Source organism: Mycolicibacterium novocastrense, assembly GCF_001570485.1.
In the GTDB taxonomy this organism is placed as follows: Bacteria; Actinomycetota; Actinomycetes; order Mycobacteriales; family Mycobacteriaceae; genus Mycobacterium; species Mycobacterium novocastrense.
In genome coordinates this window covers 1-55599 of record NZ_BCTA01000019.1, presented here as the reverse complement: position 1 = coordinate 55599, position 55599 = coordinate 1, and the positions used below count along the sequence as shown (strand labels likewise).

59 protein-coding genes (1 of these 59 only partly in view) are annotated in these 55599 nt (G+C 68.2%); 25 read left to right on the top strand and 34 right to left on the bottom strand.

Features of this window, described 5'->3' with window-relative positions; genetic code table 11:
- Positions 1-253, bottom strand: the start of a protein-coding gene (gene dapE, locus RMCN_RS05920) for a succinyl-diaminopimelate desuccinylase (protein ID WP_067387812.1). Its footprint begins 812 nt before the window's first position; the window shows 253 of its 1065 coding nt (coding positions 1-253); it begins with the start codon at positions 251-253; its stop codon lies off the left edge, out of view.
- A gap of 24 nt (positions 254-277) precedes the next feature.
- On the opposite strand from dapE, the gene dapD reads away from it, so the two are divergent.
- Positions 278-1222 carry a 2,3,4,5-tetrahydropyridine-2,6-dicarboxylate N-succinyltransferase gene (gene dapD, locus RMCN_RS05915; RefSeq protein WP_067387811.1) on the top strand — a complete coding sequence of 315 codons (945 nt, stop codon included), beginning with the start codon at positions 278-280 and terminating at the stop codon, positions 1220-1222.
- A gap of 78 nt (positions 1223-1300) precedes the next feature.
- Here the strand turns inward: dapD and RMCN_RS05910 are convergent, their stop codons facing one another.
- The 3 genes from RMCN_RS05910 to RMCN_RS05900 all read right to left on the bottom strand — a co-directional run bounded on the left by RMCN_RS05910 (position 1301) and on the right by RMCN_RS05900 (position 3692).
- Positions 1301-1861, bottom strand: coding sequence for a M15 family metallopeptidase (locus tag RMCN_RS05910; RefSeq protein WP_067387829.1), 561 nt, complete (start codon positions 1859-1861; stop codon positions 1301-1303).
- Between the two features lie 83 nt (positions 1862-1944).
- Positions 1945-2295, bottom strand: a complete 351-nt coding sequence (locus RMCN_RS05905; RefSeq protein ID WP_067387810.1) for a VOC family protein — start codon at positions 2293-2295, stop codon at positions 1945-1947.
- Positions 2292-3692: an acyl-CoA synthetase gene (locus RMCN_RS05900; RefSeq protein WP_067387809.1), complete on the bottom strand. Its 1401-nt coding sequence runs from the start codon at positions 3690-3692 to the stop codon at positions 2292-2294. The genes RMCN_RS05905 and RMCN_RS05900 overlap by 4 nt, the downstream gene beginning before the upstream one ends.
- Positions 3693-3785: 93 nt before the next feature.
- Here RMCN_RS05900 and RMCN_RS05895 point away from each other — a divergent pair, with 93 nt between their 5' ends.
- Both RMCN_RS05895 and RMCN_RS05890 read left to right on the top strand, forming a co-directional pair.
- On the top strand, positions 3786-4271 hold the full coding sequence (locus tag RMCN_RS05895; protein ID WP_084377204.1) for an NUDIX domain-containing protein: 486 nt from the start codon (positions 3786-3788) through the stop codon (positions 4269-4271).
- A gap of 316 nt (positions 4272-4587) precedes the next feature.
- On the top strand, positions 4588-5124 hold the full coding sequence (locus tag RMCN_RS05890; protein WP_067387807.1) for an Rv2253 family sensor-like surface protein: 537 nt from the start codon (positions 4588-4590) through the stop codon (positions 5122-5124).
- On the opposite strand, the gene RMCN_RS05885 is transcribed toward RMCN_RS05890, so the two are convergent.
- Together RMCN_RS05885 and pruA are read right to left on the bottom strand one after the other, a co-directional pair.
- Positions 5121-6089 (bottom strand): proline dehydrogenase family protein, encoded by a 969-nt coding sequence (locus RMCN_RS05885; RefSeq protein ID WP_067387806.1) that lies wholly within the window; start codon positions 6087-6089, stop codon positions 5121-5123. The two genes, RMCN_RS05890 and RMCN_RS05885, sit on opposite strands and share 4 nt — an antisense overlap.
- A complete protein-coding gene (gene pruA / locus RMCN_RS05880) occupies positions 6089-7723 on the bottom strand; it encodes an L-glutamate gamma-semialdehyde dehydrogenase (RefSeq protein WP_067387805.1) in 1635 nt (544 codons plus the stop codon). Before pruA ends, RMCN_RS05885 begins: the two co-directional genes overlap by 1 nt.
- A gap of 93 nt (positions 7724-7816) precedes the next feature.
- On the opposite strand from pruA, the gene RMCN_RS05875 reads away from it, so the two are divergent.
- Positions 7817-9391, top strand: coding sequence for a PucR family transcriptional regulator (locus RMCN_RS05875; protein WP_067387804.1), 1575 nt, complete (start codon positions 7817-7819; stop codon positions 9389-9391).
- Here the strand turns inward: RMCN_RS05875 and dapC are convergent.
- Together dapC and fdxA are read right to left on the bottom strand one after the other, a co-directional pair.
- A complete protein-coding gene (dapC, locus tag RMCN_RS05870; RefSeq protein WP_067387803.1) occupies positions 9388-10506 on the bottom strand; it encodes a succinyldiaminopimelate transaminase in 1119 nt (372 codons plus the stop codon). The genes RMCN_RS05875 and dapC overlap by 4 nt on opposite strands.
- Positions 10507-10541: 35 nt before the next feature.
- Entirely contained in the window at positions 10542-10865 is a 324-nt protein-coding gene (fdxA, locus tag RMCN_RS05865) for a ferredoxin (RefSeq protein WP_064348634.1), read from the bottom strand.
- A gap of 245 nt (positions 10866-11110) precedes the next feature.
- Here fdxA and RMCN_RS05860 point away from each other — a divergent pair, with 245 nt between their 5' ends.
- Positions 11111-11785 carry a DUF1353 domain-containing protein gene (locus RMCN_RS05860; RefSeq protein WP_084377198.1) on the top strand — a complete coding sequence of 225 codons (675 nt, stop codon included), beginning with the start codon at positions 11111-11113 and terminating at the stop codon, positions 11783-11785.
- 4 nt (positions 11786-11789) lie between these two features.
- On the opposite strand, the gene RMCN_RS05855 is transcribed toward RMCN_RS05860, so the two are convergent.
- Entirely contained in the window at positions 11790-12338 is a 549-nt protein-coding gene (locus RMCN_RS05855) for a YceI family protein (RefSeq protein ID WP_067387802.1), read from the bottom strand.
- 189 nt (positions 12339-12527) lie between these two features.
- Entirely contained in the window at positions 12528-15107 is a 2580-nt protein-coding gene (locus RMCN_RS05850; RefSeq protein ID WP_067387801.1) for a bifunctional FO biosynthesis protein CofGH, read from the bottom strand.
- A gap of 212 nt (positions 15108-15319) precedes the next feature.
- Between RMCN_RS05850 and RMCN_RS05845 the strand changes: the two genes are divergently transcribed.
- Positions 15320-16519 carry a hypothetical protein gene (locus RMCN_RS05845; protein ID WP_131808528.1) on the top strand — a complete coding sequence of 400 codons (1200 nt, stop codon included), beginning with the start codon at positions 15320-15322 and terminating at the stop codon, positions 16517-16519.
- Position 16520: 1 nt separating this feature from the next.
- Here RMCN_RS05845 and RMCN_RS05840 read toward each other — a convergent pair whose 3' ends face one another.
- A complete protein-coding gene (locus RMCN_RS05840) occupies positions 16521-16952 on the bottom strand; it encodes a hypothetical protein (RefSeq protein WP_409366037.1) in 432 nt (143 codons plus the stop codon).
- 116 nt (positions 16953-17068) lie between these two features.
- On the bottom strand, positions 17069-17962 hold the full coding sequence (gene mshB, locus RMCN_RS05835; RefSeq protein WP_067387799.1) for an N-acetyl-1-D-myo-inositol-2-amino-2-deoxy-alpha-D-glucopyranoside deacetylase: 894 nt from the start codon (positions 17960-17962) through the stop codon (positions 17069-17071).
- Positions 17963-18001: 39 nt separating this feature from the next.
- On the opposite strand from mshB, the gene RMCN_RS05830 reads away from it, so the two are divergent.
- A complete protein-coding gene (locus RMCN_RS05830; RefSeq protein WP_067387798.1) occupies positions 18002-19228 on the top strand; it encodes a chloride channel protein in 1227 nt (408 codons plus the stop codon).
- A gap of 4 nt (positions 19229-19232) precedes the next feature.
- Here the strand turns inward: RMCN_RS05830 and RMCN_RS05825 are convergent, their stop codons facing one another.
- From RMCN_RS05825 to RMCN_RS05815, 3 genes are all read right to left on the bottom strand, one after another.
- Complete coding sequence (locus tag RMCN_RS05825) at positions 19233-21050, bottom strand: ABC transporter family substrate-binding protein (RefSeq protein WP_110765766.1); 1818 nt, start codon at positions 21048-21050, stop codon at positions 19233-19235.
- Positions 21051-21145: 95 nt separating this feature from the next.
- Positions 21146-23047 (bottom strand): translational GTPase TypA, encoded by a 1902-nt coding sequence (gene typA / locus RMCN_RS05820; RefSeq protein WP_067387797.1) that lies wholly within the window; start codon positions 23045-23047, stop codon positions 21146-21148.
- A 76-nt stretch (positions 23048-23123) separates the two neighbouring features.
- Positions 23124-23474, bottom strand: coding sequence for a hypothetical protein (locus RMCN_RS05815; protein WP_234787587.1), 351 nt, complete (start codon positions 23472-23474; stop codon positions 23124-23126).
- Between the two features lie 48 nt (positions 23475-23522).
- On the opposite strand from RMCN_RS05815, the gene RMCN_RS31815 reads away from it, so the two are divergent.
- Entirely contained in the window at positions 23523-23651 is a 129-nt protein-coding gene (locus RMCN_RS31815; RefSeq protein WP_263987710.1) for an Rv1535 domain-containing protein, read from the top strand.
- Here the strand turns inward: RMCN_RS31815 and RMCN_RS05810 are convergent.
- The 5 genes from RMCN_RS05810 to RMCN_RS05790 all read right to left on the bottom strand — a co-directional run bounded on the left by RMCN_RS05810 (position 23606) and on the right by RMCN_RS05790 (position 31011).
- A complete protein-coding gene (locus tag RMCN_RS05810; RefSeq protein ID WP_067387796.1) occupies positions 23606-27958 on the bottom strand; it encodes a cation-translocating P-type ATPase in 4353 nt (1450 codons plus the stop codon). The two genes, RMCN_RS31815 and RMCN_RS05810, sit on opposite strands and share 46 nt — an antisense overlap.
- Positions 27959-27970: 12 nt before the next feature.
- Positions 27971-28507 (bottom strand): NifU family protein, encoded by a 537-nt coding sequence (locus RMCN_RS05805; protein WP_067387795.1) that lies wholly within the window; start codon positions 28505-28507, stop codon positions 27971-27973.
- 1 nt (position 28508) lies between these two features.
- Positions 28509-30452, bottom strand: a complete 1944-nt coding sequence (gene feoB / locus RMCN_RS05800; protein WP_067387794.1) for a ferrous iron transporter B — start codon at positions 30450-30452, stop codon at positions 28509-28511.
- Complete coding sequence (locus RMCN_RS05795; RefSeq protein ID WP_067387793.1) at positions 30449-30709, bottom strand: FeoA family protein; 261 nt, start codon at positions 30707-30709, stop codon at positions 30449-30451. Before RMCN_RS05795 ends, feoB begins: the two co-directional genes overlap by 4 nt.
- Before the next feature lie 95 nt (positions 30710-30804).
- A complete protein-coding gene (locus RMCN_RS05790; protein ID WP_067387792.1) occupies positions 30805-31011 on the bottom strand; it encodes a hypothetical protein in 207 nt (68 codons plus the stop codon).
- 124 nt (positions 31012-31135) lie between these two features.
- Between RMCN_RS05790 and RMCN_RS05785 the strand changes: the two genes are divergently transcribed.
- The gene (locus tag RMCN_RS05785) at positions 31136-31303 is read left to right on the top strand and encodes a hypothetical protein (RefSeq protein ID WP_110765764.1); all 168 of its coding nucleotides are present in this window, start codon (positions 31136-31138) and stop codon (positions 31301-31303) included.
- Positions 31304-31319: 16 nt separating this feature from the next.
- Here the strand turns inward: RMCN_RS05785 and RMCN_RS05780 are convergent, their stop codons facing one another.
- Both RMCN_RS05780 and RMCN_RS05775 read right to left on the bottom strand, forming a co-directional pair.
- Positions 31320-32399: a hypothetical protein gene (locus RMCN_RS05780; RefSeq protein WP_067387825.1), complete on the bottom strand. Its 1080-nt coding sequence runs from the start codon at positions 32397-32399 to the stop codon at positions 31320-31322.
- A gap of 88 nt (positions 32400-32487) precedes the next feature.
- Complete coding sequence (locus RMCN_RS05775; RefSeq protein ID WP_064412286.1) at positions 32488-32877, bottom strand: (deoxy)nucleoside triphosphate pyrophosphohydrolase; 390 nt, start codon at positions 32875-32877, stop codon at positions 32488-32490.
- A gap of 39 nt (positions 32878-32916) precedes the next feature.
- Here RMCN_RS05775 and RMCN_RS05770 point away from each other — a divergent pair, with 39 nt between their 5' ends.
- Entirely contained in the window at positions 32917-33201 is a 285-nt protein-coding gene (locus RMCN_RS05770; protein WP_064411886.1) for a 4a-hydroxytetrahydrobiopterin dehydratase, read from the top strand.
- On the opposite strand, the gene RMCN_RS05765 is transcribed toward RMCN_RS05770, so the two are convergent.
- The gene (locus RMCN_RS05765) at positions 33179-34339 is read right to left on the bottom strand and encodes a mannosyltransferase (protein WP_110765763.1); all 1161 of its coding nucleotides are present in this window, start codon (positions 34337-34339) and stop codon (positions 33179-33181) included. The two genes, RMCN_RS05770 and RMCN_RS05765, sit on opposite strands and share 23 nt — an antisense overlap.
- 177 nt (positions 34340-34516) lie before the next feature.
- Here RMCN_RS05765 and RMCN_RS05760 point away from each other — a divergent pair, with 177 nt between their 5' ends.
- Positions 34517-35089: a hypothetical protein gene (locus RMCN_RS05760; protein WP_067387791.1), complete on the top strand. Its 573-nt coding sequence runs from the start codon at positions 34517-34519 to the stop codon at positions 35087-35089.
- A 66-nt stretch (positions 35090-35155) separates the two neighbouring features.
- Positions 35156-36190: an Rv1157c family protein gene (locus tag RMCN_RS05755; protein WP_067387790.1), complete on the top strand. Its 1035-nt coding sequence runs from the start codon at positions 35156-35158 to the stop codon at positions 36188-36190.
- 163 nt (positions 36191-36353) lie between these two features.
- On the opposite strand, the gene RMCN_RS05750 is transcribed toward RMCN_RS05755, so the two are convergent.
- Complete coding sequence (locus tag RMCN_RS05750) at positions 36354-36500, bottom strand: DUF1059 domain-containing protein (protein ID WP_066808023.1); 147 nt, start codon at positions 36498-36500, stop codon at positions 36354-36356.
- 47 nt (positions 36501-36547) lie between these two features.
- Between RMCN_RS05750 and RMCN_RS05745 the strand changes: the two genes are divergently transcribed.
- Together RMCN_RS05745 and RMCN_RS05740 are read left to right on the top strand one after the other, a co-directional pair.
- Positions 36548-37207 (top strand): nitroreductase family protein, encoded by a 660-nt coding sequence (locus RMCN_RS05745; protein WP_067387789.1) that lies wholly within the window; start codon positions 36548-36550, stop codon positions 37205-37207.
- Positions 37208-37301: 94 nt separating this feature from the next.
- A complete protein-coding gene (locus RMCN_RS05740) occupies positions 37302-37682 on the top strand; it encodes a recombinase family protein (RefSeq protein ID WP_064348623.1) in 381 nt (126 codons plus the stop codon).
- On the opposite strand, the gene RMCN_RS05735 is transcribed toward RMCN_RS05740, so the two are convergent.
- Entirely contained in the window at positions 37679-38257 is a 579-nt protein-coding gene (locus RMCN_RS05735) for an HhH-GPD-type base excision DNA repair protein (RefSeq protein ID WP_064411891.1), read from the bottom strand. The two genes, RMCN_RS05740 and RMCN_RS05735, sit on opposite strands and share 4 nt — an antisense overlap.
- Positions 38258-38368: 111 nt before the next feature.
- Here RMCN_RS05735 and RMCN_RS05730 point away from each other — a divergent pair, with 111 nt between their 5' ends.
- The 4 genes from RMCN_RS05730 to RMCN_RS05715 all read left to right on the top strand — a co-directional run bounded on the left by RMCN_RS05730 (position 38369) and on the right by RMCN_RS05715 (position 43098).
- Positions 38369-38719, top strand: coding sequence for a DUF485 domain-containing protein (locus RMCN_RS05730; RefSeq protein WP_064411892.1), 351 nt, complete (start codon positions 38369-38371; stop codon positions 38717-38719).
- On the top strand, positions 38716-40347 hold the full coding sequence (locus RMCN_RS05725) for a monocarboxylic acid transporter (protein ID WP_067387788.1): 1632 nt from the start codon (positions 38716-38718) through the stop codon (positions 40345-40347). Before RMCN_RS05730 ends, RMCN_RS05725 begins: the two co-directional genes overlap by 4 nt.
- A gap of 15 nt (positions 40348-40362) precedes the next feature.
- On the top strand, positions 40363-41583 hold the full coding sequence (locus RMCN_RS05720) for an MFS transporter (protein WP_234787586.1): 1221 nt from the start codon (positions 40363-40365) through the stop codon (positions 41581-41583).
- Positions 41584-41682: 99 nt separating this feature from the next.
- The gene (locus tag RMCN_RS05715; RefSeq protein WP_084377200.1) at positions 41683-43098 is read left to right on the top strand and encodes an acyltransferase family protein; all 1416 of its coding nucleotides are present in this window, start codon (positions 41683-41685) and stop codon (positions 43096-43098) included.
- Here RMCN_RS05715 and RMCN_RS05710 read toward each other — a convergent pair.
- Both RMCN_RS05710 and RMCN_RS05705 read right to left on the bottom strand, forming a co-directional pair.
- On the bottom strand, positions 43034-43201 hold the full coding sequence (locus RMCN_RS05710; protein ID WP_110765761.1) for a DUF5302 domain-containing protein: 168 nt from the start codon (positions 43199-43201) through the stop codon (positions 43034-43036). The genes RMCN_RS05715 and RMCN_RS05710 overlap by 65 nt on opposite strands.
- A 40-nt stretch (positions 43202-43241) precedes the next feature.
- The gene (locus RMCN_RS05705; RefSeq protein WP_064411894.1) at positions 43242-43685 is read right to left on the bottom strand and encodes a PPOX class F420-dependent oxidoreductase; all 444 of its coding nucleotides are present in this window, start codon (positions 43683-43685) and stop codon (positions 43242-43244) included.
- 31 nt (positions 43686-43716) lie between these two features.
- Between RMCN_RS05705 and RMCN_RS05700 the strand changes: the two genes are divergently transcribed.
- Genes RMCN_RS05700 through RMCN_RS05690 form a run of 3 tightly spaced genes read left to right on the top strand, consistent with a single transcriptional unit; the run spans position 43717 to position 45940 of the window.
- Positions 43717-44553, top strand: coding sequence for a class I SAM-dependent methyltransferase (locus tag RMCN_RS05700; protein WP_234787585.1), 837 nt, complete (start codon positions 43717-43719; stop codon positions 44551-44553).
- Positions 44553-45074 carry a DUF1697 domain-containing protein gene (locus RMCN_RS05695; protein WP_067387786.1) on the top strand — a complete coding sequence of 174 codons (522 nt, stop codon included), beginning with the start codon at positions 44553-44555 and terminating at the stop codon, positions 45072-45074. The genes RMCN_RS05700 and RMCN_RS05695 overlap by 1 nt, the downstream gene beginning before the upstream one ends.
- A 59-nt stretch (positions 45075-45133) precedes the next feature.
- Complete coding sequence (locus RMCN_RS05690; RefSeq protein ID WP_067387822.1) at positions 45134-45940, top strand: class I SAM-dependent methyltransferase; 807 nt, start codon at positions 45134-45136, stop codon at positions 45938-45940.
- 24 nt (positions 45941-45964) lie between these two features.
- Here the strand turns inward: RMCN_RS05690 and RMCN_RS05685 are convergent, their stop codons facing one another.
- A complete protein-coding gene (locus tag RMCN_RS05685) occupies positions 45965-46330 on the bottom strand; it encodes an Rv1152 family transcriptional regulator (RefSeq protein ID WP_067387821.1) in 366 nt (121 codons plus the stop codon).
- Positions 46331-46366: 36 nt separating this feature from the next.
- Here RMCN_RS05685 and RMCN_RS05680 point away from each other — a divergent pair, with 36 nt between their 5' ends.
- Positions 46367-47080 carry an NAD-dependent deacylase gene (locus RMCN_RS05680; protein ID WP_067387785.1) on the top strand — a complete coding sequence of 238 codons (714 nt, stop codon included), beginning with the start codon at positions 46367-46369 and terminating at the stop codon, positions 47078-47080.
- Here RMCN_RS05680 and RMCN_RS05675 read toward each other — a convergent pair.
- From RMCN_RS05675 to RMCN_RS05665, 3 genes are read right to left on the bottom strand one after another with little or no spacing between them, the layout of a single operon-like run.
- Positions 47077-47712, bottom strand: coding sequence for a class I SAM-dependent methyltransferase (locus tag RMCN_RS05675; RefSeq protein WP_067387784.1), 636 nt, complete (start codon positions 47710-47712; stop codon positions 47077-47079). The genes RMCN_RS05680 and RMCN_RS05675 overlap by 4 nt on opposite strands.
- A complete protein-coding gene (locus RMCN_RS05670; RefSeq protein ID WP_067387783.1) occupies positions 47693-48373 on the bottom strand; it encodes a TetR/AcrR family transcriptional regulator in 681 nt (226 codons plus the stop codon). The genes RMCN_RS05675 and RMCN_RS05670 overlap by 20 nt, the downstream gene beginning before the upstream one ends.
- Positions 48370-50646: an MMPL family transporter gene (locus RMCN_RS05665; RefSeq protein ID WP_067387782.1), complete on the bottom strand. Its 2277-nt coding sequence runs from the start codon at positions 50644-50646 to the stop codon at positions 48370-48372. The genes RMCN_RS05670 and RMCN_RS05665 overlap by 4 nt, the downstream gene beginning before the upstream one ends.
- A 152-nt stretch (positions 50647-50798) precedes the next feature.
- Here RMCN_RS05665 and RMCN_RS05660 point away from each other — a divergent pair, with 152 nt between their 5' ends.
- Together RMCN_RS05660 and RMCN_RS05655 are read left to right on the top strand one after the other, a co-directional pair.
- Positions 50799-51341: a DoxX family protein gene (locus RMCN_RS05660; protein WP_067387781.1), complete on the top strand. Its 543-nt coding sequence runs from the start codon at positions 50799-50801 to the stop codon at positions 51339-51341.
- Between the two features lie 97 nt (positions 51342-51438).
- Positions 51439-51591, top strand: coding sequence for a hypothetical protein (locus tag RMCN_RS05655; RefSeq protein WP_165595581.1), 153 nt, complete (start codon positions 51439-51441; stop codon positions 51589-51591).
- 114 nt (positions 51592-51705) lie between these two features.
- Here the strand turns inward: RMCN_RS05655 and RMCN_RS05650 are convergent, their stop codons facing one another.
- The 3 genes from RMCN_RS05650 to RMCN_RS05640 are packed head-to-tail and all read right to left on the bottom strand — an operon-like array spanning position 51706 to position 54604.
- Positions 51706-52704 (bottom strand): NAD(P)H-dependent flavin oxidoreductase, encoded by a 999-nt coding sequence (locus tag RMCN_RS05650; RefSeq protein ID WP_064411902.1) that lies wholly within the window; start codon positions 52702-52704, stop codon positions 51706-51708.
- A gap of 37 nt (positions 52705-52741) precedes the next feature.
- The gene (locus RMCN_RS05645) at positions 52742-53494 is read right to left on the bottom strand and encodes a 3-hydroxyacyl-CoA dehydrogenase (RefSeq protein ID WP_064411903.1); all 753 of its coding nucleotides are present in this window, start codon (positions 53492-53494) and stop codon (positions 52742-52744) included.
- Between the two features lie 18 nt (positions 53495-53512).
- On the bottom strand, positions 53513-54604 hold the full coding sequence (locus tag RMCN_RS05640) for a CaiB/BaiF CoA transferase family protein (protein ID WP_067387780.1): 1092 nt from the start codon (positions 54602-54604) through the stop codon (positions 53513-53515).
- An 87-nt stretch (positions 54605-54691) separates the two neighbouring features.
- Here RMCN_RS05640 and RMCN_RS05635 point away from each other — a divergent pair, with 87 nt between their 5' ends.
- Entirely contained in the window at positions 54692-55510 is an 819-nt protein-coding gene (locus RMCN_RS05635; RefSeq protein ID WP_067387779.1) for an enoyl-CoA hydratase, read from the top strand.
- Positions 55511-55599 lie beyond the last annotated feature (89 nt).

Sequence of the window (55599 nt, the reverse complement as noted above, 5' to 3'; positions counted from 1 at the left end):
CGACGAGCCGGCTGGGCAGGTTGTCGGCGACGGGGACGGTGTCGAGGTGGCCGGCGAGCAGCACCCGCGACGGCAGCCCGAGGTTGGTGCGGGCCAGCACCGCGTCGGCGTTGCGGATCACCTCGAGGGAGGTCTGCTCACGCAGCGCGGCCTCGACCTCGTCGGCGATGCGCCGCTCGTGACGCGACTCGCTGGGGATGTCCACCAGCGCGGCGGTCAGCGCGATCGGATCACCGTGCAAATCGAGGCTCACAACGCTGACGTTAGTCTTTACCGCGTGACTTCTGCTGCAGGTATTGGGCTGGCGACGATCGCCGCCGACGGATCGGTCCTCGACACATGGTTCCCGGCACCCGAAATCGGGGCCGACGGCCCGTCGGGCACGGTGCGGCTGTCGGTGGCCGAGGTGCCCGAGGAGCTGGGCGTGCTGACCGGTCGCGACGAGGCTCGCGGTGTCGACATCGTGGCGGTCCGGACGGTGATCTCGTCGCTGGACGAGAAGGCCGCCGACGCCTATGACGGCTATCTGCGGTTGCACCTGCTCTCGCACCGGCTCGTCGCGCCGCACGGCCTGAACGCCGACGGCCTCTTCGGCGTGCTGACCAACGTCGTGTGGACCAACCACGGGCCGTGCGCGGTCGCCGGTTTCGAGACTGTGCGGGCGCGCCTGCGCGCACGGGGGCCGGTGGCCGTCTACGGCGTCGACAAGTTCCCGCGGATGGTCGACTACGTGCTGCCGACCGGCGTGCGCATCGCCGACGCCGATCGGGTTCGGCTCGGCGCGCACCTGGCCGAGGGCACGACCGTCATGCATGAGGGCTTCGTCAACTTCAACGCGGGCACGTTGGGCAGTTCGATGGTCGAGGGCCGGATCTCGGCGGGCGTGGTCGTCGACGACGGCACGGATCTCGGCGGTGGCGCGTCGATCATGGGGACGCTCTCGGGCGGCGGCAAGGAAGTGATCTCGGTGGGCAAGCGGTGCCTGCTGGGCGCCAATGCAGGGATCGGGATCTCGCTGGGCGACGACTGTGTGGTCGAGGCGGGTTTGTATGTCACGGCGGGCACCAAGGTGCAGACCGCCGACGGAAAGACCGTCAAGGCACGCGAGCTGTCGGGCGCCGACAATCTGCTGTTCCGGCGCAATTCGCTGTCGGGCGCCGTCGAGGTGGTCAAGCGCGACGGCACCGGCATCACGCTGAACGAGGCGCTGCACCAGAACTGAGGTACCTTCTCTGGCGCGAGCGCCCGCGTCTGTACGGCGACACACCGGCGTGCGCGTACATTTCTCGGTCGCTCGCGCTCAATCCGCCGCGGCGTTGGGCTTGAGCGGAGGACAGCGCCCGTCGACGACAGCCAACTCGAAGTGCCAGATCTCGTTGGCGTAGACCTGACACAGGCCGAACCTTCGGCCGTTGGCGATGAGCCACTTGTCCGCCTCGACGGGCCCGATGTCGACGGCTTCGCCCGTCACGTGCTTCGACTTCTCCGGTGAGGCCACGAATTCCCTTGTGGCTTGGACACTTCCGTACCTGACGACGCCGTCGTCGAACAGCCGCTCCTGAAAACCCTTCGATCGCCAACCGGACGTGATGCGCATCTTTATGCCGTCGGCCTCGGCTCTGCGCGCCGCCTTCTGCACCGCCTCGCGCAGCGCCGGGTCGAGCCACTTCACGATCGGGTGCTCGGCGTCGAACGGGCTGACCGTCTGGCCGTCGGGCAGCCAGCCGCCGACGGTGTCCTGCGCGGCGGGCCCGATACTCAGCGGTTCCTGGCCGACCACGGGAGCCGGGGGCGGCGGCTGCGGCGGTGCGCCACAGGCGGCGATTGCGCACACTGACGCCGCCACGAGCGTGCGCAAGATGCTGAGATTTCGCGGCGTGTCGTGTGCAGACCCGCACTCTCGCGTCACAGGGGCGCACGCTCGCGTCACAGGAGCGGGGGCGGTCAAGCGTCGGCGGCCAGGATGCAGAATTCGTTGCCCTCCGGATCGGCCAGCACGACCCAGCTGTCGTCGCCCTGGCCGATGTCGACGTGCCGCGCGCCGAGGCCCACGACCCGCTCGACTTCGGCCCGCTGATCGTCGGGGCGGAAGTCGAAGTGGATGCGGTTCTTGACGACCTTGTCGTCGGGCACCGCGAGGAACAGCCAGTTCGGGCCCGCGCCGGGCGGCGCGTGCAGCACGACGTCACCGTCGTCGTCGACGTCGTGGGGCCAGCCCAGCACCTGCGACCACCACCGGCCCAGCGCGGAGGCGTCGTGGGCGTCGATGCAGATCTCGTCGAACTCGAGTGTCACCGCGCCAACTCCTTCTTGAGCACCTTGCCCATCGCGTTGCGCGGCAACGAGTCCACCAGCCGCACCTCGCGGGGCCGCTTGTGTACCGAAAGCTGTTCGGCCACATACTCGATGAGCTCCTCGGGGGTGGCGTCACCGACGACGAACGCGACGATGCGCTGGCCGAGGTCCTCATCGGGCACACCGACGACCGCGACTTCCCGCACGCCGGGATGTCCGAGCAGCGCGGCCTCGATCTCGCCCGCACCCACCCGGAAGCCTCCGGTCTTGATCAGGTCGACGGATTCTCGTCCGACGATGCGGTGCATACCGTCGGCGTCGATCACCGCGACGTCGCCCGTGCGATACCAGCCGTCGGCGTCGAGCACTTCGGCGGTCGCATCGGGTCGGTTGAGGTAACCGTCGAACAATGTCTCACCCCGAACATGAAGCTGCCCAATGGTTTCGCCGTCGTGTGGCACCGCGCCACCGTGCTCGTCGACCAGACGGGTCTCGATACCACTCAGCGGCAGGCCCACCCACCCGGGCCTGCGCTCACCGTCGGCGCGGGTGCTGATCGTGATCAAGGACTCCGTCGAGCCGTAACGTTCGATGGGCCGGTGCCCGGTCCGTTCGACCAACTTGTCGAACACCGGCACCGGCAGCGGGGCGCTACCCGACACCAGCATCCGCGCCGACGCCAGCGCCGCTGCCGCCTCCGCGTCGTCGGCCACCCGCGACCACACCGTCGGCACCCCGAAATACAGCGATCCGCCGGCCGCCGCGTAGTTCTGTGGACTGGGTTTTCCCGTGTGCACGAACCGGTTTCCGATGCGCAGGGATCCGAGCAGGCCGAGGATCAACCCGTGCACGTGATACAGCGGCAGGCCGTGCACCAGGATGTCATCGGACGTCCACTGCCACGCCTCGGCGAGCGCATCGATGTCGGCGGTGATCGCGCGGCGGCTGACGATGACACCCTTGGGCGGGCCGGTCGTGCCGGAGGTGTAGATGACCAGCGCCGGCGACTCGGCCGGCGGTTCGGCGTAGCGGTGCCACGAGCGTGCGTGCAGCCGCACCGGCACGTGCTGCAGCCCGTCGGTCTCCGCCGGCTTCTCCCCCAGCCACGCTTGGGCAGCGGAGTCACCCAGGATGTGCCTGCGCTCGGCGGCGCCGACATCGGCGGGCACCGGGACGACGGGCACACCGGCGATCAGGCAACCCGTCACCGCCAGCACGGTCTGAACGGTCGGGGTGGCCAACACGGCGACTCGGTGCGCTCCGGCGACACGTTCGGCCACCGACGTCGCGGCGCCCAGCAGATCGCTGCGCGACAGCTGCGCCCCATCGATGCGGACCGCGTCCTCGATGTCGGCACCACCGGCGACCGCGGCGGGGTTGAGCGAAGACAGCAGCATAAGCAGCGAGGTTACCCATATCGGCTCGGCGATACTGGGCGCGTGACCCACATTGAGCGGCTGGCCTCGCGCGAGGTCTACCGGAACAACTGGATGGCGCTGCGTGAGGACGACATCCGCCGACCCGACGGCAGCGACGGGATCTACGCGGTCGTGGACAAGCCGACGTATGCCCTGGTGATCGCGCGTGACGGCGACCGGTTCCGGCTGGTCGAGCAGTACCGCTATCCGCTGGGGCTACGGCGCTGGGAGTTTCCGCAGGGCACCGCACCGGACCAGAAGGACCTCGCGCCCGCCGACCTGGCGGCGCGCGAACTGCGCGAGGAGACGGGTCTGCGCGCGTCGGAGCTGGTGCGACTGGGATTGCTGGACGTGGCGCCGGGCATGAGCAGCCAGCGCGGCTGGGTGTTCCTGGCGACGGGCATCACCGAGGGTGAGCACGACCGCGAGCACGAGGAACAGGACATGCACAGCGAATGGTTCACCCGCAGCGAGGTCGAGCAGATGATGCGCGACGGGGTGATCACCGACGCGCAGTCGATCGCGGCGTGGACGCTGTTGGTGCTGTCGGGGCGGTAACGGATGCGGTGCCGATCGACTTCGAACCGCGAGCCCTGCTGGTTCGTGTAACAAGTAGGAGCGATCGGAGGAGGTGACACGATGACCGCAATCTACGGGATGATGGCGATGATGCCGTTGGTGTTCGGCGGCGCCGGCTACTTCCTCGTGTCCTCCGCCGGCTGCGGCGAGACCCGCAACCACCCACCGCGGTGACCGACCGGTGCGGGTGATCGGCGCGAGCCCGCGGATCGAGACCATTCCGTGACGGTGTCGTAGCCTTCGGCAAACCGTGTCGCGAGGGGTTGGGCGAATTGGGCTCAGTAGTGTTCACGACATGTCCGCCCGTGCCCTGAGCAGTGCGCTGTTGGGGCTGACATGTGCTGCGGCCGGGAGCCTTTCGATACTGCCGACGGCCGGCGCAGCGAACCCGGCGTGGAACGGGCGCTACGAGATCGTCACCTATGCGTCGGACAAGATGGGCACCAGTATCGCCGCCGCTCAATCCGAACCCGACTTCAGCGCGCAGTACGTCCTGGCGACCGACTGCTCGGCGGGACTGTGCGTCGCAACCGTCGTGTCGGGGCCCGCGCCGAGCAATCCCACCATCCCGCAACCGGTCCGGTACACGTGGGACGGGGCGCGATGGCAGTACGCCTACAACTGGCAGTGGGAGTGTTTCCGCGGTGACGGCGTTCCCAGCGAGTACGCACCGGCCCGGTCACGCGTGTTCTACGCCCCCGACATCGACGGACAGCTGTTCGGGACCTGGCAGACCGAAATCATGGGCGGGGCATGCCGCGGGACGGTCGTGATGCCGGTCGCCGCCCGTCCCGTCGGTTCGCCCGGTATCCCAGTCGGCGTGGCACTTTAAGCACCGCGACGTTCGGCCAGCGCCCGCAGGAAGAACATCAGGTTGGCGGGCCGCTCTGCGAGTCTGCGCACGAAGTACCCGTACCACTGGACGCCGAACGGCACGTACACCCGCACATGGTTGCCCGCATCGGCCAACCTGCGCTGCTCGGCATCACGGATGCCGTACAGCATCTGGTATTCGAAATCGTCTCGGCCGCGACCGCTCTCGGTGGCCAGCGCGGGTACGGCCGCGATGACGGCCGGGTCGTGCGAGGCCACCATCGGGTAGGTGTCCCCAGCCATCAGCACCCGAAGGCAGCGCAGGTAGGAGTCGGTGATGTCGTCGCGGTCTCGGTAGGCCACCGACATCGGTTCGTGGTAAGCCCCTTTGCACAGGCGGATTCGCGCAGCGCCCGATGCCGCGAACTCCCGGCAGTCGGCGTGCGTGCGCTTGAGATGTGCCTGCAAAACCGTTCCGAGCCAGCCGAACTCGGTGCGCAGATCGCGCACGATCGACAGGGTCGAATCGGTGGTGGTGTGGTCCTCGGCGTCCACCGTCACCCACACCCCGATGCGCTGCGCCCGTTCACAGATGGTGTGGGCGTTCTCGAGTGCGATCTTCTCACCGTCGCGGGCCAACGCCTGCCCCAGCGCCGACAACTTCAACGAGACCTCCAGCGGTCGCACGATGGCCGGTTCCTCGTCGCGCCGCGCGAGTCCGTCGAGCAGCGTCAGATACGCGTGCACATTCTCGGTCGCGGCGTCGGCATCGGTCACGTCCTCACCGAGGTGGTCGATCGACACGAGGCGACCCGAGTCGCGCAACCGCACAACCGCATCGAGCGCATCGTCCACGCTCTCCCCCGGTACGAACCGGTGGACGACATCCCGTGTCAGCGGAAACCGCTCGGCGGTTCTTCGCAGACCGTCCCTTCGGCCGGCGGCCATGATCGCCGGTCGCGCGACGCGTGCGAAGACCTCCATCACTGCGCCATGTGTGGATAGTTGTGGTCCGTCGGAGGCACCAGGGTTTCCTTGATCGACCGCGCCGACGTCCAGCGCAACAGGTTCAGCGCCGACCCGGCCTTGTCGTTGGTACCCGACGCCCGCGACCCGCCGAAGGGCTGCTGCCCGACCACGGCGCTGGTCGGCTTGTCGTTGATGTAGAAGTTGCCCGCGGCGTGGCGCAGCCGCCGTTGGGCCTGCAGCACCGCCGAGCGGTCGTCGGCGATGACCGCACCGGTCAACGCGTACGTCGCGCCGGTGTCGACGACGTCGAGGATGCGGTCGTATTCGTCGTCCGGGTAGACGTGAACCGCGAGGATCGGCCCGAAATACTCGGTGCGGAAGGACTCGTCGGTCGGGTCGTCAGACAGCAGCACGGTCGGGCGGACGAAATAACCTTCCGTGTCGTCGTATTCACCACCAACGGCGATGGTCACGTGCGCGGTCTTGGCTCTCTCGATCGCCTTGACGTTCTTGGTGAACGCCCGGTCGTCGATCAGCGCACCACCGAAGTTGCTCAGGTCGGTCACGTCTCCGTAGCGCAATTCCTCTGTCGCCGAGAGAAAATCGTCACCCATCTGCTGCCACACCGAACGCGCGATGAATGCCCGCGACGCCGCCGAGCACTTCTGGCCCTGATAGTCGAACGCGCCGCGGATCAGCGCGGTGCGCAGCACGTCGGGTTGCGCGCTGGCGTGGGCGACGACGAAGTCCTTGCCGCCCGTCTCGCCGACCAGGCGCGGGTAGCCGTGGTAGCGGTCGATGTTGTTGCCCACCTCGCGCCACAGATGCTGGAACGTCGTGGTCGACCCGGTGAAGTGGATGCCGGCCAGCCGTGGATCCGACAACGCCACCTCCGAGACCGCCACGCCGTCCCCGGTGAGCAGGTTGATGACCCCGGGCGGCAGACCGGCCTGCTCCAGCAGCTGCATCGTGAGGTAGGCCGCGAAGGTCTGGGTGGGCGAAGGCTTCCAGATCACGGTGTTGCCCATCAGCGCAGGTGCCGTGGGCAGGTTGCCTGCTATCGCGGTGAAGTTGAACGGGGTTATCGCGTAGATGAACCCGTCGAGCGGCCGGTAGTCGGTGCGGTTCCAGACCCCGCGCACGCTGATCGGTTGTTGCGCAAGGATCTTTCGTGCGAACGAGACGTTGAACCGCCAGAAGTCGACGAGCTCGCAGGCCGCGTCGATCTCGGCCTGATACGCCGACTTGGATTGCCCGAGCATGGTGGCCGCGCAGAGCTTTTCGCGCCACGGGCCGGCGAGGAGGTCGGCGGCCCTCAGCAATACCGCGGCCCGTTCGTCGAACGGGGTGGCCTCCCATTGCGCCTTGGCGGCCGTCGCGGCCTCGATGGCGGCGACGGCGTCGGCGTGGGTGGCGTTGGTGAGGGTGCCCAGCCGTCCGGCAGGGTCGGTGTGACGGTGCGGCTGCACCACGTCGATGCGGTTGCCGTCGCCCATCCGGTGCCGGCCGCCGATCACGTGCGGCAGATCGACGGGGTCGGCGGCGACGGAGGTCAGTGCCTCGATGAGCCGGGTCCGTTCACCCGAGCCCGGCGCGTAATCGTGAACCGGCTCGTTCGCCGGCAGCGGCACGTCGGTGATGGCATCCATGACGGAATGATGCTCGGCCACGACACGTGATCCGATGGCTGATCCGACAATGCTGTCGCCGATCTATAGTCGGATCAGACAAAGGGGCATGTCATGGAGTCTCGGACCGCCGGCCTCGGGCTCGGCCAGCTACTGCTGGCGTTGGACCGAACCATGGTGACGCTTGTCGAGGCGCCGCGCGGCCTGGACATGCCCGTCGCCTCGGTCGCGCTGGTCGACGCCGATGATGTACGGCTGGGCCTGGCCGTCGGACCCGGTTCGGCGGACCTGTTCTTCCTGCTCGGTGTCGACGACGTGGATGCGGTGCGCTGGCTCGAGCGGCAGTTCTCGGGCACCGGCCGGGTGCCCACGGCGATCTTCGTCAAGGAACCGTCGCCCGCCGCGGTGGAGCGGGCGGTCGCGCTGGGCACCGCGGTGGTCGCCGTCGAACCCCAGGCCCGCTGGGAGTCCCTGTACAAGTTGGTGAACCATGCGTTCGACCATCACGGCGACCATGGCGACCCGCACCACGATCCGGGCACCGACCTGTTCGGGTTGGCCCAGTCGATGGCCGACCGCACCCGCGGCATGATCAGCATCGAAGACGAAGACTCCCATGTGCTGGCGTATTCGGCGTCCAGCGACGAGGCCGACGAACTACGAAGGCTGACCATCCTCGGCCGCGCCGGCCCGCCCGAGCACCTGGCCTGGCTCGCCCAGTGGGGGATCTTCGACGCCCTGCGTTCGGGCACCGACGTCGTGCGCGTCGACCAACGACCGGAGTTGGGGCTGCGACCACGCCTGGCCGTCGGCATCCACCTTCCCGATGCGAAAGCCGGCCGATTCGCCGGAACGGTTTGGCTGCAACAGGGTTCGGCTCCGCTGGCCGATGATGTCGAGGAGGTGCTGCGTGGCGGGGCCGTATTGGCGGCACGAATCATGTCGCGACTGTCGGCCTCGCCGTCCACACACACCAGACACGTGCAGGAGCTGCTCGGGCTGTCCGGCGACTCGGTCGACGTCGCGGCCGTCGCACGCGAACTCGGTATCGAAGTCGAGGCACGAAGTGCACTCATCGGGTTCGTCGATCCCGCCGGAACCACGCCGGCGAACGTGATCTCCCTGAGCGCCAGCGCTTTTCGGCCCGATGCGCAGGTCACGTCGAGCAGTGGGCGAGTCTATGTCCTGCTGCCCAAGATCGGTGCGCCGTCGTCGGTGATGTCCTGGGTGCGCGGTGTCGTGGCGACACTCGATCGCGAACTGGGGCTGTCGCTGCGGGCCGTCGTCGCCGCCCCGCTCGCCGGGCTGGCGGCCACCGCGACCGCGCGCGCCGAGGTGGACCGCGTCTTCGACAGTGCACAGCGCCATCCCGGGGCGATCGGGCACGTCGCGTCGCTCGATGACGCGCGTACCACCGTGCTCCTCGACGAGATCGTGTCCCGGATCGGTCAACGCCTCGTCGACCCTCGGATACGTCAACTGCGCGAACAGGATCCGGTGCTCGCCGAAACGCTGGGGGCCTACCTCGACGGGTTCGGCGACATCACCGCGGTCGCCCAGCGGTTGCACGTGCATCCGAACACGGTGCGCTACCGCATCCGTCGCGTTGAGAAGCTGTTGTCGACGTCGCTGAACGACCCCGACGACCGGCTGGTGCTCGCACTCGGCTTACGCGCGACGGAGTCCTAGGCCGTAAGGCGCTGTGCCGCAGCGGAAATACGCTCGTCGGTCGCGGTCAGCGCGATCCGCACGTGCTTGGTCCCGCGGGCGCCGTAGAACTCGCCGGGAGCGACGAGGATGCCGCGCTGGGCCAGCCAGGCGGCGGTGTCACGGCAAGGTTCACCGCGCGTCGCCCACAGATACAACCCGGCCTCGGAGTCTTCGACGGTCAAGCCGGCCGAACGCACGGCGGGAAGCAGGATCTCGCGCCGTTTCTGGTAGCGGGCCCGTTGCTCGCGTTCGTGCTCGTCGTCGTCGAGCGCGGCGACCATCGCGCCCTGCACCGGCGTCGGCACCATCATTCCGGCGTGCTTGCGAACGGCCAGCAGCTCCGAGACGATGCTCGGGTCTCCCGCGACGAAGCCGGCCCGGTATCCGGCCAGCGACGACGTCTTCGAGAGCGAATGTACGGCCAGCAGCCCGGTGTGGTCCCCGTCGCAGACCGACGGATGCAGCACCGACAGCGGTTGGGCGTCCCAGCCCAGCCCGAGGTAGCACTCGTCGGAGGCGACCAGGACGCCGCGCTCCCGCGCCCAGCCGACCACCTTGCGCAGATGGTCGACGCCGAGCACCTTGCCCGTCGGGTTGCTCGGCGAGTTCAAATACACCAGGGCCGGGTTCTGCGGACCGAGCTGTGTCAGGGAATCGGCTCGCACGATCCGCGCGCCCGCCAGCCGCGCACCGACGTCGTAGGTGGGATACGCCAGTTCGGGCGCGACCACAGCGTCGTCGGGACCCAGCCCCAACAACGTCGGCAGCCAGGCGATGAGCTCCTTGGTTCCGATCACCGGCAGCACGGCGTCGGGCGAGAGGTCCGTGATGCCGTAGCGGCGCGCCAGCGCGTTCACGGCGGCCTCCCGCAGCGCGGCCGTGCCGGCGGTGGTCGGGTAGCCGGGCGAGGCACTGGCCGCCGCGAGCGCATCGCGGATGGCCGGTGCCACCGGGTCCACCGGGGTGCCTACCGAAAGGTCCACGATGCCGTCCGGGTGTGCGCGCGCCAGCGCGGTCACATCGGCCAGGGTGTCCCAGGGAAACGCCGGCAGCGACGCGCTACGAGGCTGACGCGCCGCTCGGCTGCGCTGCACGGGCGGCTGCACACTGCGCCCTGCGTGAGTCGTTATCAGTCCTCACCTTGCGGCGGCATGCTCTTGACCGGCTCCGGGTCGTTGTCGGTCTGACCCACCTTCGACGCGCCACCGGGCGAACCCAGCTCGTTGAAGAAGTCGGCGTTGATCTGCGTGTAGCTGCTCCACTGATCGGGCACGTCATCTTCGTAGTAGATGGCCTCGACGGGGCACACCGGTTCGCAGGCACCGCAGTCCACGCACTCATCCGGGTGGATGTAGAGCATGCGAGCGCCCTCGTAGATGCAGTCGACTGGGCATTCCTCGATACACGCCTTGTCTTTGACGTCGACACAAGGTTCGGCAATGACGTACGTCACCGTGTTCTCCTCAAGGTCTCCTCGATCTCCTGTCCGGTGGGCTGCCGTACGGGGTGGGCATCCAAGGTCAGCCGCAAGTATCCGTGGTCGATACTTGGACGGTCGTCTCAGTGTGCCCTAACTTCACGCGCATCCCTGTAAGGGTTGCGCGTGGTTACTGATACTAAACGTCGCACATACAACTGCCTAGCGGACACCCCTCACTGCCCACCCACCTTTGACGACGGTGCGTGTTTGTTGCCGACATGCCGCCGTTCAGCAGCCTTTTGCGCACGCTCACTGCGGCTCGGCCTTGCTATACCTGCGTGATGGAACGTTGCGCCCCGCCCGTCGACCCGACCGCCGTCCTCCATGTCCGACAACTGACGGCCGCCGAGGTCGACGCCGTACGCGCCACCAAGCGCGTCTTCAAGGAGAGTGCGTGGGACGAATGGCGCACCACGCAACCGCTCGGCTTCGAGGGGCCGAACCAGCAGTTCGAAGTCCAGGCCGATTTCGCGACCGACCTGGTTTCTGTGCCGGGCGTGGTCGCCTGGTTCGTGCCCCGCGCCGGGCGCTATGCGCGCGCGGCCGTCCTCCACGACTATTTGTGGCGGTTTCCAGAACGCACGGGATGTGACCGTCGCACCGCCGACTATCGCTTCCGCCTCCAGATGCAGCGTGACGGCGTGAGCCTGCTGCGGCGCTGGATCATCTGGGCGACGGTGCGACTGTCCGCGATCCTGCAGGGCAAGGGGGGCGCCGGCTGGTGGAAGGACGTGCCGGGTGCGGTTCTGCTGGTGCTGCTGGTCGCGGCGCCGATCGTCGTCCTGCCCGCCCTCGCGATACTGGTCTCGACGGTGGTGTTCTGGCTTCTCGAGTCGGCCATCGCGGTGGTGGTGCCCGACGAGGCACCCCCACCGCTGCAGTTCAAGACCTGACGGGTCAGGCCTGCTTGAGGGCCTCGATCTCGAGGGTGACGGTCACTTTGTCACCGACAACCGCGCCGCCGGTCTCGAGCGGCATGTCGATGTCGATCCCGAAGTCTCTGCGGTTCAGCACAACTGAGCCCTCGAAGCCTGCGACCTCGCCCTGTCCCGCGCCGGGGTTGACACCGTTGAACTCGACTTCCAGGGTGATCGGTTTGGTGACGCCCTTGAGTGTGAAGTCGCCATCGACGAGGTAGGTGTCACCGTTGGGCCGCACACCGGTCGAGGTGAAGGTGGCGATCGGATACTTGGCGGTGTCAAAAAAGTCGCCCGACTTGAGGTGGCCGTCGCGTTGCTCGTTGCGGGTGTTGACAGAGTCGACCTTGATTTCGGCGGTGACCGAGGGGGTCCCGTCTTCGGCGACCGTGATCGCACCGCTGAAGTCGTCGAACGTACCGCGCACCTTGCTCACCATCATGTGGCGTACGGAGAACCCCACGGTCGAGTGCACGGGGTCGATGGCCCAGGTGCCGACAGAAAGGGGGGTCTTGACTGCTGTGGTCATATTCGTTGCTCCTTCGTTTCGTTTTGGCCTTCATAGGCGTAAGCGGACTACAGTCCGTATTTATTCCCCTAGCCCCTCTCCAGCCGCGAGCGACCGCCGAATACCACGGAAACGCGGCGTGTCGGGGATCAGACGCGGTCGCTCGCGGCCTGGAAGCTCGCGGCCTGGAAGCTCGCGCGGGAATGAGGGCTAGGCGGCGAGGGGGGCGTACGTCGTGGAACGCTGGCGCGCCGGGCGGCCAATACCCTCGGCGATCGAGACGAGTTCCTCGACGGTCTTGTAGGAACCGAACTCCGAACCGGCCATCCGCGAGATCGTCTCCTCCATCAGCGTGCCGCCGAGGTCGTTGGCGCCGCCGGTGAGCATCACCTGGGTGCGCTCGACGCCGAGTTTGACCCAGCTGGTCTGGATGTTGGAGATCCGGCCGTGCAGCATGATTCGCGCGAGCGCGTGCACGGCGCGGTTGTCTCTGTGCGTCGGGCCCGGCCGCGCACCGCCCGCCAGGTACAGCGGCGAGCTCTGATGCACGAATGGCAGCGGCACGAACTCCGTGAAACCGCCCGTACGATCCTGGATTTCGCGCAACACCCGTAGGTGGCCGACCCAGTGCCGCGGCTGGTCGACGTGGCCGTACATCATCGTCGAACTGGATCGCAGCCCGACCTCGTGGGCGGTGGTCACCACCTCGATCCACATCGATGTCGGCAGCTTGCCCTTCGTCAGCACCCAACGCACTTCGTCGTCGAGAATCTCGGCCGCGGTGCCCGGGATGCTGCCCAGCCCCGCCTCGCGCAACGACGTCAACCACTCGCGGATCGACAGCCCGCTGCGGGTGACGCCGTTAGCGATCTCCATCGGCGAGAACGCGTGTACGTGCATCGACGGCACCCGCTTACGCACCGCGCGCACCAGATCGGCGTATCCGGTGACGGGCAGTTCGGGGTCGATACCGCCCTGCATGCACACCTCGGTCGCGCCCGCGACGTGCGCCTCCCACGCCCGGTCGGCGACCTCGTCCACCGACAGCGAGTACGCGTCGGCGTCGCCCTTGCGCTGCGCGAAGGCGCAGAACCGGCAGCCGGTGTAGCAGATGTTGGTGAAGTTGATGTTGCGGTTGACGACGAACGTGACGTCCTCGCCGACGGCGTCGCGACGCAACGAATCGGCAAGCGCGGCAACGGCATCCAATGCGGGACCGTCGGCGCACGCCAGCGCCAGGTACTCGTCGTCCGACAGCCCGGCTGGATCGCGCTCGGCGGCGCGCAACGCCGCCAGCACGTCGGTGTCGATGCGTTCGGGCGCCCTGGCCGCGAGTTCGGAGATCTTCTCGCGGATCGACTCCCAGTCACCGAATGCGCTATCGAGGTCGCTGCGGGTCTCGGTGAGCCGGCCGGCATCATCGATTGCGGAGTGAAGATCGGTGCGGCCCAACGACTCCGACGCCTCATCGGGCTCCTGCCACGGGCGCCCGACAGGGTTGACATCCAGCGCGAAACCGGTGTCGGGGTCGGCCAGCGCGTCGACGTGGCCCCGCACCCGCGGGTCGATCCACGCCGCACCCGCCTGGACGTACTGCGGCTGCGCGGTGAGCCGCTGCACCAGGTCGTATCCGGCGTCGGCGGTCACCGCGGCCAACTCGTCGAGCGCAGGCCACGGACGTTCGGGGTTGACGTGGTCGGGGGTCAGCGGCGAGACACCGCCCCAGTCGTCGACCCCGGCCCCGACCAGGGCCAGGCACTCGTTGCGCGACACCAGGTTCGGCGGCGCCTGAACCCGCATCTTGGGCCCCAGCACCAGCCGGGTGACGGCGATGGTCGCCAGGAAGTCCTCGAACTCCGCATCGGGCGACGAGGCCATCGCGGTGTGGTCCTTGGCCCGGAAGTTCTGCACGATCACTTCCTGAACGTGGCCGAACTCCTTGTGTGACCGGCGAATAGCGTGGATGGTCTCGGCCCGCTCGACAAGCGTCTCCCCGATCCCGACCAGCAGGCCCGTGGTGAACGGGATCGACAACCGGCCCGCGTCGGCCAGCGTCCGCAGCCGAACTTCGGGGTCCTTGTCCGGGCTTCCGTAATGAGCGGCACCGCGCGTCTCATACAGCCGCCGCGAGGTGGTCTCGAGCATCATCCCCATCGACGGCGCGACCGGCTTGAGCCGGGACAACTCCGACCAACTCATCACGCCGGGGTTCAGATGCGGAAGCAGCCCGGTCTCTTCGAGGACGCGGATCGCCATCGCGCGCACATAGTCCAGCGTCGAGTCATACCCTCGCTCGTCGAGCCACTGACGGGCTTCGTCCCACCGTGCCTCCGGGCGGTCACCAAGCGTGAACAACGCTTCCTTACAACCCATTTGCGCCCCGCGCCGCGCGACGTCGAGGATCTCGTCGGGCTCCATGTACATGCCCTTGCCCTGCGCACGCAGCCGGCCCGGAACGGTGACGAACGTGCAGTAGTGGCAGGTGTCGCGGCACAGATGCGTGACGGGGATGAACACCTTGCGCGAGTAGCTGACCGGGAGCCGTCCCGAGGGCCCGCGCCGCCCCGCCGCCTCGAGTCCGGCATCACGCACCCGTGAGGCGCTGGCGCACAGGTCGGCGAGGTCGTCGCCGCGGGCGGTCATCGCGATCGCGGCTTCCTCGACGTTGAGCGCCACCCCGTCGCGTGCGCGGCGCAGCACCCGCCGCAGAGCCGCAGGACTGGGCTGATCGGGTTTCGGTGGTATCGCCGGGCTGGGCAGATCGGCGCCGTGCTGGGGGTTCAGAGCCACTCCCGTATAACCCCGCGCTCGTTGAGGATCATCCGCACGTCTCACTTTCTGAAACATCGGCGCCTGACATATCGGCAACAGTAGTCCGCACGGTGGTATCGGCGGCACGCTGCCGTCGGATCGGCGGACGGCAGCAAACTCGCGTCGCCATTTGATTACGCGTGAGCAAATATCGGCGTAGCTTGCTGTAGGTCGGGGCTTTGGAGGACGAAATGAAGCGCTCTGCCCACTCGATGTTGACGATGGCCGTGGTCACCCTGGCGGTGAGCGCTCTCGTGATCGCCCCCGTACGCCCCGCTCCGCCGCCCGAACCGGCGGCCACCGTCCGACTGGTGGCGTCCGTGCAACCCGCGCCGATGGCGATACGAACCGGGCCCTCAGTCCCGGCTCTCGAGCTGCCCGAGTTGCTGATCTGGTGGCTGGAACGAATCGTTGTCCCGCCGAGTGCCGGCGCGTCGTTCCCTGCTCCCGATTTCCCGGACGTCGTCGGCGGCAATTCGATCGACAGCGCGATCAAGAACGTCTACAACGCAATCGAACCGTGGGTGGAATGGGGCTTCGACGTGGCCGCATACGCCGTCGGCTGGATCCCCTACGTCGGCTGGCTCGCCCCGCAGATCGAGATCTTCTACAACTTCGGCGAACGCATCGTTCGCAGCATCACGTTCAACATCGCCGACTGGCTCGGCGGGAACATCAGCTTCTGGGATGGGCTGGTCCGCGTTGCGGTCGACACCATCAATTCGTTCATTTTCCTCGCCAACGACCAGCTGGCCTTCTGGCTCCCGCCCCTCCCGCCGATCCCGCCCATCGGCCCGTTCGCGGCCGAGGCCGCCGAAGCCGGGATCCAGCTTTCCGCGCTGAACGAATCGACCCTGCGCGCGGAAACAGAGGGCGACCTCGACGACGGCGCCACGGAAGTCGACGAGACGCTCACCCAGCGTCAGGGCATCGTCCAACAGGGCGTCAGCGAATTCGAGGGTGAGGTCGTCGGCGAACTCTCCGATATCGACGGGGCGCAGATCGAACAGGTGCCGGGGACCGAAAAGCTCGAATTCGAGCCGAACGCGGACGGACTCATCGAGGGGGCCGAACGCGAACTCGAACTCGATGATGGGCTCGATGGTGAGAAGGAGTTGACGACCACCACCACGACGGACACCACGGTCACCGTGACAACGGGCGCCGCAACCGTTCAGGCGCAGGGTGAGGTCCGCGCGTCGGCGATCGCCACACCAACCGGCGCATCGAATGAGCAGAAGCCTGACGGGTCGCTTCCCCCGGATCCGGCAAATGACCTCGAGGAGCTGTCACCCCAGGCGCCATCGACGCAGGCGCCGTCCTCGAATGACGCAGGCGACGATCCGAACCCGCAGGCCGATTCGAATCAAGACTCGGCCGGCACGACGTAGCTCAGGTCTTCTTCACGGCCGCCCGCAGCACCGCCGCGGGCGGCAGCGTGCCGAGCACGATGAGCAACAAGGCCGCGTACTCCATCACGCCAGCCCCGCCGAAGATCAGATCGTCTCCCGGCCCACCCAGCGTCATCAGCGCGACCGTCACCAACCAGGTCCACAACGGGAGGGCCGCGATCCGCGGCGACGAGGTCCAGTGCAGCGCGGCCCACACCAGCGCGGCGTTGACCAGGCCGGCGATCAGCGCGCTGATCGGAAACGGGGTGGACCCCAGGCGGAGCGGAAGGAACATGGCCGAAGCGATGGCGCAGAGCACGCCGTCGATGGCCAGCAACGTCAGGACCGCCACGCTTCGAGGCGTGGTGGCAGAAGTGAGAGAGCTCAGGTCGGGATGCTGTCCAGCATGCCGGTCAGGGAACCGATCACCCACTGCAGGCTGTCGAACCGGTCCTGCCAGTGCTGCAGGTTGGGATCCAGATCTGGGTCCATGTGCCGTCCCTTCGTCGCGCCGCCGACTGCGGGCGAGCTTACTCCTTGCAGGCGCCGCTAATGAAGGTCCAGTCCGGCGAGTAGGTCGATTTCCCATCCTCGAGCATCGCGTTCACCGGCCGTTCCCGCTGCCAGGATGTAGTGCTCAGCCGCGCCGATCGGTAACGCGATGTTGTTGGACAGCGCAAACGAGCGGCCGTCCGGCGCGACGCTGATCTGCGTGGCGTGCGCGCGCATCGCCGCGACCTTGGCACCCAACTGTGCGGGGTCGTCGATCACCGCGTCGATCTCGTCGTCGGGATAGCCGAACGGCACCTCGTCCGCGGTCACCCGGGTCCACTGGGCGGGTGCGTCGTCGATTCCCGCGAGCCCCTCGGCGATCGCGTCCTTGGACACCACCGCCCAGTAGACCTTCGGCACCGTCCACGGTTCACCCGGAAAGTCCGTACCTTCGGCGGCCGCCACGGCGGCCATCGTCACCTCGTGCGTGTGGATGTGGTCGGGATGCCCGTAACCACCCTGCGGGTCGTAGGTGACCACGACGTGCGGGCGCAGTTCGCGGATGACCTCGACCAGCGCGCCGACCGACTCGGCGGGATCGGCGTCGATGAACCTCTGATGGTGGCGCCGCGGAGTGCCCGCCATCCCCGAGTCGCGCCAGCGCCCGGCCCCGCCGAGGTACTCCGGTTCGTCGATGCCCAGGGCGTTCAGGGCCGCGGTCAGCTCGCCGATGCGGTACCCGCCGAGCTGATCGGCCTCGTCCACGGCCAGGTGCGCCCACCGCTCGCCGATCACCTCACCCTCCTCGCCGAGCGTGCACGTCACCACGCGCACCCGCGCACCGCGGGCGACATAGTGGGCGATCGTGGCGCCGGTGGTCAGCGTCTCGTCGTCGGGATGGGCGTGCACGAACAACAGCCGCGCACCGGTGTCAACAGCATCGCGTTCCATTCGCACCAGCTTGCCTGCCGGCTGGCATACATTCACGAGGTGTCCCGGCGCACCGTGGAGTTCGGTTGCGCGATCGTCATCATCGGCCTGCTGGCAGGCGTCGCGGGTGCAGCCACGACGCTGCTGCTACACGGCGTCGAACACCTCACCTACCACTACTCGTTCGGCACCCTGCTGACCGCTGTCGGCGGAAGCAGCGCCATCCGGCGCGCCGCAGGCCCGATGATCGGCGGGGCGCTGGCCGGTTGCGGATGGTGGCTGTTGCGGCGGCACACCGAGATCCCGTCACTGTCCTCGGCGATCAGCGAACCTCGCAGACTGCCCCGTCTGCCGTTGTGCATTGACGCCACACTTCAGGTGGTGCTCGTCGGGTCGGGCGCATCGCTGGGGCGCGAGAGTGCACCCCGCCAAATCGCCGCTGCCCTGGGCGATTTCGGGACCACGCGCCTTGCTCTGACGGCCCGCGATCGCGAGATCCTGCTCTCCTGTGCCGCGGGCGCCGGGCTGGGCGCGGTGTACAGCGTGCCGTTGGGCGGAGCTCTTTTCACCGCGAGCATCCTGCTCAGGACCTGGCATCCGCGCGCGGTCGGGGCGGCGCTGATCACGTCGAGCCTCGCCGTGGCGGTGGCGGCTCCGGTCACCCATCTCGAGCATCCGTTGACGTGGCCCGATTTCGAGTTGTCGCCGCTGTTCGCGTTCCTGGCCGTGGCCATCTCGCCGCTGGCCGCCGCTGTCGGCCTGGCGTTCGACCGCGTCATGACCGCCGCCCGTCCGCGGATCCAGATGCGCTCATGGACGCTGATCCCCGCGATCGCCGGGGCCGGCCTGCTGACGGGCGTGTGTTCGATCTGGTGGCCCGAATTGCCGGGCAACGGCAGAAGCATCCTCACGGTCAGCGTCAACAGCGGGCTCACCCTCGGCGCGGCCGCCATGATCCTGCTACTGAAGCCGCTTCTCACCGCGGTGTTCCTGCGCGCAGGCGCGGTCGGTGGCCTGATCACTCCCGCGTTGGCGACGGGTGCGGCCGCCGGGTCGCTCGTCGCGTTGGCGCTGAATCAGTGGGCGGGCACCGACATCGCCGTCTCGGCCTTGTCGCTGACGTGCGCGGCAGGCGTGCTGGCGATCACCCAGCGGGCGCCGGCCTTCGCGGCGTTGTTCGTGTGGGAGCTCGCACATCCGCCGTACTGGCTCCTGGTGGTGTTCGCGATCGCGGCGTTCGCGTCACACGGCCTGCGCAGGCTGCGAGACAAGCGGCTCGCTGGTTGAGCCGCTACTGCTTGGTCTTCACCCATTGGCCGGCGTCGCCGACGATGCCGACGGGCACCGCCCCGGACAGGCTGACGTTCTGGACACTGGGCCCGGACGCCACGATCGTGGTGTCCTGCAGGATCGGCAGCACCGTCGCCATGTTCCACAGGCGCGGTTCGACGGCCGTGATGACGTCGGCGATGTCTTCGGTGCCGTCGAGCGCGGCGTCGATCTTCGGCTGAATGCTGCGATCACAGATCCCGGTGATGTTGCTGGGCGCCTGGACCAGTTCGTCGGGTTCGGGGTCGGGTTGCGGGCTCGGTGTCGTCGCGGTGGGGGTGGGCCGCGTCGTACCCGGCGTCGGGGTGGCGGCAGCCGTCGTCCTGGGGCCCGGTTGGGCCGTCGCCACCGGCGTCGCCTCCAGCGCCCGGCAGCCATAGCGCGACGCGAGCGAGGTGGCCAGATCCCCGCCCGCCTGATTCCAGCCCACCACCGCGTCGACCCGGTTGTTGGGCAACGCATCGTCGTACAGCACGACTGGGTCGAGTGCTGACACCGATGCCGCGATGCCGACGTTGCGCAGTTGGTCGGCCGCGGTGTTGGCCACGGCCACCGACGTCGGGTCGTTGGCCGCCACCCCGATCACCAACGTCAACGGCTCGCCGTCCTTGGTGATGCGTCCGCGGTCGCCGTCCGGCGGTGGGTTCCCGGGGGTGGGCGGCGCACTGGTCACGACCGGTTCCAGCTCGTACCCCGCGTCGGCCAGCAACCCGAGGGCGTCCTCCTTGGCCATCGCGGGCGGTGCCGTGGGGACGTACCCGGGATCCGACGGCGAGCGCACCTGAGCCTGTGCCAACGTCACCGTGTTGTCGTCACCTGCGCCCACTGCGGCGAGAAGATCGACGTCGAGCAACCCCAGGATCGCCTTGCGCACTTGCGAATCCCGCAGCGCGGGCTGCTGGGCCCGCAGACTCAACCGCATCACGCGCGGCGTCACGATCCGCGCGGTGCGCACATCGGGGATCGCCGAGAGTTGGGCGAACACGGCCGACCCGCCGTGCACCTGGGCGACCTGCGTGTCGCCGTTGCGGATCGAATCGGCCAGCGCCGCCGAGTCACCACCCCGCCGGAACAACACCTGATCGGGCTTCGCCGGAGGCCCCCAATACCGGTCGTTGCGGGCCAGCAGGATCTCGTCGCGCTGGGGATCGATGTTCTCGACGCGGAACTGACCGCCCGTCACCGGCAGGGCCCGCGCCAGGCCCGCGGCGAATCCGCCCGGCACGTCCTTGACGATGTGGGCCGGGAGGATGTCGTTGAACAGCTCGCGCCACGCCGGATACGGCTGAGAGAACGTCACGACCGCGGTCTTGCCGCCTTCGACCGACTGCACGCCGGTGATCAGGTCGTAGCCCGCCGGGTCGACGACCCCGGGCTGGCTGACCATCTGCTGCCACAGATACCAGTAGTCGTCGGCGGCGATGGGAGCGTTGTCGGTCCACGACGCCTCGGGGCGGATCTTGTAGGTGACGGTGAACGGGTCCTGGCTCGTCACCTCTGCCGAGTCCAACAGCGTGGTGTCGAGTTCCCAGCGCGAGCCGGTCGGGGTCTTCGGATCGGCGATGGGCCGGAAGGAACTCGGCAGCACCAGCGAGCTGATCGCCGCGTTCACCGGCGACTGATCCGACAGCAGATGCGGATTGAAACCCGGGCCGATCCAATCGATCGCCATGATGATCTGCGTCGCCTTCAACGGAGGAGGCGGCGGCTGCTGCATTGTGTCGGTGCTCTGCGGCGCGGGCGGCGGGCTGACGGTGCACGCGGCCACAAGTGTCACCATCGCGGACAACGTGGCGATGACGCGTCGGGGGCCGGGCACGACTGACAGGGTATCGGGCAGCGTGGATGCGCCCGCGCGATCGGCGGGCGCCGGTTTCAGCCCCGGGCCTTCGCGCGGGCCTTGGCCCTGGCGCGCAGGCTCGCGTTCAGCTCCACCTTGCGCACGCGGACGACCTCGGGGGTGACCTCGACGCATTCGTCCTCGGCGCAGAACTCCATGGCCTGTTCCAGGGTCAGTTCGAGCGGCCGGGCCAAAGTTTCGATGACGTCGGCCGTCGAGCTGCGCATGTTGGTGAGCTTCTTCTCCCGGGTGACGTTGACGTCGAGATCCTCGGCGCGCGGATTGATGCCGACGACCTGACCTTCATAGGTGTCCTGGCCGGGCTCGACGAAGAACTGGCCGCGGTCGGCGAGCTGGATCATCGCGAACGGCGTGATCTGACCGCTGCGATCGGACACCAGCGAACCGCTGTGCCGGGCGCGGATCTCCCCCGCCCACGGCCGGTAGCCGTCGAAGACGGCGTTGGCGATGCCGGTGCCGCGGGTGATGGTCAAAAAGTCGGTGCGGAAACCGATGAGTCCGCGGCTCGGCACGATGAAGTCCATCCGCACCCAGCCCGCGGCGTGGTTGGTCATGTCCTCCATGCGGCCCTTGCGCGCGGCCATCAGCTGCGTGATCGCGCCGACGAACTCCTCGGGGCAGTCGATGGTCATCGCCTCGTACGGCTCGTGCAGCTTGCCGTCGATGGTGCGGGTGACCACCTGCGGCTTGCCGACGGTCAGCTCGAAACCCTCACGGCGCATCTGCTCGACGAGCACGGCCAGCGCCAGCTCGCCTCGGCCCTGCACCTCCCACGCGTCGGGCCTGCCGATGTCGACGACCTTGATCGACACGTTGCCGACCAGTTCGGAGTCCAGTCGGTTGCGCACCATCCGCGCGGTGAGCTTGTGGCCCGACACCTTGCCCGCCAGCGGTGAGGTGTTGGTGCCGATGGTGACCGAGATGGCCGGCTCGTCGACGCTGATGCGCGGCAGCGCGTGCGCGTGGTCCGGGTCGGCGAGGGTGTCGCCGATCATGATCTCGGGCATGCCGGCGACGGCGACGATGTCACCGGCGATGGCCTCGTCGGTCGGATTACGTTCGACGCCGACGGTGGCCAGCAGTTCGGTGATCTTGGCGTTGGTGACGACGGGTACGCCGTCGACCTCGCGCATCCAGGCGACCTGCTGTCCCTTGCGCAGCTTGCCGTTGTAGATGCGGATCAGCGCCAGGCGCCCCAGGAACGCCGAGGCGTCGAGGTTGGTGACCAGGGCCTGCAGTGGCGCTTCGGGGTCGCCGCTGGGCGGCGGGATGTGCTCCATGAGGACGTCGAACAGCGGGTCGAGGTTGGTGCCGTCCGGGTTCTCGCCGTTGGCGGGCTCGGTGGTGCTGGCGATGCCGGCCCGGCCGGACGCGTACAGCGTCGGCAGACCGAGCGCCTCCTCGGCGGCCTTCTGTGCTTCCTCGTCGAGATCGGACGCCACGTCGAGCAGCAGGTCGTGGCTGTCGGAGACGACCTCGCTGATGCGGGCGTCCGGGCGGTCGGTCTTGTTCACGACGAGGATGACCGGCAGGTGGGCGGCCAGCGCCTTGCGCAGGACGAAGCGGGTCTGCGGCAGCGGCCCCTCGGACGCGTCGACCAGCAGCAGCACACCGTCGACCATGGACAGCCCGCGCTCGACCTCGCCGCCGAAGTCGGCGTGTCCGGGAGTGTCGATCACGTTGATGACGGTCACGCTGCCGTCGGCGTGGTGGCGGTGCACGGCGGTGTTCTTGGCGAGGATCGTGATGCCCTTTTCCCGCTCCAGGTCACCGGAGTCCATGATGCGTTCGGTGGCGTCGTCCCCGCGGTGTGTGAGCGCGCCCGACTGACGCAGCATGGCGTCGACCAGGGTCGTCTTCCCATGGTCGACATGCGCCACGATGGCGACGTTTCTGAAATCAGGCCGCGAATTCACTTCAGAATCATCCCAGTGCGGTCGGCCAATCGCGAAAACGAGAGACGTCCGTCACGTGACGCCCGGCGAGCGGCCGTCAGCGCGCAGTGGGCGCCGGTACCGAAAAGCCCTGCGCAGGGCTGTCTTTCGTCCCTTCTGCCGTTGCGTCGGATGCGCCGTCGCTGCCCTCGGCGCTCTCGCCGTTGAGGTGCCGCACGGCCACCGCATGTCCGGCACCGAGCAGCAGCGCCACCGGCCAATCGATCACCTCGATGGCAGCCAACAAACCCAACGCACCGTAGAAGGCGAGCTGATCCGGGCGCGGTACGCCGACCCGACCGATGACAGGAAGCCGGATCGAGAACCGCTCGGCCTCCTCCACCAGCTTCGACACATCGCGGTGCTCAGCTACGAACGACCGTGCCGCATCCCACATCTCGCCCTCCATCGGCGTGAACCACTGACATTCCGATCAAGATTGGTTAGCCTTCCCTTCATGTCTGACTTCGCGCGCTCCATCGGGCCCGGCACCCTGATCGACACCGGCGCCCGCCTGCTGACGCCTCCGCTGCGCGAAATCTACGCGCTGCTCGTGCGCGTCGGGGTGCTCACCATCGACGACTGAGCCTTCTCCAGTACACCCGGCAGCGACTGCACGGCCGCCACCGCCCTGTCGGCCAGACCCGGGGCGACCCTCGGTAACGCGCCCGCGATCGCGGCGGCGCTCGCGGCCTGCGCCCACCCGAACGGTCCGACCGGTGTGCATCCGAAGACCTGGCTGATCCCCGGGGTGCTGATAATCGCGGCCATCGCGGCCAGCGTTCCGACGTTCGTCAGCACCACCAGGCGCCCACGCGAGTCGGTGACCGTCTGGCCCATCTGGGTCAGCACCAGCCCGATCAGGCCCATGGTCGCCGCCCGGCGCGGCGTTCCGGTGAATCGTCCGAACGTCCAGGCCAGCGTTCCACCCGTTGCCGTCGACGCACCCCGGATCCAGATCGCCCGCCACAGCTCGGCCTCGTCCCGCCCGGATATCGCTTCGCCGGTCTGCGGGCTGACGGCCAGCGCGGCGGCGGGCAACGCGTCGGTGAGCATGTTGATGAGCAGGATCTGACGCGCGTTGAGCGCTGGGCGGCCCGTCACCAACGTGGTGAGCAAGGCGAAGCTGAGCTCACCGATGTTGTGGCCCACCAACATCGACACCGCGGACCGCACCCGCTGCCACAACTCGTCGCCCTCGTCGAGCGCGTCGACGAATGCGCCGATGTCACCGCCGAGCAGCATCACGTCGGCCGCCGTTCGCGCCGGGTCGCTTCCTGCCGAGACGACGCCCACCCCGACGGTGGCCGCGCGGATCGCGCCCGCGTCGTTGGCGCCGTCACCGACCATCGCCGTCACCAGGTCGGCGGCCTCCAGCGCCTGGACCACCTGAACCTTGTGTTCGGGCGCCATCCGCGCGAACACGCGGTGGTTGCGTACCGCCTCGATCCGGGCCTCGGTGGTGAGCGACTCCCACTCCGGACCGGTGAGGACCGCGTCCGTGCCGACGGTCAGGCCGAGATCGTTGGCCACCACCGCGGCGGTCACCGGGTGGTCGCCGGTGATCAGGCGGACGCCGATGTCGCGCGACTGCAGCGCCTCCAGCAGCGGACGCGCACCCGGCCGCGGCGTGTCGGCGATCCCGATGGCGCCCAATGGGGTGAGCCCAGAGCCGCACAATTCGGCCAGCAACACCGCGTCGGATGCGGCGGCGGCGGCCTGTTCGGGGGTGAGTTCGCGCTCGCCGACGGCCAGCACCCGAAGACCGGCGGCGGTCATCTCGTCGATCAACGCGCTCAGCTCGTCGCGCGACCCGGCCAGCGCCGCCATCACGGCCTCGGGAGCACCCTTGACCGAGACCCGGTTACCGATCAGCGCGCCCGCGAAGGGCCGATCGGATTGGAACGGCACACGCGCGTCGGTGCCACCGGGGAAGACGTCGCATTCGGCGGCGGCAAGGCGCACGGCGTCGTCGGTGGCGTGGTCGGAGTGCTCGCTGGTGGTCGGGCGCACCGTGTGCACCGCCGCGGCGAGTACCTGCGTCTCCTCGACCCCGGCCAGCGGTCGCACGGATTTCACCTGGAGCCGGTTCTGGCTGAGCGTGCCGGTCTTGTCGAAACACACGACGTCGAGCCGGGCGAATGCCTCGACGGCCCGTGGATTGCGGATCAGTACCGAGGAGTCCGTCAGCTCACGCGCGGCCGCCAGCTGCGCGAGCGTGGCCACCAGCGGCAACCCTTCGGGAACGGCGGCCACCGCGACCGCGACGGCTCCGGATGCCGCGTCCCGCAGCGGGGTGCGGCGAAGCAAACTGAGCAACCCGACGGCCGCGCCGCCGGTGAGGCTCCACGGCAACGCGCGCCCGGTGATGTGCGCGAGTTGGGCCTGCAGACCCACCTGGCGGGTCTTGCGCCCGCTCATCGCGGCCACCCGGTTCATCTGGGTACTGGCACCAACCGCCGTCACGACGGCGGTCACGCGGCCGGCGAGCAGCGTGGTGCCCGCGTAGAGCATGCTGGCCCGCTCGGCGAGGGGGGCGCCGGGCGTGGGCTCGCTGGTCTTGGCGACCGGTAGTGATTCGCCGGTGAGCGCCGATTCGTCGGCCTCGGCGGCATCGGCTGCGATCACGCGGGCATCGGCAGGCACGACCTCACCGGATTTGACGCGGATCAGGTCGCCCGGGAGCAGGGCACCGGCGGGCACGTCCTCGTATCGTTCCTCGGACGTCGAGCCGATGAGCCGCCGCGCCAGCGGATCCTGCACGGCCAACAGCCGATCGAGCACGCGTTCGGCGTGCAGCGACTGTTGTGCGGATATCGCGGTGTTCAGCAGCAGCACACCGGCCACCAACGCCGCATCCAACGGCGATCCCAACAGCGCGCTCGCGGCGGCCCCGGTGGCCAGGAACGGGGTCATCGGATCGGCCAGGTCCTCGCGCATGGCGTCGAGCAGATCGGTGACCTGTCGCCACGCTCGCGTCGCCGCGGTCGCGATCGGTTGTAGCGGTCCGAGCGCAGCGTCGGCGGTCTGGACATCCGACGTTGCGGCGGCGCGCTGCGGGCGCTGCAACAGTCGCCGCACCTCCTCGACGGGCAGCGCGTGCCATTCGTGGCCGGGCTCGGGGTGCGGCAGCGGCTCGCCCAACACACCGTCGCCGATCCGGTAACCGGTCCACAGCGCCGCGAGCGCGGCGAGATTCCCCGCCGCCGGCCCGTTGCCCACCACGTCGGGCATCAGCATCAGTGCACCGAGCACCGACGAACTGGCGGAGGCTTCGACGCCCTTGGCGGCGGCGTGCCGCGCGGCAGGCAGCGCATGCAGCATGCGCCACACACCGGCGAGGTCGGACAGCAGCACGTCGGCCGCCCACGGCGGCGACGCGCCGTTTCGCCACAGCCCGACGGTGACGTCGGCGGCCGCAGCGGCGGGTCCGGAACCCGTCGTCACCAGCATCACCCGCGCGCCGCGGTTCCGTTGCGCCGCAACGGCTTCGGCGAGCGCATCATCGACCGTTCCGGCCGCGGGCAGCAGCTCGTCGAAGCCCTGGCCCAGCGAGCGCAGCCCCTCATCGTCGAGCGACACCACCTGGACGCCGGCCCGGCGTGCCTCGGTGACCACCGCGGCGGCCAGCGGGTCGCGGATGGCGCTGACCAACGCCTCCGCAGCCTCGGTTTCGTCGCCGGCAGCCGCGATACCGGACAGCCGGTGCCAGCCGAGCGCCAACCCGCCGTCGACGAGGGCGGTGCGGGCCGCCTCCCACGCCTCCGCGCGGCGCGCCGGTTCGACACCGCGGACGCGGGTCACGGTCAGCTCCTCGGTGTAGAGCACCCGCGGGTCGATCACCACGGTGTCGATCTGGTCGAGTCGGCGAAGCGCTGCCGGGCGCAGCACCAGGGCTTCGTGACGGGCGGCCAGGCCGCGGCTCAGCGCACACGCGAAAGACTCCTTGACGCTGCGCACCGGCCGCGCCGTCGCCACGATCGCGGTGTCGCCGGCCGCACGGACACTGCGCGCGGCCAAGCCGACAACGGCCGACGCTCCCAATCCGACGGTGGCGGCCCGGTCCGCGTAGCGCTCGCCGACCCCGTGAGCGGGCTCGTCGATGCGGCGCGGGATGTCGCCGGACGCCCCGGCGGATTTGATCGCCTGTTCGGTGAGAGCCGCTTCGAGCCGCCGCCATCTGCTCCGGCCGTTGATCGCCTCGGCGGCCAGCATGGCGCGGGTGATCGCCTGATTGAGCACCGCCGCCGGTGACGCGCTCAGCACAGCGGTTCCGGTGCCGACGACCGCGATCGCCAGGTCGGTCCCGTCGCGGCCGAGATGCCGTTCGATCTGCCCCCGCACCCGCGGCACATGCTCGGCCCAGACCACCGGAACCGACAGCGGCCGGGTGAGCCCGCCGAGCCGTAGCGCGGCTGCCAGCGCGGCCGGCCCCACCCCCGCCGCGGCGACGGCGGCGGCGATGAGCCTGCCCGCCAGCAGTGCGTCGTCGCCGGGAAGCGACGCCGGCGCAGCCCGGGTGTCGGAGCGGACGCCGGCCTCGGCGGCATCGACGATGCGACACAACTGCGCGCCGTCCGGGCCGCCGGGACGCACGGTCACCACGACACGGGAGGTGGCGACGTTCAGGGTCGCGGTGTCGACACCGGGAGCCGACGCGAGTGCGGTCACCACCTCGGCGCCGACGCGCCGGCCGTCGTCGCCGTCGAGCCCGCGCACCTCGATCCAGTGGCTCTCGCCGGCGGAGGTACTGCGACGCGCCGGCCGACCGCCTGCCGCCTCGAGCACGACGGCCGCGGTGGTTCGCAGGACGGCCTCGGCACCGGCCACGCCGGCGGCGGCGACGCCGGCAACGGCCTGAACGGCTCGGATCTGCAGCCCCAGCAGCCCCATATCAGCGCCTTCCTACCGTCTGCCGTTCCGGGCAAAGCTCAACCACACCCGCCGCTTCGGCGCCTCGCGCACCGCGCGGATCTGCGGATACCGCGCTTGCACGGCTTTGCCGAGGAGATCCTGCAGTGTGCGCCCCCGCAGCGTGCATCCCGCACAGGCACCGCCGAAGTCGACCGTGACCACGCCGTCGATCACCGATTCGACAGTGATGCTGCCACCATGCGACCCGGCCACCGGTGCCACCTCGCGGTCGATGATCTGCTCGATCCGGCGGCGCATCTCCTCGGGCGAGATCGGCGCTTCGGCGTCGGGCGAGGCCAACGCCGCGAACAGGGCCGAGCGAACCCGCGGGCCGTCGACCGACCAGGAGCGGTCGTCGCTCAGCAGGGTTTGGACCTCACCGGGCGAAGTCTGCACCCGTTGCAGGGTGCCGTCGGCGACCAGGTCGGCCAACTCGGGGCAATCGGCGCGCACTTCACGACCCGGGGTGATCCATCGCAGCAGACGCGGGTCAGGGGTGGCTTCGGGGTGAAGCTTGGCGGTCGACATGTCAGCCGGTCAGCCAGTTGGCGACGTGGAACGCGATGAACGCGGCCACCCACGCCAGGGCGAACATGTACCCCCAGGCCACCACCGGCCACCTCCACGAGTTCGTCTCACGACGGATGGTGGCAACTGTGGACATGCACAACAACGCGTAGACGAAGAACACCAGCAGCGAGACCGTGGTCGGCGCGGTGAACAGCAGCTCACCCTGGTGTGGCCCGGACGTGTAGACCGCCGTCTGGACCGCGTCGAGAGGGCTCTCCGGATCGCCGGCGGCGAAGATCTGCCCCATGGTCGCGACGAACACCTCGCGTGCGGCCAACGCTCCGATCAACCCGACGCAGATGCGCCAGTCGAAGCCCAGCGGTGCGAACAGCGGCTCGATGAACTTGCCCAGCGCCGCCGCATAGGAGTTCTCGACCACGTGTGCCGCCGCGGCCGAGGCGTCCATGCCCGCGACCTCGCCCGTGCGCGGCGGCAGGTTCAGCAGGAACCACAACAGGATGGATGTGGCGAGGATGATCGTTCCGGCCTTGCGCAGGAAGGCTTTTGCCGAGTCCCACATCGCCAACGCGACCGACTTGGCCGACGGGAAGCGGTAGGGCGGCATCTCCATGTAGAAGGGCAGCATGTCCCCGCCGAGGAGCACCGACTTGAACAGCCACGCGGTGAACATCGCCGACGCGCCGCCCAACAGGTAGAGCCCGAACATGACCAGGCCCTGCACCGAGAGCGGGCCGACGCGAGCCTCGGAGTCGACGAGCAGTCCGATCAACAGGATGTAGACCGGAAGGCGCGCCGAACACGTCATCAGCGGCGCCGCCATCGTGGTGGCGATCCGGTCGCGCGAGGACGGCAGCGTGCGGGTGGCCATGATCCCGGGCACCGCGCACGCCACCGACGACAACATCGCGACGAACGCGCGCCCCTCCAGCCCCGTGGTGGCCATGATGCGGTCGACCAGAAACGCGGCCCTGGCCATGTAACCGATGTTCTCCAACAGCGCTATCAACAAGAACAGCAGCACGATTTGCGGAATGAAGACCAGCACCGCGCCGACGCCGCCGACGATGCCGCCGCTGAAGAGCCCCGACAGCGTGGCGTTGGGGATGCTGTCGCCGACCGCGGGGCCGAGCCAGCCGAAGAACTGTTCGATGAGGTCCTGCAGCGGTGCGGCGAAAGTGAAGATCACCTGAAACAGCAGGAACATGACCGCGACGAACGTCAGCGACCCGAACACCGGATGAAGCAGCACCCGGTCGATGCGTGCGCTGCGGCGGTCGGGTTCGGGCAGGCGGTAGCGTCCGGCCTCCAGAAGCGATGCGATCCAGCTGTTGAACTCCGCGTCGTCACGCGGCGGAGGAACGGGGATGCGCGGCCAACTCTGCGGTGAGGCCAGCAGGGCCCGCAACGGTTCGAAACCTTTACCGCGGCTGCCGATGACACCGACGACCGGTACGCCCAGCGCGGCGGCGAACCGATCGATGTCGAGGTATCCGCCGCGGGCGGCCATCTCGTCGGTCATGGTGAGGATGACCATGGTCGGGCGGTCCAGAGTCAACACCTGCGCCACCAGCGACAGCGACCGTTCGAGAACGGTCACATCGACCACGACGGCCAACGCGTCGGGCGGGGTGACCCCGTCGAGCTTTCCGGCCAGCAGGTCGGCGACCACCTGCTCGTCCGGGCTGACGGGGTGCAGGCTGTAGGCGCCGGGAAGGTCTTCGACGGTGTACTTGTGCACGCCGTGCTCTTCACAGGCGAACCGCCCCGTACCCACGTAACGCGAGACCGTGACGCCGGGATAGTTGCCGGTGCGGGCCCGCAGGCCGGTGAGCTGATTGAAGACGCTCGTCTTACCGGCGTTGGGGCTGCCGACAAGGGCGATGCGGACCTGGTCGGGGTCGGTGGCGACGGAGCCGCCGCCCTGATGACAGGCGGTCGTCATGAGCGTGGTGACTCTTCGGACACCTCGATGTAGGCGGCCTCGTGTCTGCGCAGCGCCGTCTCGTATCCGAGCAGCCGGTACACCGAGGGGTCGCCCAGTGGTGCGGTCCGCAGCTTCGACACGGTGGTTCCGGACCGAAAACCGAGGTGGCGCAAACGCTGTGCCACGTCGGGCGGGGCCTGCGCGCTGAGTGCGATGATCTCAGCCGTTCGGCCCGAGGGCAGGTCGGCCAGGGTGCGCCTGGTCGCTACGGTCATCGCACACTCCGCCTTCAGCTTTGCGCCCGCGAGCAGGCCACCATAAGTTAGCCAATCCTAAACACAAACTCGAGACTTCGCCGTGAAAGTGCTGATCAAGGACCGGTCGTGGTCTCCGAGAACGACGGGTGCACGTTGTAGGCCGGCGGGGTGTCGCCGGGCCCGTCCACGCGGCCGACGACCACTACCGCCACCAATACGAGCAGCGCCGCGACGGCCAACCCGACGACGGATGCCGCCACCACGGTGCCCGCACGGCCCCGGCGCCTGGGTTGCGGGTCGCTGGGGTGCTCGTCGGTCATAGCCGTCGATACTACGGTCGCTTTCGGCGCAGGCGCCTGATCAGGCACGTCGGCGGATGTGCCACGATGGCGACGTCGCGGTGTATCACACCCGTTTGCCGTCGGAAGTGGAGCCAGAGGTCACGTGAAGCCCAGTAAGCTCGCCGACCTCAAACCGAAGAAGAAGTGCTGCCGCAGCAAGCCGCGCTGCAAGCGTTGCCCGGTCGTCGTTCACCAGGTCCGCAAGGCAGAGCGCAACGGCATCCGCGGCAAGGATCTTGTGAAGGTCATGAAGCGGGCACGGCGACGCTGACCGCGCGATCGGAGTTTCAGGGATACGACAGCAGCACCATCACCCGGCCATCGGGTGGCGGGACGGGAAAGCTGCTCTCGTCGAAGCCGTAGTACTCGCGCTGTGTTTCGGTGATCTCGTCGGTCACCCGGCCGTGCGTGTGGATCTCGCGGTCGCGCACGTCCTTCATCACTCCGACGAAGTCGGGCACCGACAGCGACTCGGCCAGCAGCAGCGCTTCCCCGCCGGACGAAAGTTCAACCAGCACACCGGCTCCCGCGAAGTTGTTGCCGCCACGGCCAGCCCCTCGCGGCGCCCAGTAGACCGGCTCACCGGTCACGTCGCCTTCGACCCGCCGGTACTGTCCGACCGCGTCGGCGCTGTCCGCCACGGTCACCACGGGCAACTTGTCGATGGTGCGCAGTTCGTCCCACCACATGTACGCGAGCGGAATCGCGACGATCGCATAGACCATCACGATCAGCATGATCAGCGGCTTCCACGCCATCTCCCAACCGAGCTTGCGCTCCGAAACCCCCTGCGCGGCAGCATGATCCCCAATCTCGCGCCGGCCGATGCGGAAGACGTACCAACTGAGCACTCTCGCCAACGCCATCAGCGCCAACACGCAGAGCCCGACGATGCCCGCGACGCGCCAGTAGAAGGTGCTGTCGCCGTGATTGATCGTCATGAGGACCATGACGGCGGGGATGGGCGCGGTCAGAAGAAGCAACAGTGAATACGACGGATGGCTTGTCAGGTACTGGTATTCGACGCGCCACGCGCGGTTTCCGCCGAACACGGTGACGTCTCCGACGTCGGCGCGCACCATTGGTGTCCACGATCCCTGCTTCACCCGGGGCTTGACCAGGCTGCGAAAGAAGAAGAATCCACAGACCATCGACACGACCAGCGCACCCCAGAACACGCCCGGCATGGCTTCACCGGTGCCCGGCACGCCGAACGCACCGCGGATGTCGATGATCTTGGCGATGAAGAAGGTCAGCGGGATGGCGAAGAAGAATTCGACGAGCCACATCTGCACGAGTTGCGGGATGCGCGAACCGATCCGGTCAAAGGCGAGCACTCCTCGCCAGATGAACCGCAGCACGCGCATGAACGGCAAGAATATTGCGAGCACCGCCCGCCGGTCGGCCGATCGGAAAACCCTGTCCCGTTCGGTCGCGGGCCCTCGCTTCGAACGGTCAACCGCCGAGTTCTCGCCTCAGCGCGGGCAGCCATGCTCGGTCGGCGGGCACCCACGCCAGCTCGTCGAGTTCGCCGACGCCGATCCAGCGCAGGGCGCGGTGGTCGTTGGGGTGCAGGGTCCCGCCGGTCTGCGTGACGCGGTAGGCCCGCAGAACCATGGTGGGTGTGAGTGCGACGTCGTCGCCGATCCGCGCACCGACGTCGACCAGGACGCCCAGCTCCTCGTGCAGTTCGCGGGCCAGTGCAGCTTGGTCGGTCTCACCGGCGGCCACCTTGCCGCCTGGCAGTTCCCACAGCCCCGCCAGTTCTGCGGGCCGGTCGCGCTGCGCGACGAGCAGCGAGGCCTCGTTGATGAGGGCACCGGCGACGACGATCTGGTTCGACATCTGGTTCGACACTGCGGCTGACGGTATACGGTCGAGGACATGGCTGTGTTAACGGACGAACAAGTGGACGCCGCACTGCCCGATCTGCCCGGCTGGGAACGCGCCGACGGCGCCCTGCGCCGCTCGATCAAGTTCCCGGCGTTTCTCGACGGCATCGACGCCGTTCGCCGGGTCGGCGAGCACGCGGAGAACAAGGATCACCATCCCGATATCGATATCCGCTGGCGGACAGTGACTTTCGCGTTGGTGACGCACTCCGAGGGCGGCATCACCGACAAGGATGTCGAAATGGCAAAGGACATCAACGAGATCGTCGGCCAGTAGAGGCGATCCAGGCCAGCGTGGCCAGCGTGGCGACGATGTAGATCAACCCGGCCCACGCCAGATACCACGGTCGCGGGATCACCCAGATCGTGGGCTGCGCGAAGCTCAGCAGCCAGGGGACCCCGATCAGGGTCAGGATGAGCCACCCCCAGCCCAATATCCGTGCGCCCCGCCGGGCGCTCAGCGGCCCGTGCAGCAACCAGATCATCAACGGGATCAGCCACACCCAGTGATGTGTCCACGAGATCGGAGACAGCAGCAGGCCGAACAGCTGCACCACGACGATCCCCCCCAGCCGGTCGGAGGCCCCGCCGATCGCCCGCCACGCCAGGACCGCCAGCACTGCCGTCACCGCGATGCCCGCGACCACCGCGGGCCCGTAACCCGCGTCGTGTCCGAGGATCCGGGATATGCCGCCGCGCCACGACTGGTTGAACGATGTGCCGACAGGACCGACACGGTTGGCGTCACCGAGCAGTTCGGTGAAGTAGCGCCGCGTCTCGTCGCCGACCACCAACGCCGAAAGCCCCACGGTCGCAAGGAAGACCACCGCGGAGAACGCCACCACCCCCCACCGTCGCGCACCCAGGAAGTACAACCCGGAGACCGCGGGCGTCAGCTTCAGCCCGGCCGCGACGCCGATCAGCAGGCCGGACAACCACCACCGCGTGCTGTACACCGCGTACAGGACGCCCAGCACGAGCACCACATTGATCTGCCCGTAGTCGAAGGTGCTGCGGAGCGGTTCGAGCCAGATGCCGACGGCCGTCCACAGCATCGCCACACGCCGATCGCCGGAACCCAGAAGGCGCTGGCTGATGCGCACCACGCCGTAGAGGGCGGCGACGATCCCGAGTTGCCACAACAACGCCACGAGGCCGAACGGCAGCAGGTGAAGCGGATAGAACACCACGGCCGCGAACGGCGGATAGGTGAACGGCAGCGGGAAGTCCGGCGTCTGCTCGGCGTAGACGTAGTCATAGAGTGCGCCGGGTTGGTCCAGGGTGCACGCACCTCCGACGTACACGTGCAGGTCGACGAAGTTCGCACCGTTGGGCACCAGATAGGTCCACGCGAGTCGCGCCGCGATGCTGACCATCAACAGCACCGGCGCCGCAGCGGCCAGTCGGGCGGCCATCCGCGACGTTGACGGGGCTGCGCTTGTCGAGGTGTCTATCCGCCCGACTCTATCGGCCGGTCACCGAAACCCCTCGCTTGCGTAACGGTTGAATCACTGCCACACGTGTCACTTGAGTCACACCAGTAACTCCGTAGCTTCGGCCCAAGGCGTGCCACACAACTGATTGGGAGAACCATGCACAGCACCGGAAAACTGTTCGCGACCACCATGATCGCCGCTGCGGGAGCGGTCTCGGCCGCGCTGGCGCTGAGCGCCACCGCCACCGCCCAGCCTGCGGCGCCGGCGCCCGCGCCCAGCGTGCCGGGCTTGCCGCTCATCCAGCAGTTGGCGTCGAACCCCGCCGCGGCGACGCAGCTCATGCAGGGCTTCACATCGCTGCTGAACACGGCTCAGACCCCGGCCGCCCCCGCCGCGACGCCGCCGTCGGCGACCGCGACGGTCACCCTTCCGCAGCCGCCGTCGTCGCTGCCCGGTATGCCCGCAGCACCGGCGGCACCCGCAGCGACGCCTGCAGCCGCACCGGCCAACCCGGCCAACCTGCTGTCCAACCTGCCGACCGGGCTGGCCTCACTGCTGCCCGAGGGGACGCCGTTGACCGGCCTACTGCCCGCCGCGGCACAGGCGGCCACGCCGTCGGCCGCAGCACCGGCCGCCGCGGCCCCGGCCGCCGCAGCACCGGCCGCTGCGCCGGCACTTCCCGGCGCGGGTATGGCGCCGCTGCTGGTGCCGCTGTCGGCTCTTCCGTGATCCACGGGGCGACGCCGAAACACGCACTGGCAGACACGACCACTACAACCACGTTCTGAGGGAGCCATGTCAGCTCGAAGGATGTTCGCCACCGTCGCCCTTGCGATCGGCTCATCGGCCACGCTGCTCGTCAGCGGCGTGACCGGTGTGGCCGTCGCCGAACCCGCGCCGCCGGCGCCGATCGACGGGCTGCAAGCGCCCGGCCTGACGGCGGTCCAGGGCATCAGCCCGGCGATCCAGCAGGCCGCCGCTGATCCGACGAATGCCGCGTCGACGCTGATGGCCGCGGCCGCGGTGTTCGCCGGTGACGCGGTCGCCCCCACCGAGGCGCGAAATGTCGCGTCGGCGGTCAACCAGTTCGTCGCGCACAACCCCGCGCCCGGTGCGGTGCCGGGTGAGCAGGCGCACCTGCCTGCAGGGATCAACCCGGCTCACGCCGTGGGACCCGTACCCGACGCGGCGCTGGCAGCGGACGCGCCTCCCGCACCGGCGGCCGCTCCCGCTCCGGCACCCGAGGCCGCGCCGGTCGCTGTTGCTGGCGCACCCGCACCCGAGGCCGCCCCGGCACCAGCACCCGCACCGGCTCCCGAGGCCGCCCCGGCGCCAGCACCCGCACCCGAGGCCGCCCCGGCGCCGGGTCCGGCTCCCGCACCGGCTCCTGCCGCCGCGCCCGGTCCCGCCTTCGGCCCGGACGCCCCGCCCACGCAGGACTTCATGTACCCGTCGATCAGCAACGGCTGCCTCGGCGACGGCGGAACCGTGCTCGCCACGGCGATTTCGGTGGCCGGGCCCGCGAAGATCCCGACTCCGGGCCCCGGCCCGGGCCAGACCGCCTACGTGTTCACCGCGGTCGGCACGCCGGGTCCAGCTGCCGAGCAGAAGTTGCCGCTCAACGTCACCTGGGTGAACCTGACCACCGGCAAGTCGGGTAGCGCCACGCTCAAGCCGCGGTCGGATATCAACCCCGAGGGGCCGACCACTCTGACGGCAATCGCCGACACCGGCTCGGGCAGCATCCTGTCGACGATTTTCGGACAGGTCACGACCACTGAGCGGCAGTGCCAGTTCATGCCGACGATCGGCTCGACGGTCGTTCCGTAACCGACCGTCACCACCCCCCCTGCGCGAGTGACCGTGTTTGCCCCGCGACACGCCGCGGCGGCGCGTGCAAACGCGATCGCTCGCCGCAATCAGTGGTCGTCAAACCGACGCTTTGGCTGCTCCGCCCGCCCGCGATCGACCATTGCGTCGGTCTGGAATCAGATCAGTAGGCCATGAAGAGGATCGCGTCCCGGTCGTAATCGCGGCCGGGATGCGACTCGGACAGGTGCGCCTGGGCCTTCTCGACCAGGTCCTCCTCGTCCTTACCGACAATCGCTTCGCCACACGGGCAGTTCAGGTGCGTCTTCATATCCCCACCTTCGCATAGGTCGCCACCGACAGGCCCAAGATATAGCCATGGATCTCTACGACGTCATGCGCACGACGGCCGCAGTGCGCGAGTACACCGGTGACCCGCTGCCCGACGACGTCCTCGAGCGCATTCTCGACAATGCCCGCTTCGCGCCGAGCGGCGGAAACCGCCAGGGCAACCGGGTCGTCGTCGTGCGCGATCCGGCGACGCGCGAGGCGCTGATCGAGTACGCGCGACCCGGGACGAAGCGCTACATCGCGCAGCTGCGCAACGGCGAAAGCCCGTGGAATCCGTTGCATCCCTGCGGGGTTGACGAACAGACCATCGCGGCGGTGAACCTGCCGAACCAGTCACCGCTGCGCACCGCCGAAGTGGTGCTCGTGGTCTGCGTCGATCTGGGCGTCGTGGCCGCGTTCGATCAACACCTCGACCGTGTGGGGCTGATCGCGGGGGCATCGGTGTACCCGTTCGTCTGGAACATCCTGCTGGCCGCCCGCAACGAGGGGTACGGCGGTGTCCTCACGACGGCCGCTGTCGCCGCAGAGCCGCGGGTTCGTGAGCTGCTGGGCATCCCGGACAACTACGCCGTGGCCGCGCTGCTACCGCTCGGCAAGCCGGTCCGTCAACTGACGAAGTTGACCCGCAGGCCCCTCGCCGAGATCGCCACCAGGGAGCGCTTCGACGGCGAGCCCCTCGGCGCATGACCCATGTGGACGTCCGATAACAGTTCGGTCGGCAACCAGACTCGAAATGGCGTCGTCGATTCCGCTCTTCTGAGTTTCGTGAGACCTTCGGAACGTGACCTGCACGCTGGGCTACGCCACAGCAAGCGCCGCCGAGCAGGGCCTCGAGGGTCAGCTCGCGGCGCTCAACGCTGCAGGCGTCGACCCCCGGCGAGTGTTCACCGACCGGCTCTCCGACTCCGCCGACCGCATCGGTGCGGGACTACACGCCATGCTGAGCTACGCACGCTCCGGTGACACGATCGTCGTCGTCGCGCTGGACCGACTCGGCCGCACCGGCACCGAGGTCACCCGCACCATCGCCGAACTCTGCGAACGGGGTCTGCGGCTTCGCACCCTCAAAGAGGGCCTCGACACCGGCACCTCCACCGGCCGCGTCGTCGCAGCCGTCATCAAGACCCTGGCCCGGTTGGACTCCGAGGACGCCGCGGTCTAACCCTTGGCGGCCTTGGCGGCTGCCTTCGCCTGCTTCTTGAACGATCGCACCTTCTCCAGCGAACCGGCGTCGACCACGTCGGCCACCGACCGGTACGAGCCGGGCTTGCCGTAGTCCCCGGCGGCCTTGCGCCAGCCTTCGGGTGTCACCCCGTACTGCTTGCCGAGCAAGGCCAAAAAGATCTTCGCCTTCTGCTCACCGAACCCGGGCAGGGCCTTGAGCCGACGCAGCACCTCGGCGCCGTCCGGGTCGCCCTCGGTCCACAGCGCAGCCGCATCACCGCCGTAGCGATCGACGATCAACTGCGCGAGCGCCTGTACCCGTTTGGCCATCGAACCCGGAAAGCGATGAATGGCAGGGGTTTTCGAACACAACTCGACGAACTTCTCGGGATCGTAATCGGCGATCTCGCGGACATCGAAGCCACCGAGGCGGTCGGCGATCTTCTTCGGACCTGCGAACGCCGCCTCCATCGGGTACTGCTGATCGAGCAGCATCCCGGTCAGCAATGCGAACGGGTTGGATTCCAGCAGCGCGTCGGCCGCGGGGTCTTGGACAAGCTGCAGTTTGGCCACGACGCCAGTTTAGATCCGAGGTTTGGGCTTAGAGTTGCCTGGCAATCAGCTGAACGTGACGCGCGTCTCCCGGCTGCGCACGCGCATCGACATCTAGATCAGGAGTCGCCCGTGCCCGAGACGCAACGATCATCCTCGGACACCGCGGTCAGCGGCGAAGAATTTCGGGCCGTGCAGGCCAGCCCGGAGTTCCAGGAACTGCGGAGCCGGCTGCGGCGCTTTGTCTTCCCGATGAGTGCGCTGTTTCTCATCTGGTATGCCGCCTACGTGATACTCGGCGCGTTCGCCCACGACTTCATGGCGATCAAGGTGTGGGGCAACATCAATGTCGGCCTGCTGATCGGCATCGGCCAGTTCGTCTCCACGTTCGTGATCACCGGCCTGTACGTACGCTTCGCCAACCGCGAGCTCGACCCGCGGGCCGAAGCCATCCGCACCAAGCTGGAAGGCGGTGCGGCATGAGCACCCTGCTGGCCGTCGACGAGACCGTCGGCAACCCCGCCGCCAACATCGGCATCTTCGGGCTGTTCGTTGCGGTGACGCTGTACATCGTGATCCGCGCGAGCAAGAAGAATGCCACCGCCGCCGAGTTCTTCACGGCCGGGCGGTCGTTCACCGGTCCGCAGAACGGCATCGCGATCTCCGGTGATTATCTGTCGGCGGCCAGCTTCCTCGGCATCGCGGGTGCGATCGCGGTCTACGGCTATGACGGCTTCCTCTATTCCATCGGCTTCCTGGTGGCCTGGCTCGTCGCGCTGTTGTTGGTGGCCGAATTACTGCGAAACGCAGGCAAATTCACGATGGCCGACGTGCTGAGCTTCCGGCTCAAGCAGCGCCCGGTGCGGCTGGCGGCGGCCACCACGACTCTGGCCGTGTGCCTGTTCTACCTGCTGGCGCAGATGGCAGGCGCCGGCGGGCTGGTCGCGCTGTTGCTCAACGTCACCAGCGATTTCGGCCAGGCCGTCGTGATCGCCGTCGTCGGTGTCCTGATGATCGTCTACGTGCTGATCGGCGGCATGAAGGGCACCACCTGGGTGCAGATCATCAAGGCCGTGCTGTTGATCGGCGGCACGGCGCTGATGACGGTGTGGGTGCTCGCCAAGTTCGGTGCGAACTTCTCCGAGATTCTCGGCGCGGCCCAGTCGGCCGTGTCGGGCTCGTCGAACGAGGCGGTCGCCGGGCGCGACGTCCTGGCCCCCGGCGCGCAGTACGGCGCCTCGTTGACATCGCAGATCAACTTCATCTCCTTGGCGCTGGCGCTGGTGCTCGGCACCGCTGGCCTGCCGCACGTGCTGATGCGCTTCTACACGGTGCCGACCGCCAAGGAGGCGCGCCGCTCGGTGGTCTGGGCGATCGCGCTCATCGGCGCGTTCTACCTGTTCACCCTCGCGCTCGGTTACGGCGCCGCGGCGCTCGTCGGGCCCGACACCATCCTGGCCGCCCCCGGCGGGCAGAATTCGGCCGCACCGCTTCTGGCGTTCGAACTCGGCGGGGTCGTCCTGCTCGGCATCATCTCGGCGGTCGCGTTCGCGACGATCCTCGCCGTCGTCGCGGGCCTGACCATCACCGCGGCAACGTCTTTCGCGCACGACATCTATGCCAGCGTGCTCAAGAGCGACCGGGTGAGCGAAGACGAACAAGTGCGGGTATCGCGCATCACGGTCGTGGTGCTGGGCGTCTTCGCGATCGGCCTGGGCGTCCTGGCGGCCGAGCAGAACATCGCGTTCCTGGTCGCCCTCGCGTTCGCGGTGGCCGCCGCGGCCAACCTGCCGACCATCTTGTACTCGCTGTACTGGCCGCGGTTCAACACCCGGGGCGCGTTGTGGAGCATGTACGGCGGTCTGATCTCGACGATCCTGCTGATCGTGTTCTCCCCCGCCGTGTCGGGATCGAAGACCGCGATGCTGCCCAGCCTCGACTTCGCATGGTTCCCGCTGGCGAATCCCGGCATCGTGTCGATCCCGCTGGCCTTCCTGCTCGGCGCCCTCGGCACGCTGACCTCAGCCGACCGCGGCGATCCGGACATCAACGCCGAGTTCGAGGTTCGCTCGCTGACCGGCGTCGGCGCCGAGAAGGCCGTCACACACTGACTTCAACCCCGCGACGTGTCTGAGGCTCCGACCCGCGTGACCGCCCAACGCCTGGCTTTCCCGCTGCTGGCATACGCGTTCGCCGCGATCATGCTCGGCACCACGATGCCGACACCGATGTATGCCCTCTACGGCGAGCAGATGCAGTTCTCGGTGGTGACCACCACCGTCGTCTACGCGGCCTATGCGGGCGGTGTGCTGTTCGCACTGCTGGCGTTCGGACGGTGGTCCGATGCGATCGGCAGGCGTCCGCTGCTGCTCGGCGGGGTCGTCGCGGCGCTGATCAGTGCCGGGGTGTTCGTCGTCGCTGATTCCGTGCCGCTGTTGGTTGTCGGGCGCGTGTTCTCCGGACTGTCCGCGGGTGTCTTCACCGGGACGGCCACCGCGGCGGTCATCGAGGCCGCGCCGCCGCACTGGCGCAGCAGGGCCGCCGCGGTCGCGACCGTCGCCAACATCGGCGGGCTCGGGGCCGGTCCGATGCTGGCCGGCGTGCTGGTCGAGTACGCCCCGATGCCGCTGCACCTGAGCTTCATCGTGCACATCGTGCTGGCGGCGCTGGCGGGCGTGGCGGTGCTGCTGGTGCCGGAGACCTCGCCACGGTCCGGACGCATCGCACTGCAGCGTCTGGCGGTACCTCCCGAGGTGCGTTCGGTGTTCATCCTCGCCGCGATCGCGGGATTCGCCGGATTCGCGGTCACTGGCCTGTTCGCCGCCGTGGCGCCCTCCTTCGTGACCGAGGTCGTCGGTATCGACAACCAGGCAGTCGCCGGACTCATCGCCGGTTCGATCTTCGCCGCGTCCGCCCTGACGCAGATCGTCACCAACACCATGCGACCGCAGCGGGCGCTCGCAATCGGCTGCGCAATCTTGGTCGCCGGGATGGCGATTCTCGCAGTCGCACTTCAACTCTCGTCGCTGATCGGGCTCGTCGCGGCCGCCGTGGTGTCGGGTGCGGGCCAAGGCATGAGCTTCAGCCGAGGCCTGGCCGCCATCTCCGAGCGCAGCCCGGCCGAACGCCGCGCCGAGGTCAACTCGACCTACTTCGCCATCGGCTACGTGGCCATCTCGCTACCCGTTGTCGGCGAGGGTCTGGCCGCCGACACCTGGGGATTACGCACGGCGGGCGTGAGTTTCGCCGTGGCGGTCGCGGTTCTGTCGAGCATCTGCCTGGTGGCGATCCTGCTGCGCGAGGCAAGAGACGCACGGGAAACGCGCACGGCGGCGTCCGGCGCGTAATCAGCCGATCGACTTGGCTCCGGCGGAGATGCGCGGCCGGCAACCCTTTGAGTGCTTCTACTCATGCGCGACGCCACCCCCGCCCCGACGATCGATCACATGACGATGTTTCCGACCCCAGCCGACGTCGAGGCGGCAACCCCGGTGTCCCGTGACCGTGCGATCGACGTCATCCGCATCGTGTCGTTGCTCGGGGTGGTGATCGGCCACACCGTGATGGCCACCAGCACCCTGCGCGACGACGTGTTCATCTGGAGCAACCTGCTCACCGCATCGCCCGTTCTTCAGGCGCTCACCTGGGTGTTTCAAATCATGCCGCTGTTCTTCTTCGCGGGCGTGGCCGCCAGCGTCGAGAGTTGGAAGCCCGGCAGCAGTTGGGGTAACTGGCTGCTGCGCCGCTGCACCCGGCTCTACCGGCCCGTGTTCTATTACCTCGCTTTCTGGGCCGTCGCGCTGATCGCTCTGCGACTCGTGCTGCCCCAACACGTCTACGAACCCGTCGCCGGAATCTCGATCCAGTTGTTGTGGTTTCTGGGCGCCTACGTGTTGGTGCTCGCTGCGGTGCCGGTGTTGGCCCGCATCACCACCGCAGGCCGGCTGGTGGCCGCAGTCGCCGCCGCCTACGGGTTCATAGCCGTCGTTGACGCGATGCGGATCAACGTTGACGGCTGGGCCGGGCTGGGCTACCTGAATCTGACCGCCTGGCTGATTCCGGGCATGCTCGCCGTCGGCTATCGACGCGCACTGCTGAGCGCGCGGGTGGCGGTCGCCGTGGGTGTCGTGATGCTGGCGGTCAACCTGGCATTGGTGATGTTCGGACCTTACGAGCTGAGCCTGGTCGGTATCGAAACCCAGCAGCTCAAGAACATGACGCCGCCGTCGCTTCTCCTGGCTGGCCACGCAATCATGATGTGCGCCTTCGTTATTGCTGCCATGCCGGCGATCGCGCGCTGGGCGCGGCGGCCGCGGGTGTGGTGGCTGACCGCGATCGGCAACACCGGTGCCATGACGCTGTACCTGTGGCACATGCCCGCGCTGCTGATGATGCACCTGGCGTTCGACTATCTGGGCTACCCGCGCTTCGACCCGGCCGCCCCGAACTTCATCCCGTTGTCGGTTCTGCAGGTGCTGATCATGGCCACGGTGGTTGCGCTGATGTTCGTGACGCTGCGCCCACTGGAGAACGACCCGTTACCGTTGTGGGACGGCGGATTCCTCGCCGAGCCCGGTGTGCGCAGCGCGACAGTCGGTGTCCTGCTCTGCACCGCGGGCGCAGCCACACTGGCCTCGGTGGGTTGGGGACTGAAGGACCAGGGCCTGCTGTGCGTGGTGGTGATGTTGACCGCGCTTGTCGTCGCGCGTGGCCTCGCATTTGATGGCGAACTCTCCCCCGCAAGCGGGAGGTACCCCCACAACGCGGCTCGTACCTCGCCGCTAGATCGTCGTCCGCCTAGCCGCTCTTGCGCCGAAACTCCCGGCGATGCTCAACCGGTCCATGCGCGCGCGACTGCTTAGCGCCGCCGTCCTTGTGGTTGCCGCCGCCGGCCGACTTGGCCTTCTTGCGCTCCAGCGCCTCCCGGAACTTGCGCTTGGTGTCATCTTCCGGTGTCTCAGACATGACGGCAGCCTAGCCCGAGAGCCGGCGCCCGTCGCCTGCTTTATCGCTTGCCGGGCGGCATGCCGTAGACGTGGCTGATCGGCAGCGTCATCACCACCCGGCGGTCGTCGACCATCGCGCGCCGGTAGTCGTCCCAGTCGGGATGTTCGCCGGCGATGTTGCGGTACAACGCGATCAGCGCCTCGACGGTGTCGTCGTCAGGTGACGCCGCCGGCGGTGTGAGTGTCGCGTCGCCCTCGGCAACCGCGTAGGACCAACCGTCGTCCGAGCTGACGTGAAGTGATGCGCGCGGGTCGCGTCGCAGGTTGCGGGTCTTGGCCCGCGGCTCGGTGATCGACACCTGGATGGTCAACGCGCGCGAGTCGAAGTAGTACGACACGTTCGACAATTGCGGGCGGCCGTCGCGTTTGATGGTCGCCAGGACGCCCAGCGAGTTTCCGCCGATCAAGGCGAGCAGCTTGTCGTCGAACACGTGGCGTCCCATGCTCGTCAGCCTACGTCTCTACCATCGAGATGTGACCGGTCCTGCACCCCGAATCGACGGCAACGTGCTCGAAGGCGTATCTGCGACCGCGCTGTGGACGCTGTACTTCCGCGCCAGCGAGGCCAAGCGATCCGACGGGATACTCCGCGACCCGTGGGCCGTCACGCTGTTCGACGCCATCGACTACGACTACGGCAAATTCGGCAAGCCCAACCAGTCGCACGCCGTCCGGGCCCTCGCGTTCGACGCCGCCACTCGCGAGTATTTGACCACCCATCCGAAAGCTTCGGTGGTTGCGCTCGCCGAAGGTCTGCAGACCAGCTTCTGGCGTCTGCAGAGACAGGGCGTCGCCGACGAATTGACCTGGTATTCAGTCGATCTCCCACCCATCGTGGCCCTGCGCGAGAAGCTGTTGCCGCACGATGACCGGATCGTTTCGCTGGCGCAGTCAGCGCTGGACCGCAGCTGGATGGACCACATCGACGCGTCGAACGGTGTGTTCATCACCGCCGAGGGCCTGCTGATGTATCTGGACCCCGACGACGCACTCGGTCTGATCCGCGACTGCGCGGCGCGCTTTCCCGGGGGGCGGATGATGTTCGACTCCGTGCCGCCCTGGTTCAGTCGACGCACGGTGCGCGGCAAACTGAAGCTGTCCGACCGTTACGTCACCCCACCGATGCCCTTCGCGCTGACCCCCGACGAGGCTGTCGCGCTGGCCGGGCGCATTCCCGGTGTACGCGCCGCACACGACCTCGCCATGGTGCCGGGGCGTGGGCTGTACAAGGTGCTGGCCTCGCCGGCGTGGGACCGCGTCGGGTTCCTGCGCAAGGGCCGACCCAGCCACACCCTGCTGGAGTTCGGCTGATGACGCGCTATGCGGCTTTCCTACGCGGCGTCAACGTCGGTGGCGTCAATCTCAAGATGGCCGACGTCGCGAAGGCCTTCGAGGGAGTCGGATTCCGTTCGGTACGAACGATTCTCGCCAGCGGAAACATCCTGTTCGACAGCGGGTCGGGAGTCGAGACGGTGCGGAAGAAGGCCGAGAAGGCCTTGCGCGACACCTTCGGGTACGACGCCTGGGTGCTGGCGTACCCGATCGACACCGTCGCCGCGATCTCGCGCGCCTACCCCTTCGAGCGCGAGGTCTCCGGCCACCACTCCTACGTCACGTTCGTGACCGACGAACACGTGCTCGACGAGCTCGCCGGCCTGGCCGAGCAAGCCACCCCCGGGGAGAAGATCGAGCGCGGCGAGGGCGTCGTCTACTGGCAGGTGCCCAAGGCCGCAACGCTCGACAGCACCATCGGCAAGACCATGGGCAAGAAGCGGTACAAGTCGTCGACCACCACCAGGAACCTGCGCACGTTGGACAAAGTCCTGCGCTAGGTAGATTCGAGCAGGTGAGTCCCGAACCGAACGCCTCGTCCGCCAAGGCCGATGCCACCATGCTGACCGGTGTGTCCGAGACCGCGCTGATGACGCTCAACGTGCGGGCCACGGAGGCGCGTCGACCGGACGGAGTGATCGACGACCCGATGGCCGTCCAGCTCGCCGACTCCATCGACTTCGACTTCTCCAAATTCGGCCTCTCACGCCGCCAGGACATGGCGGTGCGGGCGCTGGCGTTCGACCGCGAGACGCGGCGCTACCTCGGCGACCATCCTCGCGCCACGGTGGTGGCGCTCGCCGAGGGGCTCCAGACCAGCTTCTATCGAATCGACGCCGCCGATGTGGGACACGAATTCTCCTGGCTCACCGTCGATCTCCCCCCGGTCATCGAACTGCGCCGACGTCTGTTGCCGGCATCGGAGCGGGTGCGCATGCTGGCCCAGTCGGCGCTCGACTACAGCTGGATGGACCACGTCGACACCGAACACGGCGTGTTCATCACCGCCGAAGGTCTGCTGATGTACCTGCAGCCGGAGGAGGCGCTCGGCCTGATCGGCGAGTGCGCGGCCCGCTTCCCCGGGGGACGCATGCTGTTCGAGCTGCCCCCGGCGTGGTTCGCCAGGCTGATCAGCCGGGGCGTGTTGCGCCCCTCGCTCGGCTACCGCGTCCCACCCATGCCGTTTCACATGACGCCCTCGCAGGTCGCCAACCTCGTCAACGAGATCCCCGGGATCCGGGCGGTGCACGACATCGCGCTGCCGCCGGGGCGCGGCAAGGTGCTCAACGCGCTGATGTGGGGGGCTCAGCGGCTTCCGTGGTTCGATTCCGTGCGTCCGGTCTTCGCCCTGCTCGAATTCGGCTGAGCCGAACGGCTCGTTCCGCGCCGCCTACCCGAACGCCGCTTCCACATATCGCAGCGCGTCGTCCTTGCCGACGCCGAGGGCCTTGGCCGCCGATACGAACGTGGTCGCCGCCGTGGCCATCGCTCCGTCCACGGGATCGGCATGAGCGACGAATGTGCCGAAACGCCCGCGGGTTTCGAGTATTCCCGCCGACTCCAACTCGCGGTAGGCACGCGCCACGGTGTTCACCGCGAGACCGAGCTGACCGGCCAGCTCGCGCACCGTCGGCAACCGCGTACCCGGCGGCAGTCTGCCGTCGCGCACACCGTCGATGACCTGCGTCCTGAGCTGGTCGAACAAGGCACCCGACGCGCGATGGTCGATGCGTACCCAATCCCCCAACTCGGCCACGTGCTCAGTATTGCCCACAGCGGCTAGTTTGGTCATGTGCAGGTAACGGTCCTCAGCGGTGCGGGCATCTCGGCCGAGAGCGGGGTGCCGACCTTCCGCGACGCCGAAACCGGGCTGTGGGCGAAGGTCGACCCCTATGAAATCTCCAGCTCGGAAGGGTGGCGGGCCCACCCGGAGAAGGTATGGGCGTGGTATCTGTGGCGTCACTACATGATGAGCGCTGTACACCCGAACGACGGCCACCGGGCCGTCGCCGCCTGGCAGGATTACGCCGACGTGCACGTCGTCACCCAGAACGTCGACGACCTGCATGAGCGAGCGGGCAGCAAGAAGGTCTACCACGTGCACGGGAGCCTGTTCGAGTTCCACTGCGATCGCTGCCGGCAGACATATTCCGGTGAGCTGCCGGCGATGCCCGAACCGGTGGAGACCGTCGACCCGCCGCGGTGCGAATGCGGCGGCCTCATCAGGCCCAACGTGGTCTGGTTCGGCGAGGCGCTGCCCGAGGACGCGTGGCAGCGATCGGTTGAGGCGGTCAGCGGCGCCGACCTGGTGATCGTCGTCGGCACCTCGTCGATCGTCTATCCCGCGGCGGGCCTGCCCGAGATCGCACTGGCCAATGGCATCCCGGTCATCGAGGTCAACCCGGAACGCACACCGCTGTCCGACTCCGCGACGGCGTCCGTGCGCGAGACGGCGGCCAGCGCGCTGCCGAAGCTGCTGCAGCGGCTCCCGGCCCTACTCGGTTAGGGCCTGACCGCGCGGCCGATCGCGAACTCGGCGACCGGCAGCGGCACCCACCTCGGCATCGTCCATTCCCGCCGAGCACCCTCGACCTCGAACCCCGCACCCACGATGCTCTGTTCGGTGTGGCGGTGGGTGTGGCAGTTCCCGAGCAGCCGCGGCCACACCGTCGCGTCGGCGATCCTCTGCAGCCGCCCGCGGCCGCCCTCGCTGGCGATGTGCTCGAGATAGCGCAGCTCACCGCCGGGCCGCAGTAACGAAAGCAGCTGGCGCAGAACAGTATCGGGATCATCGATCGAGCACAGCACCAGCGAGCAGACGATCGCGTCGAAGACCTCGCTGCGGTTGGCCACGAAGTGCTCCACGGTGTCGGTGCTGACGGTGACGGGCACGCGGGCTCCGACCGCGGTCCGATGGGCCTGTTCGGCGAGACGGCGTTCGGGCTCGACGGCCACCACCTCGCGCACCGTGTCGGGGTAGAACTCGAAGTTCGTCCCGGTACCCGCACCGACCTCCAGAACCCGTCCCGACAGGCCGGCGAGGTTCTGCCGGCGGAGTTGCCGGATGGCGTCGGTCTCGTGGGTGGACATCACCGTCCACAACCGAGCGAAAAACGGGTTATCGACCGTGTCCGACATGAAGCATTCCCTTCAACTGAGCGACGGTTTGCGGTGGTGGCGCGTCGAGGTCCACCGCCCCCCGGGTGATGTGACCGAGACACACGGCCGTCAGCACCCGGTCGGCGAAGTCCTCGACATCCCCCCACGGTAGGTACGGCTTGGAGATCAGCATGGCGGCCACCCCGTGCGCGACGGTCATCAACTCCAGCGCCGTCGCGGTCGAGTCGCCCGGCGGATAGGTTCCCTCCGCCATCAGTCCCTCGACCGCGGTGCGCAGGTGCACGAATGCCGAGCTGTTCAACGCCACATCCACGTCGCTGCCCGGCCGGCTCTCCCCCATCGTCGCAATGCGGTACAGCTCAGGGGTTTTCATCGCGAACCGCACATACGCCAACCCCTGCGCGCGCAGCACCTCGATGGTCGAGGGCTGCCCGGCCGCCACACTTTGCATCTCCTCGTCGAGTTTCTCGAAGTACCGTGCGCACACCGCGTCAAGCAGCGCGTCCTTGTCGGCGAAGTGCAGGTAGATCGACGGCGGGGTCACGCCCACCCGCTGCGCCACCGACCGGATCGACACCTCTTTCGCATTGCCCGACTCGAGCAGCAGATCGGTGGTGGCGTCGAGGATCTCGTCACGCAGCTGCTCACCGGACCCCCGCGGGGCGCGTCGCCGTTTCATCGCGAACCCGCCGGCTGGATCGAGCCTTCGGCGCGCGATGGTTCAGCGGATTCGCTGAAGCCGATCCGTTCGTGCAGTCTGGTCAACGGCTTGGGCGACCACCAGTTCCACCGTCCGAGCAGATGCATGAACGCCGGCACCAAACCCATCCGCACCAGCGTCGCATCGGCCAGCACCGCCAGCGTCAACCCGACGCCGAACATCCGCATGAACGCGACCTCGGCCGCGATCAGCGCCGCGAACGAGATCGACATCAACAGCGCCGCCGCCGTCACGACACGCCCGGTCTTCGCCAGGCCGAGCGCCACGCTCTCGTCGTTGCGCGCACGAGCGGACATCGCCGGGTCGTTGCCGGACTGCAGCCAGAACTCGCGGATGCGGGATACCAAGAAGACTTCGTAATCCATCGACAGCCCGAATGCGATGCAGAACAGCAACACCGGCATGTTCGCCACCAGGGTCCCGGTCGGTGTGGTGCCCAGTGCGCCGAGATGGCCTTCTTGGAAGATCCACACCAGCGCACCGAACGCCGCCGTCAAAGACAAGACGTTGAGTATCAACGCCTTCACCGGCAGCACCACGCTCCCGGTGAGCAGGAAGAGCAGCACGAAGGTGATGGCCCCGATCACCCCGAGCACCAGCGGCAGGCGCGACGTGATCGCCGAGGCACTGTCGCGGTTCACCTGTGCGGTGCCCGTCAGCAGCACCGGAACATCGCCGGGAGTGCGCACCGCCTCCAGCCGGTCGAGCTGCGCTTCGGAGGCATCGCTGAACAACGGCGCCTCACTGGCCACGGTGAGGAACGCGCTGTCGTCCTTGACGCCGGTAGCGGCCGACGGCGGGCCGATCGACTTGCCGTCGACGAACGTGCCGCCGGGAGCCGACACCGACGACACGTCGCCGACCCGCGAGAGGTCTGCCGCGTAGCGGTCCACCATCGCGGGCGTGAGATCCCGGGTGTCCGGTATGACGACCGTGACGTTGCGGGCCGAGTCGACGGCGAAGTTGTTGCGTAGCTCGTCGCCGACCTGCCGCGCCGACGCGGACTGAGGCAGCACCCGCTCGTCGGGGAACCCCCAACGCGCGTTGAGGAACGGCGCGCCGAGCACCAGCAGCAACGTGACGATCGCGAGTCCGATCGGAAGTGCCCGGCGCATCACGACTTTCGTGCAGCGGTACCAGAACGTCTGCTCGACGGGTTTGCGCACCGGCTCCGGTCTGCCGACGAGCCGGCGACCGAACCGCCGCACATCAAGCGCGTCCAACCGATCCCCGAGCAGCACGATCGCCGCGGGCGCCACCACCACCGCGGCGAGGGCCGCAAACGTCACCACCGCGATTCCCGCGTACGCGAACGACTTCAGGAAGTACATCGGAAACAACACCATCGCGACCATGGACAGCGCGACCGTCATCGCCGAGAACAGCACGGTGCGCCCGGCGGTCACCATGGTGCGCACCAACGCCGCATCAGGTTGCGCCCCGTCGGCGATCTCGTCGCGGTACCTGCTGATGATCAACAGCGTGTAATCGATAGCGAGCGCCAAACCCATTGCGACGGTGAGGTTCAGCGCGAAGATCGAAACGTCTGTGAGGTGGGTGACGCCGCGCAGCACCGCCATCGAACCCAGGATCGCGAAACCACCGATGGCCAACGGCAACGCGGCGGCGAGCAGACCCCCGAACACCCACACCAGCGCCACGAAGCACAGCGGGATCGCGATCGCCTCCATCTTGAGGAGGTCGCGTTCGCTCTGCCCGTTGATCTGCACGTAGATCATGGCCTCGCCGCCGGCGCGCACGGTGACGCCGTCGCGGTCGTGCACGAGTCGCTCGGTGAGTTCCTTCGCATGCTTCTGCGCGCCGCTCTCACCGCCGGTGATCCCGGCGACGATCAGCCCGGTCTTCCCGTCCTCACTGATCAGCGCGGGCGCCGCGGTCGGCGGTGCGCTCCACAGCGAGGTCATTCCGACGACCGACGGCGAGGCCCGCAGTTCGGCGGCAAGCTCCTCGCCGACGGCACGGGCCCGCGGGCTCTGCGCGCCCTCGTCGGAGTGCACGCTGAGAATCAGCTCCATGTCGCCCTGACCGAACGTGTCGACCAAGAGCTGGGTGGCCTCAGCCGACTCCGACGTCGGGTCCTGGAACCCGCCGGCGGAAAGGTGCTTGGCGACGGGGATACCGAATATGCCGCACGCGACCATCACCAGGACCGCTGTCGCGATGATGCGCCGAGGCGCCGCTATGGCCAGGTGTGCGACTCTTTGCAGCACTCCGCGTCCTCTCGGCTCGGACTAACGCCGATAACTTAACAACGATAAGTCAGCGCCGTCAACGCCCCTTCAGGACACACGAAACACGAACCCGCGGCGTTCAAGTGCGATTCTCGCGATGAGTTGCGGCATTCCTGGTAGTCGTAATCGGCATGACCACGACGGACGCGGCCACCGCCGCCACCACCACACGCGACACCGCGACGGACATCGGCCTGCTCATCCTGAGAATCGGCATCGGTGCGGCGATTCTTCAGGCGGGCCTCATCAAGGCCTTCGATTTCAGCACCACCGTCGGCTTCATGGACTCCGCCGGGTGGCGGTTGCCCGGACTGGCCGCGTTCATGGTCACGGCGGCCGAGACGCTCGGTGGCCTGGGCCTCATCTTCGGTGCGCTGACGCCGCTGGCCGCGTGTGCGGTGATCGCGGCGATGGTCGACGCGTGGGCCGTCAACGTGTCGCAGTCGGCTTTCTGGTCCGAACCGTTCAACGCGCCGTTCCTGATCGGCGTCGGTGCCGCAGCGCTGCTGTTCCTCGGGGCCGGCGCCTACTCGCTCGACGCCAAGGTGTTGGGCCGGGTGTCGTGGGGACGGCGCGTCGGCGTCGGCCTGCTGGTCGTGGCGTTCGCCGCGGCGATCCTGACCTGGGTGGCGCTGCTCGGCACCAACCCCATCCACTTCACCGCCGGCACGTAGCTGGTCAGCAAATCACTACTGGCGAGTAGTCCGCGACCCTACTTGGCGGTAAGAATTGCCACAGTATTCCGAATCGTGACTCAAAGATTCCTTAGAGGTGACACTTACTGTCGAGTACATGTGGATCGACGACACCAGTGCCGATGTCATCAAGGTCGACTTCGAGGCGCTCTACCACGGCGACGTCCTGGTAGAAGGCGACACCTCGGAGCAGCTCGACGACGAGCACACCCTGCGCACCGCCGTCTGAACGAACGCGCGCCGAGGGGTCGCGCATTCGCTCCGACGGTCGGGCCCTCAAGCGCCCGAGCCGGTTCTGTTGCTGCTTTCTTGCTGAACCCGCCCGCTAAATCCGATCCCGTTCCTAAGCCACGTTCTCTTCTTCGTCATCGGCGATCATGTCGCTGAGCCGGCCGCTGATGATCTCCTCGGCCTCGTCGACGATGCGCGCGACCAGATCCCCGCAGGTCGGGATGTCGTTGATCAGGCCCATCGCGGTGCCCACGCTCCAGATGCCGGCGTCGAGGTCGCCGATCTCGTAGACCTTCACGCCCCGCGAGCCGGCGACCAGGTCCTTGACGTCCTCGAACTGACCGCCGCGGTTGAGGATCTCCACGACCTCACGCGACACCGCGTTGCTGGCCACGCGGGCCGTGTTGCGCAGCGGCCGGAAGATCAGCTCGGTGTCGAGCTCGGTGCCCGCCACGATCGCTTCCTTGACGTTCTGGTGGATCGCCGATTCGACGGTGCACATGAACCGCGAACCCATGTTGATGCCGTCAGCGCCCAGCGCCAATGCGGCGACCAGACCGCGCGCGTCGGCGAACCCGCCGGAGGCGATCATCGGGATCTCGATCTTGGCCGACGCCGCCGGGATCAGCACCAGGCCCGGGATGTCGTCCTCGCCGGGATGGCCCGCGCACTCGAAGCCGTCGATGCTGATGCCGTCGACGCCGAGGCTCTGCGCCTTGACCGCATGCCGCACCGAGGTGCACTTGTGCAGCACCTTGATCCCGTTGTCGTGGAACATCGGCAGATGCGGCGCGGGGTTGGAGCCCGCGGTCTCGACGATCTTGATGCCCGAGTCGACGATCACCTGCCGGTACTCGTCATACGGCGGCGGGTTGATCGTCGGCAGAATCGTCAGGTTGACCCCGAACGGCTTGTCGGTCAGATCGCGGCACTTGGCGATCTCCTTGGCCAGATCGGCCGGCGTCGGCTGGGTCAACGCGGTGATGAAGCCGAGCGCACCCGCATTGGCCACGGCCGCAACGAGTTCCGCGCGGCCGACCCACTGCATCCCGCCCTGCACGATGGGATGCTCGATTCCGAACGTCTCGGTGAACTTCGTCCTGATACCCATCGCGTCTACCTCGGTCCTTTTCTCTTCGCGCAAGCGCTCATCGGGGCGCCATCCGGATCGCGCCATCCAGGCGGATCACTTCACCGTTGAGCATCGGATTCTCGACGATGTGCACGGCCAGCGCGCCGTACTCGTCGGGATCGCCCAGGCGCGCCGGATGCGGCACCTGCTTGCCCAGCGAGGCCTGCGCCTCTTCCGGCAGCGAACCCAGCAGCGGGGTCTTGAACAGACCCGGCGCAATGGTGACGACGCGGATGAACTCACGCGACAGGTCACGCGCGATCGGCAAGGTCATACCGACCACCCCACCCTTGGACGCGGAGTAGGCGGCCTGCCCGATCTGGCCCTCGAACGCCGCGACCGACGCGGTGTTGATGATGACGCCACGCTCGCCGTTGATGGGCTCGGTCTTCGCGATCCGCTCGGCGGCCAGCCGCAGCACGTTGAACGTGCCGATCAGGTTGACCTCGATGACCTTCTTGAAGCCGTCGAGCGGGAACGGCCCGTCCTTGCTCAACGTCTTGATCGCGTTGCCGATGCCCGCGCAGTTGACGTTGATGCGCAGCGGGCCCATCTTCTCGGCCGCGTCCAGCGCCGCGCTGACGGCGTCCGGATCGGTCACGTTGGTCTCGACGAACTGGGCGCGGTCACCGAGTTCCTTGACCGCCTCTTCGCCCTTGAGGTCGATGACGACCACCGATGCGCCCCTGTCGAGCAGGCGTTTGGTGGTGGCCAGGCCGAGGCCCGATGCACCACCGGTGACGACGGCTACGGCGTCCTTGATCTCCACTTGAGGGTGTTCCTTTCTCTAGGCCCAGTCTCGTAAGACGGCTTCGGTGTCAGCTCCGGCTTGGCCGGGTGGTGTCGGTGCCGGCGGCACGCTTCGGGAGAACCGCGGCGCGGGCATCGGTTGCAGGTGCTCACCGTCGCGATAGAAGGTGTTGCGCTCGGTGACGTGCGGTTCGGACTCGACCTCGCTGAACGACAGCACCGGGGTCACGCAGGCGTCGCTGTCGGCGAACACCTTGGCCCAGTGGTCGCGGTCCTTGCTCGCGATGACCTCGCTGAGCTTCGCTCGCAGCTCCGGCCAGCGGCTCGCGTCGTTCTGGTCGGGCAGGTCGGCGTTCTCCAGGCCCAGGCCCTTGAGGAACTCGGCGTAGAACTGCGGTTCGATGCACCCGACCGCGATGTAGCGGCCGTCGGCGCAGGTGTAGGTGTCGTAGTAGGGCGCGCCGCCGTCGAGGATGTTGACCCCGCGCTGGTCGGTCCACAACCCGTCTTGCAGGAAGCCCCAGATCATCTGCGCCAGCACGCTGGAGCCGTCGATCATCGCCGCGTCGACCACCTGACCCTTGCCCGACGTCTGGCGTTCCCACAGCGCGGAAAGGATGCCGACGAGCAGGAACATCGAGCCGCCGCCGAAGTCACCGGTCAGGTTCAGCGGTGGGACCGGTCGCTCCCCCGCCCGGCCGATCGAGTGCAGCACACCGTTGAGCGAGATGTAGTTGATGTCGTGGCCGGCCTGCAGGCGCCGCGGCCCGGTCTGGCCCCAGCCCGTCATGCGCCCGTAGATCAGCCGCTCGTTGACCTTCGCGCAGTCCTCCGGCCCGAGACCCAGGCGTTCGGTGACACCGGGGCGCAGCCCCTCGATCAGCACGTCGGCCTTCGCGACCAGCCGCAACACGAGTTCGCGGCCCTCGTCGCTCTTGAGGTCGGCGGCGACGGAACGCCGATTGCGCAGGGCGGCCTCGCGCTTGCTCGTCGGAATTCCCCCGAGCTTGCCCGGTCGCTCGATGCGGACGACGTCGGCGCCGAGATCACCGAGGATCATCGCCGCGTGCGGGCCGGGTCCGATGCTCGCGAGTTCGATCACCCGCAGCCCGTGCAGAGGTCCCGCCATGCTTACCGCCCTTCGTTGGACAATCGCTTCCGGATCGCCGACATAGCTTACTTGTATAACCAAGTCGTCCGGTTCTAGGGTGCAGCCATGACAACGCTGGATTCGGGCGCACCCACATATACCGGCATCGACGCTTTGACGGTCGACCTCGCCGACGGTGTGCTTTCGGTGACGCTGAACCGGCCCGACAGCCTCAACTCGCTGAACCGCGAGATGCTGGTCCGTATCGCCGACACTCTCAATACGGCGGCCACCGATCGGCGGGTCAAGGTCGTGCGACTCGGCGGCGCGGGTCGCGGCTTCTGTTCGGGCGCGGGCATCGGCGACGACGACCAGGCGCAGAAGAGTGTCGACGGCCCGGCCTCGGTGCTCGACGCCGCCAACGATGCGGTCCGCGCGATCGTCAACCTGCCCCAGCCTGTGGTCGCGGCCGTGCACGGTGCGGCGGCCGGCGTCGGCGTCTCGCTGGCACTGGCTTCGGATGTCGTATTGGCTTCGGACAACGCGTATTTCATGCTGGCGTTCACCAAGATCGGGCTGATGCCCGACGGCGGCGCCTCGGCGCTGGTGGCGGCGGCGGTCGGACGTACCCGCGCGGCCCGGATGGCCCTGCTTGCCGAAAAGGTCTCGGCGCGCGAGGCATACGACTGGGGCCTGGCCGCCGCGGTCTATCCGGCAGATGAGTTCGACGCCGAGGTCGACAAGGTGCTCGACAGGCTGAAAAGCGGTCCCGCGGTCGCGCTGCGCAAGACCAAGCACGCGATCAACGCGGCCACGCTGACCGAGTTCGAACCCGCACTGGGACGCGAACGCGAGGGTCAGCTGAAGCTGCTGACCTCGCCGGACTTCATCGAGGGCATCACGGCGTTCCAGCAGCGCCGCAAGGCGAACTTCTCCGACTTCTAGCCCAGATTTTTCGCGCAATGTTGTGAGTTTCGGGGTGTAGATACGCGAAAGTGCCTGTCCTGCAAGGAATAATTGGACTTGTCTACGGT

Bases quoted from the DNA above. Each gene is read 5' to 3' on its own strand.
- RMCN_RS05770 (WP_064411886.1), top strand. From the start codon at position 32,917: ATGGCTGTGTTAACGGACGAACAAGTGGACGCCGCACTGCCCGATCTG.
- RMCN_RS05755 (WP_067387790.1), top strand. From the start codon at position 35,156: ATGTCAGCTCGAAGGATGTTCGCCACCGTCGCCCTTGCGATCGGCTCA.
- RMCN_RS05745 (WP_067387789.1), top strand. From the start codon at position 36,548: ATGGATCTCTACGACGTCATGCGCACGACGGCCGCAGTGCGCGAGTAC.
- RMCN_RS05695 (WP_067387786.1), top strand. From the start codon at position 44,553: ATGACGCGCTATGCGGCTTTCCTACGCGGCGTCAACGTCGGTGGCGTC.
- RMCN_RS05765 (WP_110765763.1), bottom strand. From the start codon at position 34,339: ATGGCCGCCCGACTGGCCGCTGCGGCGCCGGTGCTGTTGATGGTCAGC.
- RMCN_RS05885 (WP_067387806.1), bottom strand. From the start codon at position 6,089: ATGGAGGTCTTCGCACGCGTCGCGCGACCGGCGATCATGGCCGCCGGC.
- RMCN_RS05810 (WP_067387796.1), bottom strand. From the start codon at position 27,958: ATGGGGCTGCTGGGGCTGCAGATCCGAGCCGTTCAGGCCGTTGCCGGC.
- RMCN_RS05760 (WP_067387791.1), top strand. From the start codon at position 34,517: ATGCACAGCACCGGAAAACTGTTCGCGACCACCATGATCGCCGCTGCG.
- RMCN_RS05725 (WP_067387788.1), top strand. From the start codon at position 38,716: ATGAGCACCCTGCTGGCCGTCGACGAGACCGTCGGCAACCCCGCCGCC.
- RMCN_RS05640 (WP_067387780.1), bottom strand. From the start codon at position 54,604: ATGGCGGGACCTCTGCACGGGCTGCGGGTGATCGAACTCGCGAGCATC.
- feoB (WP_067387794.1), bottom strand. From the start codon at position 30,452: ATGACGACCGCCTGTCATCAGGGCGGCGGCTCCGTCGCCACCGACCCC.
- RMCN_RS05795 (WP_067387793.1), bottom strand. From the start codon at position 30,709: ATGACCGTAGCGACCAGGCGCACCCTGGCCGACCTGCCCTCGGGCCGA.
- RMCN_RS05775 (WP_064412286.1), bottom strand. From the start codon at position 32,877: ATGTCGAACCAGATCGTCGTCGCCGGTGCCCTCATCAACGAGGCCTCG.
- RMCN_RS05675 (WP_067387784.1), bottom strand. From the start codon at position 47,712: ATGTCGGACACGGTCGATAACCCGTTTTTCGCTCGGTTGTGGACGGTG.
- RMCN_RS05825 (WP_110765766.1), bottom strand. From the start codon at position 21,050: ATGGTGACACTTGTGGCCGCGTGCACCGTCAGCCCGCCGCCCGCGCCG.
- RMCN_RS05660 (WP_067387781.1), top strand. From the start codon at position 50,799: ATGACCACGACGGACGCGGCCACCGCCGCCACCACCACACGCGACACC.
- RMCN_RS05705 (WP_064411894.1), bottom strand. From the start codon at position 43,685: ATGGGACGCCACGTGTTCGACGACAAGCTGCTCGCCTTGATCGGCGGA.
- RMCN_RS05875 (WP_067387804.1), top strand. From the start codon at position 7,817: ATGGAGTCTCGGACCGCCGGCCTCGGGCTCGGCCAGCTACTGCTGGCG.
- RMCN_RS05780 (WP_067387825.1), bottom strand. From the start codon at position 32,399: ATGCGCGTGCTGCGGTTCATCTGGCGAGGAGTGCTCGCCTTTGACCGG.
- RMCN_RS05750 (WP_066808023.1), bottom strand. From the start codon at position 36,500: ATGAAGACGCACCTGAACTGCCCGTGTGGCGAAGCGATTGTCGGTAAG.
- RMCN_RS05860 (WP_084377198.1), top strand. From the start codon at position 11,111: ATGCCGCCGTTCAGCAGCCTTTTGCGCACGCTCACTGCGGCTCGGCCT.
- RMCN_RS05635 (WP_067387779.1), top strand. From the start codon at position 54,692: ATGACAACGCTGGATTCGGGCGCACCCACATATACCGGCATCGACGCT.
- RMCN_RS05690 (WP_067387822.1), top strand. From the start codon at position 45,134: ATGCTGACCGGTGTGTCCGAGACCGCGCTGATGACGCTCAACGTGCGG.
- RMCN_RS05815 (WP_234787587.1), bottom strand. From the start codon at position 23,474: ATGGAGGGCGAGATGTGGGATGCGGCACGGTCGTTCGTAGCTGAGCAC.
- RMCN_RS05895 (WP_084377204.1), top strand. From the start codon at position 3,786: ATGGCGCTGCGTGAGGACGACATCCGCCGACCCGACGGCAGCGACGGG.
- RMCN_RS05805 (WP_067387795.1), bottom strand. From the start codon at position 28,507: ATGTCGACCGCCAAGCTTCACCCCGAAGCCACCCCTGACCCGCGTCTG.
- RMCN_RS05890 (WP_067387807.1), top strand. From the start codon at position 4,588: ATGTCCGCCCGTGCCCTGAGCAGTGCGCTGTTGGGGCTGACATGTGCT.
- RMCN_RS05710 (WP_110765761.1), bottom strand. From the start codon at position 43,201: ATGTCTGAGACACCGGAAGATGACACCAAGCGCAAGTTCCGGGAGGCG.
- RMCN_RS05855 (WP_067387802.1), bottom strand. From the start codon at position 12,338: ATGACCACAGCAGTCAAGACCCCCCTTTCTGTCGGCACCTGGGCCATC.
- pruA (WP_067387805.1), bottom strand. From the start codon at position 7,723: ATGGATGCCATCACCGACGTGCCGCTGCCGGCGAACGAGCCGGTTCAC.
- RMCN_RS05900 (WP_067387809.1), bottom strand. From the start codon at position 3,692: ATGCTGCTGTCTTCGCTCAACCCCGCCGCGGTCGCCGGTGGTGCCGAC.
- RMCN_RS05715 (WP_084377200.1), top strand. From the start codon at position 41,683: ATGACGATGTTTCCGACCCCAGCCGACGTCGAGGCGGCAACCCCGGTG.
- mshB (WP_067387799.1), bottom strand. From the start codon at position 17,962: ATGGAACGCGATGCTGTTGACACCGGTGCGCGGCTGTTGTTCGTGCAC.
- RMCN_RS31815 (WP_263987710.1), top strand. From the start codon at position 23,523: ATGTCTGACTTCGCGCGCTCCATCGGGCCCGGCACCCTGATCGACACC.
- RMCN_RS05790 (WP_067387792.1), bottom strand. From the start codon at position 31,011: ATGACCGACGAGCACCCCAGCGACCCGCAACCCAGGCGCCGGGGCCGT.
- RMCN_RS05670 (WP_067387783.1), bottom strand. From the start codon at position 48,373: ATGAAACGGCGACGCGCCCCGCGGGGGTCCGGTGAGCAGCTGCGTGAC.
- RMCN_RS05845 (WP_131808528.1), top strand. From the start codon at position 15,320: ATGAAGCGCTCTGCCCACTCGATGTTGACGATGGCCGTGGTCACCCTG.
- RMCN_RS05650 (WP_064411902.1), bottom strand. From the start codon at position 52,704: ATGGGTATCAGGACGAAGTTCACCGAGACGTTCGGAATCGAGCATCCC.